Below are 49,104 nucleotides of genomic sequence, written 5' to 3'. Positions count from 1 at the left end.
GCCCATGATACAGACTTGAAGAGGATGGTGATGATCAGATCACCGAGCCCTCAGTTAGTTCCATTCAAGCTGCATCGATTTGGGAAACAACGCCGTCCAGACTATGAAAATTGGTTCCGTGTCATCTCCTGCCAATTGTAACAAGCTGTTGCCGTTGCCTATTTAATGGGAGCTGCGGGGTTGACCTCCCTGCGGGATTGGATAATCATGCCGCCCGCACAACAGAGGGTTGTGCGAATTATTTGCAGCATCTCGTTAGGCGAGGCTCCTGTATAAACACAGGCCACTGATCTCACGACGTCCAGAGACGCCCAAGATCAGGACAGTTTTCATCGGATTAAGGTGTAAACCCAAGTGGCTTCCGGCATGCCGGATACGTTATACAGTGCTAAAGCTGGTACGTGGGGATGATGGCACGCCGAACGGCGTCATTTCCTGCCTATTACTCGTCAATCAAATTGCTGTTTTCTTGTCGTTGCATCCGGCTATTTCCGGAGGCATTCAGGTTCGCCTGAAATCACATGAGGATATCTGTGATGAAGAAAACACATACCATTCTTAACCGTCACCAACTGCTCGATCTGGCCGCCCTGCAGGGTTGGCTGGAACATAATCTGGATCCGGTTCAGCGCGCCGATCAACTGTTGATCCTGCGTCCGGAAGAGCTCAACTGTATCTTTGATACCCTGCCAATTCCGCAAGGTGCCGAACTGCTTGGTTCACTCTCGGCCGAGAGTGCCGGGCGCCTGTTGCAGCGGCTCCATGGCAGCATCGTCAGCGTGTTGCAGGAGGCCATTCCCCGCCGTGATATGGTCGCCATCCTGCGCAAACTGAGCCGTCAGGATCGCACCATGTTGCTGGCTCGCTTCCCGACCCAGGCTCAGGCCATCTACTACTCCCTGCTGGATTGGCCCACCGAGTCGGTGGGGGCCAACATGCGCCACGAATATCTGGCGGTGCGGGAGGAAGACACGGTCGGCCACGCCAAACAGCTGATCCACGATGCCTGGGATAATGCCCAGCTGTTTCGCCATATCTATGTGGTCAACGGGGATGGTCGTCTGCAAGGAAGCCTCTCCCTCAAGACCTTGCTGATCGCCGACCCGCTGGCCAGTGTCGCGACCCTTATGGATCGGGAGACGGTGCGGATCAACGCCCGAGCCGATCAGGAGCTGGCAGCGCGCCTGCTCATCGACCGCGACCTGTCGGTATTGCCGGTCGAGGATCAGGGGCGACTGGTCGGTATTTTCCACGTCGATGATGCGGCGGATATTCTGGAGCTCGAATCCACCGAGGATGCCGAGATGCAGGGAGGGTCATCACCGCTCGATACCCCTTACTTGCAGGCGACCCCCTGGCAGCTGTGGCGCAAACGGGTGGGCTGGCTGCTTATCCTGTTCGTGGCGGAAGCCTACACCGGCACCGTGCTGCGGGCATTTGAGGAGCAGCTGGAAGCGGCCATCGCGCTGGCCTTCTTTATCCCCTTGCTGATCGGTACTGGTGGTAACAGCGGCACCCAGATCACCACCACCATAGTACGAGCCATGGCGGTCGGGGAGGTGAGTCTGCGCAATCTCGGCACAGTGCTGAAAAAGGAGCTCTCCACTGGTCTGCTCATCTCGGGTGCCATTGCCATGGCGGCCTGGGTACGGGCATGGAGTCTCGGCGTCGGTCCCCAGATTGGCATGGTGGTGACCTTTACCATCATCGCCATCGTGCTCTGGAGTGCTACGGTCGCGTCCATTATTCCCATGGTGCTGCGTCGTTTCCGCATCGATCCGGCGGTGGTCTCTGCGCCATTCATCGCGACGCTGGTGGATGGTACCGGCCTTATCATCTACTTCGAGATAGCCAAGTGGTTGTTGCCCGAGTTGCAGTAACCGGGAGATTGAGATGCAAAAGGCAGCCATTGGGCTGCCTTTTGTATTTATCTTTCCGGTTTAGCCGAGCTGGAACAACAGTGGCCAGCCCTGCTCCTGGCAATAACGATGCTCCTTCTCCAGATTCTGCATCAGGAGACGGTTCTCCTCGCACCAGTCGATCGGCAGGGTCACGACCAGCTGATCGCCTTGTACCGCGACTTTCCACTCGGGCAACAGGTTGTCCTGGCGTTTGTGGTGAGCGGCGACTGCGAGGCGCAGGATGCGGATGCAACGCAGCACCGTCTGCATGTCGTGGTTGGGCAGGGGAGGCAGCTCGGAGAGCTTGAGCCCCTTGCGCTGAAAGCGTACCAGCGCTGCCAGCAGGGCCTGATCGTCCTGGTTGAAGCCAGGCAGGTCGGTGTGTTGCAGGATATAGGCGGAGTGGCGATGAATGCCGCTGTAGTTGATGGCAAGGCCAATTTCGTGCAGCCGCGCCGCCCAGCCGAGGATGGCTCGATAGGGCTCTATCTCCATCTGCCAGGGCTCTTGCAAGGCATCAAACAGGGTCAGCACGCTCTGCTCCACCCGGGCTGCTTGTTTGCGGTCCATCCGGTAGTGGGTGCCTAGCGCCTGTGCGGTACGCTCGCGAATATCGTGGTGCTGCAAGCGCTCCTCGAACTCATACAGCAATCCTTCGCGCAGAGCACCATCGGAGTAGTCGAGCCGCTCGATGGGCAATGAGGTAAACAGCCCGAGCAGGATGGCGACCGCAGCGGCAAACACTTCCTGACGCTCCTCGGTAAGCCCTGTCAGCTTGAGGTTATCGACTCGCTTGCGCTCAATCATCAGCGCCTTGAGCCGCTCCAGCCCCTCCAGCGTAATGCTGCCGTCAGTCAGCCCTTCGCCTTGCAGCACGTCGCGCACGGTACGAATGGAGCCTGAGCTGCCAAGGCAGCTCTGCCAGCCCAGCTTGCGATACTGGTTGACGATGGGAGCGAGTTGGTGCTGCGCCTCCAGCACGGCATTGGTGAAGTGCTTGTCGCTCAGCTTGCCGCTGGCAAAGAAGCTCTGGGTAAAGCTGACGCAGCCCATCTTGCGGCTGGTGAGGGCCTTGTGTTCAAACCCTTCACCGATGATGAGCTCGGTGCTGCCGCCGCCGATATCGATGACCAGTACCTGGCCCTCGATATGCTGGGTATGGGCAACCCCCTGATAGATGAGCCGTGCTTCTTCCTGCCCGCTGATGATCTCGATGGGGTGGTTGAGCACCTTGGCTGCTTCACTCACAAATTCGCGCGCGTTGCTGGCACGGCGCAATGTGTAGGTACCGGCGATGCGGATCTGATCCGGTTTGATGTTGGTGAGCCGCTCGGCAAACAGTGACAGACAGGCGAGGCCGCGTTCCATCGCCTCCGGGCTCATTCGTTTCTGCTCATCCATCCCTTCCGCCAGCCGCACTCGCTCCTTGATGCGATCGACGATGCGAAAACGCCCTTCGCTCAGATGGGCGATCACCATGTGAAAACTGTTGGAGCCGAGATCCACGGCGGCATAGAGACTATTGTCCATTGTTTGACTCGATACGTTTGAGATAGTCGTAAATCGCCACCTGAGAGCGGATCTTGCGGCGGTTGCCCCGCTTCACATATTCGTTCTGCTGGTCGGCATCAATGACCCGCGCCTTGCAGGTATCACTCAGTTGTAGCTCGAGAATGTCCATGATGCGCTGCTTGAGGCGCTCATCATAAATGGGGGTGCCCACCTCAATACGGCCGTCGATATTGCGGCTCATCCAGTCTGCGCTGGAGATATAGAGCTGGGGGTTGCCCTTGTTGTGGAACACCATCACCCGCGGGTGCTCGAGGAAGCGGTCGATGATGCTGATCACCTTGATGTTGTCACTGAGGCCCGGCACGCCCGGACGCAGGGCACACATGCCCCGGATGATCATCTGGATCGGTACTCCCGCCTGCCCGGCGGCATAGAGGCGGTTGATGAGATCCTTGTCCACCAGATTGTTGATCTTGAGGATGATACCGCTCGGCTGACCCGCCTTGGCGTTGGAGAGCTCGTTGTCGATGAGGCGATAGAGCTGACGGCGGCTGTTGATGGGGGAGACCAGCAGGTGGTTGAATTTGTATCGCTTATAGGGGTACTCGATGTATTCAAACACCCCTTCCACTTCGGCGGTGATATCCGGATTGCGGGTCAGCAGCGAGAAGTCGGTGTAGATCTTGGCGGTCTTCTCGTTGAAGTTACCGGTGCCGATATGGGCATAGCGCACCGCCTCGCCATTTTCGTGGCGGGTGATGAGGCAGAGCTTGGAGTGGATCTTGAGGCTCGGCACCCCGAACACCACCTTGACCCCGGCATCGGTAAGGATGTTGGCCCAGTCGATGTTGGCCGCCTCGTCGAAACGGGCGCGCAGCTCGACCACCACGGTCACCTTCTTGCCGTTGTTGGCGGCATCGATGAGGGAGTGGATGATCCGCGACTTCTTGGCCACCCGATAAATGTTGATGCGAATGGCGCTCACCGCCGGATCGAACGCCGCCTGGCGCACCAGTTCGGTGAAGTGGTGGAACTTGTGGTACGGGTAGTAGAGCAGGATATCCTGCTTGGTAATTGCATCGAAGGCGTTGACGAAGCCGTCAAAATCGCGGCAATCCAGCGCCGGCAGCTTGGGGTTTTCCAGATAGTCACGGCCCACGTTGGGGAACCCGATGAAATCCTTGAAGTTGTGATAGCGTCCACCCGGCATGATGGCGTCGTAGGAGCTGATCTGCAGCTTGAGCTTGAGGAAGCTTATCATGGCAGCGGGCATCTCCCGCTCGTAGACGAAGCGCACCGGCATGGCGGTGAGGCGCTGCTTCAAGCCGTCACTCATCTTGTCCACCAGGCTCAAGTCCAGCTGGTCGGAGAGATCGTATTCTGCATCCCGGGTCAGCTTCACCGCATAGGCGGCAATCTCGTCGTAGTCGAAGAAGCCCTTGAAGATCTCGTCGAGGCAGAAGCGGATGACGTTATCCAGAATGATGATCTGCTTCTTGCGGCGGGTCCCTTCCGGCGGCAGCTGGAAGAAGCGGGGCAGGTCGTCGGTCGGCACTTCCACCAGGGCGTACTGGATCACCTGACCGTTCTTCTTCATTTCGATGGCCAGATAGGTGTACTCATCCTTGAGGAATTTGACCGGATTGACCTCTTTGTTGAGCAGGATTGGGATGATGTGACGCAGCACCTTCTCCTTGAAGAAGACCCGCAGCCACTTCTGAATGGCATCGGAGAGCTGGTTCTCGTTGACCAGAAAGATGTTGTGGCGGGCCAGCGCAATCAACAGCTCTTTATAGGTGTTGTCGAACGCTTCACCGAGCGCCATCACTTTTTGCTGGATGGCGCGCAGCAGCACTTTCGCTTCATCGTCGCCACCATGTACTTCATTGATGAGGATGCGACGCTTGACGTCCGATACCCGTACCTTGAAGAACTCATCCTGGTTGGAGGAGAAGATCCCCAGAAAACGAACCCGCTCGATGAGGGGCACCGTCTTGTCCATTGCCTCTTGCAACACCCGTTCATTGAATGAGAGCCAGCTCAGCTCTTTCTCTTCATACTGCTTGTCGGTGCTCATCTTGTGCCTCTGTTTCAGGTCGCGTCTGCGCGGCAGTTATGGCGTTAATATATGACAAATAAATGACAGTATTGTTACTGCTCGCTGAACGCTTCGTCGATGTCGACCACCAGATCGTCGGAGAGGGATTCCAGCGCGGTGATAAGCGTATCCATCGCGAGCCCGTCGGGCAGGGCAACCAGCGCATGGGCATAGAAGAGCGGGGCGCCGGAGTGGGGAGCCGGTTCACAGCCGGTGGTGAGATCGGCCACGTTGATCTCGAGCTGGCGCAGGATGCTGGCTACTTCATGGACGATACCGGGGCGGTCGTTGCCGGTCACTGTCATCATGACTTGATGGGCTGGCTCGGCGGTAGGTGTCCCTTCGGCAAAGCTGATGGTCAGACCCGGTAGCAGGGCCAGTGCTTCGCACAGGCTGCGATAGTGCTCATCGGGGACAGAGACATGGAGGATACCGGCAAACTGTCCCGCCAGTTCGCTCATGGCGCTGCCCAGCCAGTTGCCCTGCTCGCGGCTGATGACTGCAGCCAGACTCTCGACGATCCCGGGTTTGTCTGCACCGATCACGGTGACCACCAATTGCTTTTGCATCCTGCTCTCCTTGAAATGGGATTTCTTGCTCTATGCCTATTGTGCCTGCTGGGGCTGGTCATATGAACCCCCGCCTGCTGACAAATAGATAAAAAGACGGGACTTTTCACTTTCTATACACGGGTCTGCTGCCTTGCTCCGTGGCGACTGTGGTAAAGTAATTCCCCTTTCGTGTCGTGAACTGGATCGTGCTCTCATGAATACCCTTGTCCTATCGGGATTGTTGTTGCTGGCGCTGCTTGTGCTGGCGATCTTCTGGAGCAGAGGCAGACAGCAAAAGCGCCTGCCCTATGATATGCAGGAGACCCTGTTCAGTCCCGCCGAGCGATCCTTCCTCGGGGTGCTGGATCTGGCGGTGGGTGACAAGGCCCGGGTCTTTGCCAAGGTGCGGGTGGCCGATGTGCTGACGCCGCAGGCCGGGATCGGCAAAAGCAAATGGCAGCAGCACTTCAACAAGATCAGTGCCAAGCATTTCGACTATCTGCTTTGCCACCCCACGGATCTCTCCTTTATCTGCGCCATCGAACTCGATGACAGCTCTCACCGTCACCAGAAGCGCAAGGCGCGGGATCTCTTTCTGAAAACCGCCTGCGACAGCGCCGGTCTGCCGTTGCTGCAGATCCCGGCAAGTGCCAGCTATCTGGTGGAAGAGCTGCGCGAACAGATCCTGCCGCTGCTGGTCAAAACCAGCGAACCGTTGATCGACGATCTGCCGCACGGGGCGCGCCGCGAGCCGACGTTCAACCCTCTGTTGCTGGACGGCGTGGATGTCGGTGTCGGGATGCGTGGCCGAACTGCCCATGCCGAGGCCATCTCGCCTGCGTCGCTCCACGAGCCCGCCATCCAGGCCAAGGGGATGGTGGAGGCGCAACAGAGTGAGGGGGAGTTGGTCGATAGCCTGTTCGCCGATGTGGAAGATGATGAAGAGCACGAGGTACACCACTGCCCCCGTTGCGATGCGCCGCTGGTGGAGCGGGAGGCGAAAAAAGGCCCCCACGCCGGTCGACTCTTTCTGGCTTGCAGCCGTTTCCCCGAGTGTCGTTACGCGGCGCCGCACCACCATAATCGCCACTGAATGCGCTTCACTGTGTCCCATGCTGCCCTCTGACGAGGGCAGTTTTCTTTCCGCTATTGGCGGCGCTGCATGCAGAAAATTCCTTGGCAAAATTTATCTAATCTCTCGTTTCTGTCGATACACTTAGCCTGAATACGACAATTTTTGACAATGTGTCGGAATTTTGGCACTTTGTGTGCCAGCAAAAAGACAGTCGGTAGCTGTTTTATCATCAAATAAAACAATAAGTTAGTTCAGGACATCGCGAGGAATGGATATGATGGAGATGGGCGTGTTGATTGTTGATGCCGATGCGCAGCGGCGCCAACAGTTGGGAACCGTGCTCTCGTTTATGGGGATCCCGTGGCAGGAGGTGGCACAAAGCGATCTGGATGTGGCCATCGAATCCTCCGGCCCGCTGCAAGGGGTGCTGGTAGGTGAGCTGACCGACCGCCCCTTGTCAGAGCTGCTGGCAGCCTTCCCCCGTACCCCCTTCCTCTCGCTGGTTGAGGCCGATCTGCCCAACAGCAACTTTATCGGGGTCGCGCTCTCGCCCTTTACTTATGAATCCCTTACCCGTCATCTGCACTTCTGTCAGGCATTCGTCTCCTTGCATCCCCGTCAGCAGACCCATGACAAGGGGCAGGCCCTGCTGCGCTTGCTGGTGGGCAAAGGGAAGGGGATCCAGGAGGTACGCCGCCTCATCAGCCAGGTGGCCGAGACCGATGCCAACGTGCTGATCCTTGGGGAGTCTGGCACTGGTAAAGAGGTGGTGGCTCGCGCCATCCACGAACTCTCTTCCCGCAGCAGTGGCCCCTTCGTGCCCATCAACTGCGGCGCCATTCCGGCCGAATTGCTGGAGAGCGAACTGTTCGGTCACGAGAAGGGGGCGTTTACCGGCGCCATCGCGGCTCGTCGCGGTCGCTTCGAGCTGGCGCAGGGGGGCACCCTGTTCCTCGACGAGATCGGCGACATGCCGATGCCGATGCAGGTCAAACTGCTGCGGGTATTGCAGGAGCGGTTGTTCGACCGGGTCGGTGGCGGCAAGCCCATTCAGGCCGATGTGCGCATCATAGCGGCGACCCACCGGGATCTGGAGGCGATGATCCGCACTCAGGGTTTTCGTGAAGATCTCTACTACCGCCTCAACGTTTTCCCCATAGAGACGCCGCCGCTGCGGGATCGCATCGATGACATCCCGCTGCTGCTGCAGGAGCTGCTCAACCGCCATGCCGAGCAGCACCACGGTTTTATTCGGCTGACCCAGAGGGCGCTGGAGTCACTGATGCAGTACCCCTGGCCCGGCAACGTGCGCGAGCTCTCTAACCTGCTGGAGCGACTGCTGATCCTCTACCCGCACCAGATCGTCGATGTGGCCGATCTGCCGAGCCGTTATCGCCTGCTGCCGAGCGAGCCGCGGGATGAGCGGCTGACCGAGATGGATGAGCGGGATGCGCTGGCGGCGGTGTTTCAGGATCCGCCCGAGTTGGATCACGCCCTCGCTTCGGCCCGCACCATGCAGTTGCCGGAGGAGGGGGTCAACCTCAAAGAGATGCTGGCCGACCTCGAAGTGGAGCTGATCCGTCAGGCGCTGGAGTCTCAGGACGGGGTGGTGGCCCGCGCCGCCGATCTGCTCGGCATGCGCCGTACAACTTTGGTGGAGAAGATGAAAAAGTACGGGATGAGCAAGGACGTCTGAGGGTCAAAGCCTTGACGCAAATACACAATTCATTGTTTTATTTCATATAATTTAGTGGCATGGAAATTGAATGACCTGACCCAATAGCCAGTTTGAGGTCAGGTTTATGACAATCCAGCAGCAGGTCATGCCACTCCAGTCCCACGAAGTGAGCCAGCTCTATGCCATCTTCAAGGCGCTCCCCACCGGGGTGTTGCTGCTTGACGGGGCAGGGGTGGTCACCCGCGCGAACCCGGCGGCCATCTCCCTGCTGGGGGAGCCGCTGGAAGGGGAGCTCTGGCGTCACATCATTGCCCGCTGCTTCGAGCCGCGCGAGGATGATGGCCACGAGATCTCCCTGCGCGACGGGCGCCGGGTCCAGCTCTCGACCCAACCGCTGCCGGATCAGCCCGGCCAGCTGGTCTTTATCAACGACCTGACCGAAACCCGCAAACTGCAAGACCGCATCAACCACATGAAGCGGCTGTCGGCGCTGGGCAATATGGCGGCCTCGCTCGCCCACCAGATCCGCACGCCGCTCTCCGCGGCCATGCTTTATGCCGCCAATCTGGCCAACCGCACCCTCAAGCCGGAATCTCGCACTCAGTTTCAGCAAAAGCTGATGGCCCGTTTGCAGGATCTGGAGAAGCAGATCAACGACATCCTGCTGTTCGCCCGCAATGGCGACAATCAGGTGGTCACCCCCATCTCGGTACAAGGGCTGCTGGCCGAAGTGCAGGCCGGTGCCGAGGCCTTCTGTCAGCAGCAGGGCTGCGAGCTGCACATGGAGGCGCCAGAGCCCGATCTCTGTCTGCTGGCCAACAGCAGCGCGCTGGCGGGGGCCATCAACAATCTGATTGCCAATGCCCAGCAGGCGGGGGCCACCTCACTCTTGGTCAGCGCGGTGCGCAGCGGTGCCCGGGTGGAGATGCGGGTCATTGATAATGGCAAGGGGATCCCTTCCCATCAGCTCGGTCAGGTATTCGAACCCTTCTTTACCACTCGCTCCCAAGGCACTGGTCTCGGGCTGGCGGTGGTGCAATCTGTAGTGCGTGCCCATCAGGGGGAGGTCGGTGTGGCCTCGGTTCCCGGTGAAGGCACCTGCTTTACTCTGTCGTTCCCCCTGCATCAGCAACCGGTGCAGCTTGGAGGTGTAGCATGACACAGGCCAGGATCCTGGTAGTTGAAGATGACAATGGTCTGCGCGAAGCGCTGGTGGATACCCTTTTGCTCGGCGGTTATGAGTGCCGTGAAGCGGACAGCGGCGAGCGGGCTCTGCTGGCCCTCTCCCGTCAGCCATTTGACATGGTGATCTCCGATATCCAGATGGGGGGGATGGACGGTCTCACTCTGCTGGCTACTATCCGCCAGCAATATCCGCAGATACCTGTGCTGCTGATGACCGCCTACGCCAATATCGACGGCGCGGTGCGCGCCATGCGTGAAGGGGCCATCGACTATCTGGCCAAGCCGTTCTCGCCGGAGGTGCTGCTTAATCAGGTCAGCCGCTATGTGCCCGCCCAGAAGGTGGAGAAACGCGCTGTGGTCTACGGGGATCCCAAAACTGCCGAGCTGTTCCAGCTGGCGACCCGGGTGGCCAGAAGCGAAGCGACCGTGATGGTGACCGGCCCGAGCGGGACGGGGAAAGAGGTGCTGGCCCGTTACATTCACGATAACTCCAGCCGCGCCGAGCAGCCCTTCGTCGCCATCAACTGCGCCGCCATTCCGGAAAACATGCTGGAGGCGACCCTGTTTGGCTACGAGAAGGGCGCCTTCACCGGTGCGGTACAGGGGTGCCCGGGCAAGTTCGAACAGGCGCAGGGGGGCACCCTGCTGCTTGACGAGATCACCGAGATGGATCAGGGGCTGCAAGCCAAATTGCTGCGGGTGTTGCAGGAGAAAGAGGTGGAGCGGCTCGGCAGTCGCAAGATGATCCCGCTGGATGTGCGGGTCATCGCCACCAGCAACCGGGATTTGAAAAAAGCGGTGCAGGATGGCCTGTTCCGCGAAGATCTCTACTATCGCCTCAACGTCTTTCCGCTGCGCTGGTCTGCCCTGTGCGAGCGGCCCGGCGACATTCTGCCGCTGGCGGAACATCTGCTGGCGCTTCATGCCAGTCAGCAGGGGCTGCCGACACCACAGTTGACGGATGCCTCGAGGGTACGGCTGCTGGCTCACCCCTGGCCCGGCAACGTGCGGGAGTTGGACAACGTGGTACAGCGTGCCCTGATCCTCAGCCCCGACGGGGTCATTGATTGTGACCACCTCATTCTGGAGGAGCTGGATGAGCAGGAGATGGAGTTTGTCAGCGTGGAGCGCAGCTATGGTGGCGATCGCCTCGGCAGCGAGCTCAAGCAGCAGGAGCACCAGATCATCCTCGACACCCTGCAAGATTGTAACGGCAGCCGCAAGGCGGTGGCCGACCGACTCGGCATCAGCCCGCGCACCCTGCGCTACAAGCTGGCCCAGATGCGGGAGGCGGGGATCGACCTGCCAGCCTGAGGCCGAGAGGGAAACCGCACTGTGTGGGGGCTGTCATGGTCTTGACGGCCCGGCTCGATTATCATGGGGCCCTTGGCGTTTTGAGCCTGGGCCCTGTTTTTATTGGTAAAGCAGGGGACCGAGCCTTAATAAGGGACCCCTATGATCTCTCATCGAAAACTCGAAACCGTACTGAACCATCTGCTCGAACCGCATGCTATCAAGGATTACTGCCCCAACGGTTTGCAAGTGGAGGGGCGTGAGCGCATTCGCAAGGTAGTGACCGGTGTCACCGCCAGTCAGGCGCTTATCGACGCCGCCGTGGCTGCCGAGGCCGATGCCATTCTGGTCCATCACGGCTACTTCTGGAGCGGTGAACCGGCCCAGATCACCGGCATGAAGCAGCGTCGTCTCAAGACCCTGCTGACCCACGATATCAATCTGTTTGCCTACCATTTGCCGCTGGATGTCCATCCTGAGGTGGGTAACAACGCCCAGCTCGCCAAGCTGCTCGACATCAAGGTACGCCGCGGTCTGGAGCCGTGGAACAGCAAGAGCGTCGCCATGGTGGGCAAGCTGGAAGAGCCGATGAGTGGGCGCGATTTTGCCAAGCTGATTGCCGAACGACTTGGCCGCGAGCCACTCTATTGTGGCGACAGCGGCCCCGAGCTTATCCGTTCCGTGGCCTGGTGCACCGGCGGCGGCCAGAGCTACATCAATCTGGCGGCGGAGCAGGGCATTGATGCCTTTATCTCCGGTGAAGCCTCAGAGCAGACCATTCACACCGCTCGCGAGATGGGGATGCACTTCTACGCCGCGGGCCATCACGCCACCGAGCGTTACGGCGTCAAGGCGCTGGGGGAGTGGCTGGCGACCGCGCACGGGCTGGATGTTACCTTTATCGATATCGACAATCCGGTCTAAACCTGTCCACGATCTGGCTACGAAACCGTGCTCAAGGCTCATGTGCAGCTCTTCACCTTGTCGACGGTTTCTCGCAGCAGGTCGTGAACAGGTTTAAGCCTGTGCCTGTGGTGGGAAAATTCAGGAAATAAAAAGGAGGCCATCGGCCTCCTTTTTCACATTTCGACAAGACGTCTGCTTACTCGCAGGCATAACCAGCGGGGCCCAGCAGGGCGCCATCCAGTTGCACAGCGCCATCTACCATCTGCAGCCTGCCTTCGCAGAACCAGCGAACCACCAGCGGGTAGATGCTGTGCTCCTGCGCCTGCACCCGTGCTGCTACCTCGTCCGCAGTGTCTCCTTCAAAGATGGGTACGCGGGCCTGCAGGATCACCGGGCCCCCGTCCAGCTCTTCGGTCACGAAGTGGACGCTGGCGCCGTGTTCACTGTCACCGGCATCTATGGCGCGCTGGTGGGTATGCAGGCCCTGATACTTGGGCAGCAGGGAGGGGTGGATATTGATCATCCTGCCGGCGAAATGGCGCACCAGATCGCCGCTCAATATCCGCATAAACCCGGCCAGCACCACCAGATCCGGCTGATAGTCTGCCATCAGCGCCAGCAGGGCGGCGTCATACTCCTCCCGGCTGGTGAACTGCTGCTGGGCCAGAATAGAGGTCGCCACGCCTGCTTCTTTAGCGCGAACCAGACCATAGGCATCGGCCTTGTTGCTGATGACGCCGACCACCTCACCGGCAATCTTGCCGCTGGCGCAGTGGTCGAGGATCGCCTGCAGGTTGCTGCCGCTGCCGGAGATTAGGACGAGGATCCGCATCATTTGATGACGACCTGCTCCTCACCGTCTGCTGCCTTGGCGATATGACCGATGTGCCATGCGTTCTCGCCTTCTGCCTTGAGCAGGGTCAGCGCCTTCTCCAGCTGGTTGGCGGGCAGGGCGATGATCATGCCGACGCCGCAGTTGAAGGTGCGATACATCTCGTGACGGGTGACGTTGCCAGCCTGCTGCAGCCAGCTGAACACCGCCGGCCACTGCCAGCTCTGCTCGTCGATCACCGCTTTAGTATTGGCAGGCAATACGCGGGGGATATTCTCCCAGAAGCCACCGCCGGTGATGTGGGAGAGGGCGTGGATCTCGCACTCCTTGATCAGCTTGAGCATAGGTTTCACATAGATGCGGGTCGGCTCCAGCAGGGCGTTGGCCAGAGTGGTGTCACCCAGCGGCTGATGCACGTCGGCTTTGGAGACTTCCAGAATTTTACGGATCAGGGAGAAGCCGTTGGAGTGAGGGCCGCTGGCAGCCAGGGCGATCAGGGCATCCCCTTCACCGACCTTGCTGCCGTCGATGATTTCGCTCTTCTCCACCACACCGACGCAGAAACCGGCGATGTCGTAGTCTTCCCCTTCATACATACCCGGCATCTCGGCGGTCTCGCCGCCCACCAGGGCACAGCCTGACTGCTCGCAACCGGCACCGATCCCGGTGACCACCGCGGCAGCGGTGTCCACGTCCAGCTTGCCGGTCGCATAGTAGTCGAGGAAGAACAGCGGCTCGGCGCCCTGTACGATCAGGTCATTGACGCACATGGCCACCAGATCGATGCCCACGGTGTCGTGTTTCTTCAGGTCGATGGCCAGCCGCAGCTTGGTGCCCACACCATCGGTACCGGAGACCAGTACCGGCTCCTTGTAGCCCGCAGGGATTTGACACAAGGCCCCAAAGCCGCCAAGACCACCAAGGACTTCAGGACGACGAGTGCGCTTTGACACGCCCTTGATACGTTCAACCAGTGCATTGCCAGCATCGATATCTACGCCAGCATCCTTGTAGCTCAGTGAGGTTTTGTCAGTCACGAGTATTCCCCGTCATGTAAAGAAGTGGAGGGTAAAATTCGGGGCGTATTCTAACAGTGGCGGTGAAAAACCAGAAAGGAAATCGTTTGCGCGTTTTTGCGCGGAAATGCTCTACAAGCGGTGGCTTTTGTTGTATGATTCCGCGATTTTTTTGCGGCAGGTTAGAGGAGATAATAATGAAAGTCGTTGAAGTCAAACACCCCCTGGTCAAACACAAGATCGGTCTGATGCGTGAAGGCGATATCAGCACCAAGCGTTTCCGTGAACTGGCCAAAGAAGTGGGCAGTTTGTTGACCTATGAAGCGACCTCTGACTTCGAAACCGAGAAGGTTATCATCGATGGCTGGAATGGGCCAGTAGAAGTTGACCAGATCAAAGGCAAGAAGGTAACCGTCGTACCCATCCTGCGTGCCGGCCTTGGCATGATGGATGGCGTGCTGGAGCACATGCCGAGCGCCCGCGTCAGCGTGGTCGGTATCTACCGTGATGAAGAGACCCTGCAACCGGTTCCCTATTTCGAAAAGATCGTCAGCAACATCGAAGAGCGTCTGGCGCTGGTCATTGATCCGATGCTGGCCACCGGCGGCTCCATGATCGCCACCATCGATCTGCTGAAGAAGAAAGGCTGCCAATCCATCAAGGTGTTGGTACTGGTTGCCGCGCCGGAAGGGATCAAAGCGCTGGAAGCGGCTCACCCTGACGTAGAGCTCTACTGCGCTTCTGTCGACCAGGGGCTGAACGATAAAGGCTACATCGTGCCGGGTCTGGGCGATGCAGGCGACAAGATCTTCGGTACCAAGTAACTTAATGCTTTAACCTGCTTCCCATGTGGAAGGGGTGATCGGAGCCGGCGCATCGCCGGCTCTGCTGTTTGTGGCCGCTTGTGCCAGCCTTGCCGCAGGATGCGCCTTGCCGCTACCATAAGCACACTCTCCCATTTCGAGACTCTGTTCATGTTCAAACGTGTTGTGACCGCCCTCTGCTGCGGCTTGTCATTCATGGCCTCGGCCGCTCAGGTGACCGACCTCTATCAGGACAAGGCCCCGACCAGTGGCGACATGGTGGCCGCTCAAGGGCAGGCACTGGGTCAGGTGCTGATCAAGGTCACCGGCAAACGCGACATCCTCACCCAACCTGTGGTGGTCAAGGCGCTGGCGGCCCCGGGCGACTATGTCAAAAACTATGGCTATCAGGATCAGGACTCCGTCAAGTATCTGAAAGCCGAGTTCAAGAGTGACAAGGTCAACAGCCTGGTCTCCGAGAGCCAGTATGCCCTGCTTGGCCCGGCTCGTCCCCAGATGGCGATCTGGCTGGTGGTGGATCAGGGTGAGCGTCGCCTGCTGGCGGATCAATCCAGCGATGGTTGGGCGCAAGCCTTGCGCGAGCAGGCCCAGACGCTGGGGCTACCCATCAGCATTCCGCTGATGGATCTCGATGACAACATGGCGGTCAGTGCCACCGACGTCTGGGGCCGCTTTGCCGACCCGATTTTGCAGGCAAGCCAGCGCTATGGCGCCGAGATGGTGGTGCTGGGCAAGCTGACTCCTGAAGGTGACAAGTGGAGCATCGATTGGGGACTCTACGGCCCCAAAGCGGCTGGTGAAGTGACCGAGCTGACCCGTGGCAATAGCACCGGCACTCAGGCCGAAGTGGCGCAAGGGTTTGCCGATACCCTGGCGGCCTGGCTGGTGAAAAACTACGGTGCCCGCATTTCTGGTCCGGCAACCAGCCAGACCCTGGTGGTAGATGGCCTCTCCGAAGTGGACAGCATGATCGCCGTGCAGAAGATGCTGCAGGGGATGGCAAACGTCAGCAAGGTGGCGATCGGCAAGCTGGAGGGGGACCAGGTCACCTTCAACTTTACCCTGCAAGGGGATCAGGCCGAACTGGTGCGGGCACTGCAACTTGAGAGTCGTTTGCGCAAGGTTGACGATAATGGCAGCGGTTTGCGTTACCAATGGTCGCAGCCCTGATTTTATAAGGCTTTTGTAGACCGCCCGGCTTGTCCGGGCGGTTCTCTATCTGCCTTTGCGATGATACACTTAGCCGCAAATGTCACAGTCAAAGCCCAACGAGTGAAGCAACCGGCCCAACTGTCTTTAGCCGTACAACTACCGGATGATGAAACCTTCGTCAGTTTTTATCCCGGCAACAATGCTCATCTGATCACCGCCCTCAAAAACGCGGCCATCGGTCAGGGGTCGCCTTTCCTCTATTTCTGGGGAGCCAAGGGATCTGGACGCTCTCATCTGCTCCACGCCACCTGTGCCGAGGTCAACGCCCGCGATGCGGCGGCGGCCTATCTCTCCCTCGATCAATTTGAACAGCTCGATCCCAGCATGCTCGATGCCCTCGAAAGCCTGCCGCTGGTCTGTCTCGACAGCCTTGAGGCGATCGCCGGCAATGCCGTGTGGGAGCGGGCGCTGTTCGATTTCTACAACCGCTGGCAGGAGAAGGGGGAGGGGACGCTGGTGGTCACCGGCTGCAGCGCGCCGCGCAAACTGGGGCTGCAACTGCCGGATCTCGCTTCGCGCCTCGACTGGGGGGTGAGTTTCCATCTCGAAGAGCTGGATGATGAAGGCAAGCTCAGTGCCCTGCAGCTGCGTGCCGAGCTGCGGGGCTTCAAATTGCCCATCGATGTGGGCCGCTTCCTGCTCAACCGACTCTCCCGCGATATGCGAACCCTGCTCACCACTCTCAATCAGCTCGACAATGCCTCATTTCGCGCCAAGCGCAAGCTGACCATTCCCTTTGTCAAAGAGATCCTCGAGCTCTGAGCCTCTCGACTGTGTGCGGTTGTGGCCTGACTTTCGTTTGAATGGCAGATAAAAAGAAACCCCGGCATCAGGCCGGGGTTTTGCTATCTCAAGGGGGCTCTGTCTATCAGTGGAACTGATCTTCTTCGGTAGAGCCGGTCAGTGCGGTCACCGAGGATTGGCCACCCTGAATCACGGTGGTCACCTTGTCAAAGTAACCGGTACCGACCTCCTGCTGGTGGGCTACGAAGGTGTAGCCACGGCTGGCGGCTGCAAATTCCGGCTCCTGCACCATCTCGACGTAGTGCTTCATCCCTTCGCCACGGGCGTACTGGTAGGCCAGTTCGTACATGTGGAACCACATGTTGTGGATACCCGCGAGGGTGATGAACTGGTACTTGTAGCCCATGTCGGAGAGCGCCTGCTGGAAGCGGGCGATGGTGGCATCGTCCAGATTCTTCTTCCAGTTGAAGCTCGGGGAGCAGTTGTAGGCCAGGATGCGGTCCGGGAACTTGGCCTTGATTGCTTCGGCAAATTTACGCGCTTCGTCCAGATCCGGCTTGGCGGTTTCACACCACACCATGTCGGCGTAGGGGGCGTAAGCCAGACCGCGAGCGATGGCCTGATCGATACCGGCACGCACCTTGTAGAACCCTTCAGCTGTGCGCTCGCCAGTCAGGAAGTCTGCATCGTACGGGTCGGCATCGGTGGTCAACAGGTCCGCGGCGTTGGCGTCGGTACGGGCGATCACCAGGGTGGTGGTGCCGCATACATCGGCTGCCAGACGGGCGGCAACCAGCTTCTGCACCGCTTCCTGAGTCGGTACCAGCACCTTGCCACCCATATGGCCGCACTTCTTGACGGAAGCGAGCTGATCTTCGAAGTGCACGCCAGCGGCGCCCGCTTCAATCATCCCCTTCATCAGTTCGAAGGCGTTCAGCACGCCGCCGAAACCGGCTTCAGCATCGGCCACGATCGGCAGGAAGTAGTCGATAAAGCCCTCATCCTGCGGCCCGACCTTGTTGGCCCACTGGATCTGGTCGGCACGGGCGAAGGAGTTGTTGATGCGCTCCACCACGGACGGTACCGAGTTGGCCGGGTAGAGGGACTGATCCGGATACATGGTGGAGGACAAGTTGTTGTCCGCCGCCACCTGCCAGCCGGAGAGGTAGATCGCCTCGATCCCCGCCTTGGCCTGCTGCACCGCCTGACCACCGGTCAGGGCGCCGAGGCAGTTGACGTAGCCTTTCTTGGCGTCGCCGTGGATCAGACCCCACAGCTTGTCGGCTCCACGCTGGGCCAGGGTGTGCACCGGCTGCAAGCTGCCGCGCAGATTCACCACGTCTTCGGCGCTGTAGCCGCGCTTGATCCCTTTCCAGCGGGGGTTTTCCGCCCAGTCTTTCTCGATAGCCTGGATCTGTTGCTCACGGGTCAGTGCCATATCAGTTCCCTCTTTCATTGATTTCACGTTTCCATTGACTTGTTATTGGCGAGCCCCGCTGGGGGCCCGTGATTCAGAGCCGCTCGTAACCGGGCAGCGTCAGAAAATCGATCAGGGTATCGGCGCAGGTGATCTCTTCCATCAGTTCGCTTGCCTCGGCAAAGCGTCCTGCCTGCCAGCGTGCGGCGCCCACCTCGGCTTTGACCACCTCCAGCTCCTCGGCCAGCATCTGGCGGAACAGCTCTTTGGTCACCACCTTGCCATTCGACAGGCTCTTGCCGTGGCGGATCCACTGCCAGATGGAGGTACGGGAGATCTCGGCGGTGGCGGCATCTTCCATCAGACCGTAGATGGGCACGCAGCCGTTGCCGTTGATCCAGGCCTCCAGATATTGCAGGGCAACCCGGATATTGGTGCGCATCCCTGTCTCGGTGCGCTCGCCCTCACAGGGGGCCAGCAGGTCGGCGGCGGTGATGGGGGCATCCTGCTCGCGCAGCACGCCAATCTGGTTCTTGGCGCCAGCCGCAATGGTGGCGTTGAACACCGCCATGGCGGTATCAGCGAGGCCAGGGTGGGCGACCCAGGTACCGTCGTGGCCGTTGTTGGCTTCGCGCTCCTTGTCGGCCTTGACCTTGGCAAAGACCTGCTCGTTAACGGCCGCGTCCTTGGCCGGAATAAAGGCGGCCATACCACCCATCGCCAGCGCACCGCGCTTGTGGCAGGTCTTGATCAGCAGCCGCGAGTAGGCGGAGAGGAACGGCTTGTCCATGGTTACCACCTGGCGGTCGGGCAGGACGCGATCCGGATGGTTCTTCAAGGTCTTGATGTAGCTGAAGATGTAGTCCCAGCGGCCGCAGTTCAGCGCAACGATGTGATCTTTCATCTGATAGAGCAGCTCATCCATCTCGAACACGGCCGGCAGGGTTTCGATCAGCACGGTGGCCTTGATGGTGCCGCGGGGCAGACCGAACTTGTCCTCGGTCCAGGCGAACACTTCGCTCCACCAACGCCCTTCCAGATGGCTCTGCAACTTGGGCACGTAGAAGTAGGGGCCCGAGCCTTTGGCCAGCAGCGCCTGATAGTTGTGCAGGAAGTAGAGAACAAAATCGAACAGGCCGCCGGGGATGGGCTCGCCATCGAAGGTGACATGTTTTTCCGGCAGGTGCAGACCGCGCACCCGGCAGATGAGGACGGCCGGATCGGTGCTCAGGGTATAAGCCTTTCCTTCCGGACTGGTGTAAGAGATGGTGCCGTTGACCGCATCGCGCAGGTTTATTTGGCCCTCGATCACCTTATTCCAGGCGGGGGCCAGTGAATCCTCAAAATCCGCCATGAACACCTTGACGTTGGCGTTGAGGGCGTTGATCACCATCTTGCGCTCGACCGGGCCGGTGATCTCCACACGGCGGTCTTGCAGGTCGGCGGGAATGCCGCGAATGGTCCAGTCACCTTCACGGATGTGGGCGGTTTCCGGCAGGAAGTCCGGCAGCTCGCCGCCATCGATACGGGCCTGGCGTGCCACACGTTGTTTCAGCAATTCCCCTCTTTGGGGAGCAAAACGTTCCACCAGTTCGGAGACCAGAGCCACCGCGTCCGGCGTCAGAATTTGCGCGTATTCGGGCAGCATCTCGCCCTGGATGCGAAGGCGGGCGCTGCAGTGGGTCTGAGCCGGTGCCGACATAAGGTTCACTCCTTTGAGAATTACATTTTGAACTTACTAACTACGACTAAAGTCGAATCCCTGTTCCTGAAACGTTCCCGCAACAACGGGATAACACGATTGATAAGGTGCGAAATATTGTTGAGTACGTCAACAGTTTTTTTTAAACACTTGTTTTTTGGATATGGTTAAGTTGATGTTTTTTATTGCTTTATTGGGTTGGTATAAAAGCTCTACGCAGATGGTTATGCTCCTGCTTTTTCCCATCGGACAACGGCTAATTTGGGCCGTTACCCTGCCCCTTATTTTGTAACTTATTACGTAATAAAATTACAAATGCAAAAACAAATCCCGACCTAACTCCAGGCTTTGCCAAAACAGCCGTATAAAGCGCGTTTGAATGTGGCAATGAATGTTTTGCTAACGCTAGACCTGATTGGTGAACGTGCGTTTTAAACTTGGCGTGGTGATGCAGGCTCTGTTGGCACCAGCGGTTGCAGCGATGGAAAGTGAAGTGCAATAACGTAGGTTTGTATCAGTTGTCGGGGGGAATGCCGGGGAGGAAAGGGGGAGATACATCAGTCAATAATACTGCCATTCTTGATAGAATTAGCAGTTTGTCGTTTTTTGCAGATTTCTCGCCAAGGGCCTGAAACGGAGAGCGTTGAACAGGCGATGCCCCAGTGATTGAGCGGCCATCTGGCCGGGCTCAATAGTCATCATCCGGTTCGGCCAGATCGATCACATCCAGCTGGATGACCTGTTCATTTTCGCTTTCGGTGTGGCAAGGAGTGTCGTGAGGAACGGAATAAAGCGTAATGGCGGGTGCGAAATCGGTGTTCTGGTTCATGCCTGGTCCTGTGTTGCACGCAAGCCGGACAGTGATCCCTTCACTCGTGTTTCCACCTCCCTGTGTTGTCTACCGGCGGAAAGTTGCGCATCTTAATGAGTTCGGCAAAAAGATTCAAGTGGTTCTGAGTGTTTTTTGTTCTTGGTAGGCTGGCGTTGTCAGGAGGATAAATCGGAGGCAAAAAAATAGCCCAGTCGTTTGACTGGGCTATTCTCGGGGAAAATGGTCGGTGTGAGAGGATTCGAACCTCCGACCCTCTACACCCCATGCAGATGCGCTACCTGGCTGCGCTACACACCGACGGAGTCAGACTCGGCTGACGGGGAGGAAGTCTAATAGCATGGCCAAACGGGTGCAACTCCTTTTTTATCATAGAGATGCCGATTGCTTCTTTATTGCTCAGTCGGGATGCGGCTTGGGTCTGACGTGCAGATTTGGCATAATCGCCGCCCTGTCACCGCGAGCTATCATGCCTGCTATCTATGGAATTATCTGACAGATGTGGATAGCTGGAATGCAAACAGCACAATTGAACAATATAAAGAGGGGATGGGCGTGAAACCATCAGAGGTCCCAGAAATACCGAGTCAGGCACAGAGTCAGACCGAGCAGGACGAACAGTGGATGCGCCATGCCATGGCATTGGCCGCCCGAGCCGAAGGGATTGGCGAGATCCCGGTCGGTGCCTTACTGGTGCTGGATGGTCAGGTGGTGGGTGAGGGGTGGAACCGCTCCATCAGCGAACACGATGCCTGTGCCCATGCCGAGGTGATGGCGATCCGGGCGGCGGGCAAGCAGCTGGCGAACTACCGCCTGCTCGACACCACTCTTTATGTGACGCTGGAGCCCTGCTGTATGTGTGCCGGTGCGCTGATCCATAGCCGAGTCAAGCGGGTGGTTTACGGTGCCCGAGATCTCAAGACCGGCGCGGCGGGGTCGGTGTTCGAGATCTTGCAGGACCCGCGCCACAACCACAGTGTCGAGCTGACCGGCGGCGTGCTGGCCGATGCCTGCTCGGCCCAGTTGTCGGCCTTCTTCAAGCGCCGCCGCGCCGAGAAAAAGGCGGCCAAACTGGCGTTGCAACAATCAAACGATACCCTTTCCTGAATCATTCGGGGGCAGCGCAGGCTGCCCTTGCTGATCATCAGCATAAATATCCCTTTATAAACAATATATTACGCTCGCCCGCCTTCGAAGGGATCCCCGCCCATTTTTCCGCTAACAACCTCTGTTAAAGCGTTCTCGATGTAACAAAACTGTCATGCAACCGCCATATAATGCCGCGAAGCCTAGCTTACATTGAGGTCTTGCATGTCATCGGAATCGTTAAACCTGGTCATGGCGGGCAGTAGAAAACGCCGGATCAAGGATAAATTGGCCAAATATGGCGTCACCACAGGCGGAGCCCTGGTACTGGTGGCGCTGCTGCTTATCTTCTTTTATCTGCTCTATGTGGTGAAACCCATCTTCAATGGCGCCTCCATGGAGCCGACAGCCTCGTTTACCCTGCCTGCCGCAGGGAAGACCGCCTGGCTCGGCGTGGAAGAGCAGAACGAGATCGGCTATCGCTTCAGCGATAAAGGGCAGGTCAACTTCTTTGCGGTGCAGGGAGATGACAAGATCAAGGTCGGCCAGTCACTGGGTCAGGCCCAGGTTGCTGGTGACATCACCACGGTAGCGACCCCGGCACCGGGCCAGCGGCTGATCGCTTACGGCTTTGTCGATGGCAAGGCGCAGGTCGTCCAGCCAGCATTCAAGGTCTCCTATCCCAACGATGTTCGGGTGATTGAGCCCAGCCTGCAATATCCCTTCGGCGAAGAGCCTGTGGTGATCGACCCGCAAGGGAAGGCGCTGCAACTGATGGTGTTCGAAGCCACCAAGGACAAGATGGCGACCGCCGCCGTGACCGAAGATGGTCGTGGTGTGATGACGGTGATGAGCGGTGAGGAGAACTTCATCTCCGGGGAGATTGAGTGGAGCAGTGAAAACTACACGATTCCCTCCCTGCCGCGCCATGTGGATCAGATGTTGCTGACCCCCAATCTGCGGATCCTGTTCGTGCGCGAGGGCAATCGCCTCTCCGTCTATGACATTCATAACCTGAGCGAAATCTCCCTGCGCAACGTGTTGGAGATCAATGCCCCCAACGCCAATGTGACCCGGGTTCAGCTGCTCTCCGGCGCCTCTTCACTGCTGGTGGGTAATGACAACGGCGTGATTTCCCAGTGGTTCGAAGTGGCGAAGGATGGCAAACGCCAGTTCACCCAAATTCGTGACTTCAAGGGCGATGGCGCGGTAGATCTGCTGACTCCCGAGCACTTTCGCAAAGGCTTCATCAGTGCCGACAAGGATGGCATCATCAGCTTCTTCCACGCCACCGGCGAGACCAAGCTGCTGACCGAGACGGTGGAAGGGGGCGAACTCTCTGCCCTGGCCATCTCCCCCCGTCACAACCTGTTGCTGATGCAGCAAGGGAATACCTTCAAGCTCTTCTCGGTGGAGAACGAACACCCCGAAGTGACCTGGTCTGCCCTCTGGCAACAGGTGTGGTACGAAGGATATCCGGAGCCCCAGTATGTGTGGCAATCCACCTCCGCCAGCAACGATTTTGAAGCCAAGCTGAGTTTGGTGCCGCTGGTATTCGGTACTCTGAAAGCCTCTTTCTACGCCATGGTGTTTGCTGTGCCGCTCGGCGTGGCTGGTGCCATCTATACCGCCTACTTCATGTCGGCGGGGCTGCGCAAATACGTCAAGCCGACGGTCGAGATCATGGCGGCGCTGCCGACCGTTATCCTGGGCTTCCTGGCGGGTCTGTGGCTGGCGCCGATCATCGAGGGGGCGCTGCCCGGGGTGATCCTGCTGCTGGTATTGCTGCCGATGGGGATGCTGCTGACTGCACTGCTCTGGAACTATCTGCCGGAGCGCGGCAAGTCCTGGCTGCCTGAAGGGTGGCACGCCATCCTGCTGATCCCGGTGCTGCTGCTGATTGGCTGGGGTGCCTTCGCCCTGAGCCCGCTCATCGAGAATGCCTTTATGCACGGCGATTCGCGCATCTGGCTGACCCACGAAATGGGTATCAAGTTTGACCAGCGCAACTCGCTGGTGGTCGGTATCGCCATGGGCTTTGCGGTCATCCCCACCATCTTCTCCATTGCTGAAGATGCGGTTTTCTCGGTGCCCAAGCATCTGACCCAGGGCTCGCTGGCACTGGGGGCCACCCCGTGGCAGACCCTGAGCCGGGTGGTGATCCTCACTGCCAGCCCGGGCATCTTCTCTGCGGTGATGATGGGTCTTGGCCGCGCCGTGGGCGAGACCATGATCGTGCTGATGGCCACTGGCAACACCCCCATCATGGACTTCTCCATGTTCCAGGGGCTGCGCACCCTCGCCGCCAACATCGCGGTGGAGATGCCGGAATCGGAAGTGGGCAGCTCCCACTATCGGGTACTGTTCCTCGCGGCCTTCGTCCTGTTTGTGTTCACCTTTTTGTTCAACACCCTGGCCGAGTTTGTCCGTCAGCGGTTGCGTGAAAAATACAGCTCGATGTAAGGGGCGACTCTGTAATGGACAAGGAATCGACAATGGGTAAGTGGTTTAAATCAGGGGCCCCCTGGATCTGGATGACCGGCGGTGCCGTCAGCCTGAGTCTGGTGGCGGTACTGGGTCTGCTGCTGCTGATCGGCTGGCGTGGTCTGGTCTACTTCTGGCCGCACCCCATCTATGAGTGGCAGCTGGAAGACGCCAGCGGCAACAAGAGCGTACTGATCGGCGAGATCAACGATCGCGAGCAGGTACCGGTGGAGCGACTGCGCGCTGCAGGTCTGCCATTGGAAGGGGAAGAGCGCGAGCTGCTGACCCGCTATCTGGTCAAGACCGGCAACCGTGAGTTCGTTGACCTCGATTTTCGCTGGGTGCTGGAGACGGACATCAAGTCCCAGAGTCAGCCGGCTGAGCTGGCCATGGTTGAGCGTGCCACCAACGGCAACTTCTATGGCTATATCGTCGGGGTGAAAGAGGATGGCCGCGAGCTCACCTCTGATCTGCATCCTGCCCTGCAGCGGGTGCTGGCGCGAGCCAATGCCCTTTCAGAACAGGCCAACGATCTGCAAAAAGGGGACATCGGCAGCATCAACTATCAACTGGAGCGGCTGCGCCTGAAAGAGCGCAAGGCCGAGTTGGATGACAAGCTGACCGAGCAGCTCAAAGCCGAACTGGCCAGCGAGCGTCAGGCTCTCAACGATCGCTATCAGGTGCTGGAAAAAGAGCTCTTCTCCTTGCGTAGCCAAGCGGACCGCGACGCCATTACCGTCAAGGATATGCGTGGCGAGCTGGTGACCATGCCGATGTCCAAGGTACTGGACGTGGTATGGCCCAACGACATGAGCCTGCTGGCCAAGGTGGGTCACTGGTTCCACCAGATCGGCAAGTTCGTCTCTGACGATCCCCGTGAAGCCAACACCGAGGGCGGGGTGTTCCCGGCTATCTTCGGCACTGTGTTCATGGTCTTCCTGATGGCGATCATCGTGACCCCGCTGGGGGTGGTGGCGGCAGTCTACCTGCACGAATACGCGGGCAAGAACAGTCTGACCAAGATCATCCGCATTGCGGTGATCAACCTGGCGGGCGTGCCTTCCATCGTCTACGGCGTGTTTGGTCTGGGCTTCTTCGTTTACACCCTGGGGGGCAGCATCGACCGCCTCTTCTACCCGGAAGCGCTGCCGAGCCCCACCTTTGGCTCACCCGGCGTGATCTGGTCGGCGCTGACCCTGGCTATCCTGACCCTGCCGGTGGTGATTGTCTCCACCGAAGAGGGGCTGGCGCGGATCCCGAGCACCATCCGTCAGGGCTCGCTGGCACTGGGTGCCACCCAGGCCGAGACCCTGTGGCGCATCGTGCTGCCGATGGCGAGCCCGGCCATCATGACCGGCCTTATTCTGGCGATTGCCCGTGCAGCCGGTGAAGTGGCGCCGCTGATGCTGGTGGGGGTGGTGAAACTGGCGCCGACCCTGCCGATGGATGGCAACTTCCCGTATCTGCATGTGGAGCGCAAGTTCATGCACCTGGGCTTCCACATCTATGACGTCGGCTTCCAGAGCCCCAACGTCGAAGCGGCCCGCCCGCTGGTCTACGCCACCTCCTTCCTGCTGGTGACGGTGATCGTGGGTCTGAACCTGACCGCTATCGGTATTCGTAACCACTTGCGCGAGAAATTCCGGTCGCTGGAGCATTAATCCGGCGCCGCTTGAGTGATACAAGAGTGAGATAACAGAGGGGCGGCCGAGCGCGAGCCGCCATCTCTCTGCACCAATACGTGAGGGTCGCCGGCAGCAGTTCGGCCACTCCAGATAGATTTTGAGGTAACAGATGATCAACGTAACGACCACGTCTACCCAGCACACCGCGCTGGACCTGCTCAACCTGACCCCGGAGCAGACCGCACTGGAGGTGAAGGATCTCAACCTGTACTACGGCAGCAAGCAGGCGTTGTTCAACGTCAACATGAAGATCCCCAAAGGGCAGGTGACCGCCTTTATCGGCCCGTCAGGCTGTGGCAAATCGACCCTGCTGCGCTGCATCAACCGGATGAACGATCTGGTGGAGATCTGCCGCATCGAGGGGGAAATCCAGCTGCACGGCCATAACATCTATGACAAGAGCGTCGATGTTTCCGCCCTGCGCCGTCAGGTGGGCATGGTGTTCCAGCGCCCGAACCCGTTCCCCAAGTCCATCTACGAGAACGTGGTCTATGGTCTGCGCCTGCAGGGGATCAACGATCGTCGCACCCTGGATGAGGCCGCCGAGCGCTCCTTGCGTGGTGCGGCCCTGTGGGACGAGGTGAAGGATCGTCTGCATGACAATGCCTTCGGTCTCTCCGGTGGTCAGCAGCAGCGTCTGGTGATTGCCCGAGCCATCGCCATCGAGCCGGAAGTGTTGCTGCTCGATGAACCGACCTCGGCGCTCGACCCCATCTCCACCCTCACCATCGAGGAGCTGATCAACGAGCTCAAGAGCCAGTTCACCGTGGTGATCGTGACCCACAACATGCAACAGGCTGCGCGCGTGTCGGATCAGACCGCCTTCATGTATATGGGCGAGCTTATCGAGTACTCGGATACCAATACCATTTTCACCACTCCGGCCAAGAAAAAGACTGAAGATTACATTACCGGTCGTTACGGCTAAGGAGAGGAGAGGATGAATCTCAGCAAACAGATTGGCAGTCGGTTCAACGGCTAAGGCATAATCGGAGCAATCAAGGATTATTTGTATGGACAATATGAACCTCAATAAACACATCTCCGGTCAGTTCAATGCCGAGCTAGAGAGCGTACGCAACCAGGTGCTGGTGATGGGCGGTCTGGTGGAGCAGCAGCTCACCGACGCCATTGCGGCGATCCACGATCAGGATCTCGATGCGGCGCGCAAGATCGTGGCCAACGACCACAAGGTCAACGCGATGGAAGTGGCGATCGACGAGGAGTGCACCCGCATCATCGCCAAGCGTCAGCCGACAGCCTCCGACCTGCGACTGGTGATGGCCATTATCAAGACCATCACCGATCTGGAGCGCATTGGCGACGTGGCCGACAAGATCGCCCGCATGCTGACCGACAACGCCAACAAGCCGCAGCCGCCGCTGGTGTCGCTGGAGAACATGGGCCGTCGTACCATCAAGATGCTGCACGATGTGCTCGACGCCTTCGCCCGCATGGATCTGGATGCGGCACTGGCGGTCTACAAAGAAGATGACAAGGTAGACCGCGAGTATGAGTCCATCATCCGCGAGCTGATGACCTACATGATGGAAGATCCCCGCACCATCCCCCAGGTTCTCAATGTGCTGTGGGCGGCGCGGGCTATCGAGCGGGTCGGCGATCGTTGCCAGCACATCTGCGAGTACATCGTCTACTACGTGAAAGGCAAGGATGTGCGCCACACCAAGGCGGACGATCTGGGCACCCTGCTGGGCAAGGGCTAACCGGAAGTGAATAAAAAGGCGCGTGAAGCGCCTTTTTGTTGCATAACTGGTCGGAGTAAGATAAAGCCCCCAACAGGCTGTTTTCTGATAGAATACTCCCCCTGTGTGAGTCCCGGATGGGCTCACGGTCCGGTCTCCCGGGCCCAGTTTGCCGTCTTGTGCTAAGGCGGGTGTAGCAATAGGTTAATCATGAGTTTTGCCGATAGTTTGTTCTTTTTAATGCTGCTGGTTGGCGGCAGTGTGTTCTTCTCCCTCTCCGAGATCTCTCTCGCCGCGTCTCGCAAAATCAAATTGCAGGTGATGGCGGATGAAGGTAATCGCCAGGCCGAAAAGGTGCTGGCCCTGCAGGCCCAGCCGGGCAACTTTTTCACCGTGGTGCAGATTGGCCTCAATACCGTCGCCATTCTGGGCGGTATCCTGGGTGAGTCTGCCCTCAACCCCGCCATCAAGGGGATTGTCTCCCAGTTCTACCAGGGCCCCTGGCTTGGCGAGATCAGCTCCGGTGCCTCCTTCGTGTTCGTCACCGGCATGTTTATCCTGATCGCCGATCTGATGCCCAAGCGTCTGGCAATGACCATGCCCGAGCAGATTGCCGTGGTGGTGGTGCGCCCCATGCTCTTCTTCGTCACCGTGTTGATGCCGCTGGTGTGGGTCTTCAACGGATTGGCGAACTCCCTGTTCCGTCTGATGCGCGTCTCCACCGTGCGCAACGACGAGATCACCTCCGATGATATCTATGCGGTGATGGATGCCGGTGCCGAGGCGGGGGTTATCCAGCGTGAGGAGCATCAGCTCATCGAGAACGTGTTCGAGTTGCAGTCCCTTGGTGTCACCTCTGCCATGACGGCCCGCGAGAGCCTGATCTACTTCACCCTGCAAGAGAGTGAAGAGAGCATCAAGGCGAAGATCGCCGAACATCCCCACAACAAGTTTCTGGTCTGTGACCACAACCTCGACAGCATCAAGGGCTTTGTCGATGCCAAAGAGCTGCTGATCCGCGTTATCGGCGGCCAGAGCATCGACCTTATCGGTGGCAACCTGGTGCAGAACGTCATCATCATCCCCGATACCCTGAACCTCTATGAGGCGATGGAGTACTTCAAGAATCATCGTGGCGACTTTGCCGTGGTGATGAACGAGTACGCGCTGGTGGTGGGGATCGTCACAATGAACGACCTGATGAGCACCGTCATGGGCGAGTGGGCGACCCACGTGGTGGAAGAGCAGATCGTCCAGCGCGACGAGAACTCCTGGCTGGTGGACGGGGTCACCCCCATCTCCGACGTGATGCGCGCCTTCGATATCGAAGAGTTCCCCGAGAACCAGAACTACGAGACCATCGCCGGCTTTATCATGTATATGCTGCGCAAGATCCCCAAGCGCACTGACTCGGTCAAATACGCCGGTTACAAGTTCGAAGTGGTGGATATCGACAGTTACAAGATTGACCAGCTGCTGGTTACCCGGGTCGAACCGGCTGTGGCCGAGAAGCCAGCTCAGGAATCGTAAAAGGAGCGACATAAGAGTCATGAAGATGCAGTCTCATTCCCGTGCGCTGGCCTGTGTCGCGCTCGCCCTGGCACTGGGTGCCTGTAGTCAGAGTGCGCCGCGCAAAGCTACAGTAGCAGCCAAGCCGGTAGCCCCCAAGCCTGCCGTTGTGGTGCCGCAGCCGGATCCCGATGCGGTGGTGCAAAGCGGCATGGCCGAGCCGAGCCCGGTCTTTGACGAGCAGTATCACGGCCCGGATCAGGGGTCGCTGGAGTCGGTTACCGCCCTGTTTGCCCGTGGCTACATCGAGTCCGCCATGCGCGAGACCATGCTGGCGGCAGTGCACAATGACTATCCGCTGCTCGGCATGCGGGATGTGCGGTTGACCGATCCGGTCTCCAAATTCCTCACCTCCGAGCATGCGGCCACCACGGCCCATGACTACCTCTATGCGGGTGTACAGCGTCGCCTCGGTCGTCCGCTCAGCCCTGCCCAGTGGGAGCAGATCTGGCGCGGTCTGCCGCAGCAGGGTCGGGTCTCCGACTGGGTCAAACAGATTAAGCGAGTGCTGGCCGGGCGTTAAGTCGCCAGCGGATCAAGATTGTGATGAGGCCACCTTCGGGTGGCCTCTTGCATTTCTGCGTTTGCCTCGCCGTTTGCACACTGATTTCTGCTGATACTGATTGCCGCCCGTGGCACTTTGTTTTATCTTGTTTTGGCCATCTAAACATCTATATGTTTTTGTGGCTGCATAATAAAAGCGCTTCCCAAGATGAAGCTGGACGATCTGCAGCGATTCGATGCGAAACCGCAGATCAACAAAACAAACAGATAAATACGCAAATAAACAACGCATATAACAAAGAGACACGACAGATGAAAACCAGGGAATTGTGGGTGCTGGATGGGGGCATGGGGCGCGAGTTGGCACGGCGGGGGGCACCGTTTCGTCAACCCGAGTGGTCGGCGCTGGCCTTGATGGAGGCGCCAGAGACGGTGCGTGACGTGCATCAGGCCTATGTGGCTAGCGGTGCCCGGGTCATCACCACCAACAGCTATGCGCTGGTGCCGTTTCATGTCGGCGATGAGCGTTTCTTTGCCGACGGGGAGGGGTTGGCAGCGCTGGCTGGTCAACTGGCCCGCGAAGTGGCTGACGAGCAGAAGGGTGCCGTGCAGGTGGCGGGTTCTCTGCCACCGCTCTTTGGCTCCTACCGTGCCGACCTGTTCAAGGCGGACAGGGTGAACGAGCTGGCAACGCCGCTTATTCGGGCGCTATCCCCTTATGTGGATATCTGGCTGGCCGAGACCATGAGCTTGATTGCCGAGCCACTGGCCCTGAAAGCGCTGCTGCCTGATGACGGCAAGCCGTTCTGGGTTTCCTTCACGCTGGAAGATGAGGCGCCGGGCAACGAGCCGCGACTGCGTTCCGGCGAGCGGGTGGCTGATGCGGTGACCACGTTAGTGGCGGCCGGGGTCGATGCCATCCTGTTCAACTGCTGTCAGCCCGAGGTGATCGAGGGGGCCCTCGAGGTTGCCCGCACCCGATTGCAGGCGCTGGGCCGCGCAGACATTCGCCTCGGTGCTTACGCCAACGCCTTCCCGCCGCAACCCAAAGAGGCCATCGCCAACGATGGGCTGGACGAGATCCGCGCCGATCTGGGGCCGCTGGATTATCTCGGCTGGGCCGAGCGCTGGCGCGCAGCTGGGGCGAACCTCATCGGCGGTTGCTGCGGCATCGGCCCCGAGCATATTCAGGCGCTGAGCCGCCGGTTGCGCTAAGGAGCCCCCATGAAAGAGAACAAGATTGGGCTCTGGTCACTCACCGCGCTGGTGTTCAGCTCCATGGTGGGGGCGGGAATTTTTAGCCTGCCCCAGAACATGGCCGAGGTAGCGGGTGCGCGCGCCGTGCTGATCGGCTGGGGCGTGACGGGTGTGGGCATCCTGGCGCTCGCCATGAGTTTTCTCTATCTGTCGCGACTCAGACCGGATCTCGACGGCGGCATCTACAGCTACGCCCGCGCCGGTTTTGGCGATCTGGTGGGCTTCTTCTCCGCCTGGGGGTACTGGCTCTGCGCCACCATCGGCGTGGTGGGTTATCTGGTCATTGCCTTTGCGGCGCTGGGCAGCTTCGTCGATACGCCGGAGCAGGTCTGGTTTGGTGAGGGCAACACGCTGGCAGCGTTTGTCGGCGAGTCCTGCATCCTCTGGGCGGTGCACCTGCTGGTGGCCCGCGGCGTGCAGCAGGCGGCGCTGTTCAATCTGGTGGCGACCCTGGCCAAGAGCCTGCCGCTGCTGCTGTTTATCCTGTTCGCCTGCTACTGGTTCGATCCGGTCACTTTCGCGGCGGATCAGCAGGGCAGCACCCTGGCGGTACCGGTCTCCGAGCAGGTGCGCAATACCATGCTCATTACCCTCTGGGTCTTCACCGGTATCGAGGGTGCGGCAGTGCTGTCGGCACGCGCCAGAAACCGGCGGGATGTGGGCACGGCCACCGTGCTTGGGGTTGTGCTGGCACTGCTGCTCTATGTGCTTATCTCGGTGCTGGCGCTCGGAATATTGAGCCGACCCGAGCTGGCGGCGCTGCCCAACCCCTCCATGGCAGGGCTGATGGCCCAGATGACTGGCTCCTGGGGCAAGCTGCTCATCAGCGTCGGCCTGATCGTCTCGGTGCTTGCCTCCTACGTGAGCTGGACCCTTTTCTCGGCCGAGGTGCCCTTCAGCGCAGCCCGCCACGGCGCGTTTCCCGCCATCTTCCGGCGCCAGAACCGCAATGGGACGCCTATCGCATCGCTCTGGCTCACCAGCTTGACGGTGCAGACTTGCCTGCTGCTGGTTTGGCTGCTCGGCAAGGGCTACACCAGCCTGCTGCTTATCTCTACCTCGATGATCCTTGTGCCTTACCTGCTGATCGGGCTGTTTCTGCTCAGGCTTTCGTTCAGCAGGAAGGGGGAGAGCGGGCAGGGCCGAGGCCTAATGCGGGCGGTGGCACTGGTGTCGAGCGGTTACGGCTTCTGGCTGCTCTATGCCGCCGGGGTGGAGTATCTGCTGCTGTCGTTGTTGCTCTACGGGCCGGGCCTGCTGCTGTTTCTCTACAGCCGCCGTCAGCTGGGGGCGGATCTGCGCCTGAGCGGCCGCGAGCGGTTGTTGGCCGGAGTGACCTTGCTGAGCCTGATCCCTGCCGTCTGGTCGTTCGCCCACCTCTGATATCGAAGATGTGATTGACCATAAAAGAGAGCGCCACTGTGGCGCTCTCTTGTTATCAGGGATTGGTTATCAGAGGCTTGCTATCCGGAGCTTGTTATTCGATGCGAAGGCTCAACGGCTGGCAGGCCCGGCCGGTTTGCCAAACAGCACGGCGAGCTTTTGTCGCCAGGGCAGGCCACGAGCATCACGTAGCATGTCGCGCCACTCATGGAAGGTGAGAGTGAGGGGGTTGAAGCTGTGGATCGGCTTGGTGATGCCAAAGCGACACGGCTCGGCCGGATCTTCTTCGACAAAGGTACCAAACAGCCGATCCCAGATGATCAGCACCCCGGCGAAGTTGCGGTCTATGTACTTGGCATTGCTGGCGTGGTGCACCCTGTGGTGGGAGGGGGTGTTGAAGAACCACTCAAGCCAGCCGAGCTTGCCCACCACCTGGGTGTGGACGAAAAACTGGAAGCCCAGACTCAATAGCACGGTGGCGACCACTGCCTCGGGCGGGAAGCCGATGACAATCATCGGGATCCAGAACAGCCACATGCCGGAGATGGGATACATCAGGCTCTGGCGAAAAGCGGTGGAGAGGTTGAGCCGCTCCGAGCTGTGGTGCACCACATGGGAGGCCCACAGCCAGCGAACATGGTGACTGGTGAAGTGGAATAGCCAGTAACAGAGATCCTGCAACAGGAACAGCAGTAGCACACTCCAGAGATTCAGCTCGATATCGAACAGTCGCCAGCCCCAGAGGGTGTCATACAGATAAGCAATGGCGATGGCCGCCAGCGCATCGCCCCCTTGGTGCATCAGGGCCAGGGCGGCGTTGGCGAACAGATCCCGCCACTGGTAGGTGGCGGTGGGAAAGTCAGCGCCATGTTTGCGCAGGTAAAGCATCTCCCAGCCGATAAAGGCCAGAAAAATCGGGGAGAGGTAGAGCAAAAGCAGTTGCACATCCATATGCGGCCATCCATTCAGAGCAATTGCTCTCCAGCATAAAGGATGGCTTTAATATTTCATTAACATTTTTCTGCCAACGAAGAGATGGCATGAAATATGGCGCGGCAGCAGAGGAAGGCGCGGCGGATGGCTATGCTTGATGCAGGCTTTTTCAGGAGGTGCTGGCTTATGCGCGTCTGGTGTTGCTTGTTGCTGGGGTTGTGCATGATGGCGCACGCCAAGACCCGGGTCGAGATCCTGGCGGATGCCGCCTATCCCCCCTACTCCTGGCAGGAGGGGGAGGAGGTCAGGGGGATCTATGCCGATATTATCCGCAAGGTGACCTCTGCCATGCCTGACTATGAGGTGGTGCTCAAGCCCATGCCGTGGCGGCGCGGTCTGAGCATGGTGGAGCAGGGGGCTGCCTTCGCCATTTTTCCACCTTACTACATGCCCGATACCCGCCCTTACATGTGGCCCTACTCCCAGCCGATGCTGGATGAAGAGCTGGTGGTGATGTGCGGCGCCAGTGTGGCGGCCAATACCCCGCAGGCCAGGTTTCCGCTCGACTATCACGGTTTACGCTTTGGCATGAACGCCGGTTTTGCCGTCGGCGGCGATGCCTTTTGGCAGGCGGTAAAAGAGAAGCAGATCGACGTGGAGGAGGTGAAAAGCAATCGGGAGAACCTGCTCAAGATTGTCCGCGGCAGGGTCGATTGCACCATCAATGATCGCCTCTCCCTGCTCTATGAGTTGCTCAACATGATAAAGGCCGATCAGCTGGCGGTGGCCGATATGTCCCTGCTCAAACAGGGTCCGGTACTCAGCAAGGAGCAGGGGTTTCTCGGATACAGCCGCAAGGGGGAGTACCCCTACAAACAGGCCTTTATCGACCAGTTTGACAAGGAGCTCTATCAGCTCAAAAAACGTGACGGAGTGAAAGTGATCGTGGAGCGCTATCTGGGAAAGTCCCCGCGCTGAGCCGATGAGAGGGGCACTCGGGTTCAGCTGGGTTAAGCCTGCTCAGCGTGACGCACAAGAAGAGGGACCTTGCGGTCCCTCTTCGTTTATCCAGCAGAGCGTGTTGGCTACAGCACCTGACTCAAGAACTGGCGCAGACGCGGGGAGGGGGGATTGTCGAAGAAGTCGGCCGGTTTTTCATCTACCAGCAGTTCGCCACTCTCCATAAAGAGCACCCGATCCGCCACCTCGCGGGCAAAGCCCATCTCGTGGGTCACCACCACCATGGTCATTCCTTCGCGGGCCAGCCCCTTCATCACATCCAGCACTTCCCCCACCATTTCGGGGTCGAGCGCACTGGTGGGCTCGTCAAACAGCATGATGCGCGGCTGCATGGCGAGTGCGCGGGCGATGGCCACCCGCTGTTGCTGACCGCCGGAGAGCTGGGAGGGGTAGCTCTTGGCCTTGTTGGATAGCCCTACTTTCAATAGCAGGGCTTTGGCGCGATCTTCGGCCTCTTTGCGCGATAGCCCCCGCACCTTCTGAGGGGCGAGACAGATGTTGTCCAGCACCGTCAGGTGGGGAAAGAGGTTGAAGGACTGGAACACCATGCCCACCTCTTCCCGCAGCTTGTTGACATCGCCCGGCTCGGTCAGGCTGATGCCGTCGACCACGATATTGCCGTCGTTGATGGTCTCCAGCTGGTTGAGGGTGCGCAGGAAGGTGGATTTGCCGGAGCCGCTGGGGCCGACGATCACCACCACTTCCCCTTCGGCGACCTGGGTGCTGACATTTTTCAAGGCGTGCACTTCGCTGCCGTAGAACTTCTCAACGCCGGTCGCTTTGATGATGGGATCAGTTGCTGCGCGCATATTTTGCCTCCAGAAAACGAACCGGGAAGGCGAAGGGGGTGCCGGTGATGGCTGCACTTCTCGATGCCTGTTGCACCTTGATGATGGGATCAGTTACTGCGTGCATATTTCACCTCCAGAAAACGAACCGGGAAGGCGAAGAGGGTGTCGGTGATGGCTGCACTTCTCGACGCCTGTTGCACCTTGATGATGGGGTCAGTTGCTGCGTGCATATTTCACCTCGAGACGGCGTACCAGGAAAGAGAGGGTGCCGGTCAGCACCAGATAGAGCAGGGCGACGGTAAACCACACCTCGAACGGACTGAAGGTGGAGCTCACCACCTCGCGCCCCGCCTTGGTCAGATCGGTGATGGAGATGACCGAGACCAGCGAGGAGTCCTTGATGAGGTTGATGAACTGGCCTGCCAGCGGTGGCAGTACCCGCTTGAACGCCTGCGGCAGGATGACATAGCGCATGGTCTGGGCCGAGGTCATACCTAGGCTGCGACCCGCCTCCATCTGCCCCTTGTGGATGGAGCTGATACCGGCGCGGACGATCTCCGCCACATAGGCCCCGGTAAAGACGGCCAGCGCGGCGACCCCGGCGGTGAAGCGGTCGAGGTTCAGCACGGTGCCGATAAAGAAGTAGACGATGAAGATCTGCACCAGCAGCGGCGTGCCGCGGATGAGCTCAACGTAGGTGACCGCCAGATTGCGCAGGGCGGGATTGGGGGAGAGGCGCGCCAGCCCGGCCAGGGTGCCGAGCAGGATGGCGAAGATGCCTGCTACCAGCGAGAGCTTGACGGTGACCCAGACGCCCCAGGCGATGGGGCCTGCGGTCCAGCTCAGTTGGGTGTCGAGGGTATCGCCACGAAAAACGGTATCCCCTTCGGCAACTTGTATGCCAGTGCTGGCGATGGCTTGCCGCACATTGGGGTCGAGATCGTCTTGCAGGAACAGCTTGCCCTTCTCGGCCTCGCTGGTGCCCGCCATCACGGTGCCGTCAAATTCGGCCAGATTCTTCTGCTCCGCCTGATAGGCGATGTATTGGGGAATGCGTTCCCAGCGCCAGGTGTAATCCACTGACTGGACAGCCTTGTAGATGCCGAATACGGCAACCAGCAGCATCAGCAGGAAAACCCCATGCCAGAGTAGCTGATTGGGCTGTTTTTCCATCTGTCTTGTCGGTTTGGGTGTGTGCACAGTCACAACCTCTTCTCGTTATTGTGTGGGGAGCTGCGTGGTGCAGGGGCGGCATGTGCCGCCCCCCGGAGGTTATTTGAGCTGGTTCAGCCAGGCGTTGGATTCGAACCACTTCTTGTAGAGACGGTCGTAGCTGCCATCGCCCTTGATCTGGCGCAGGTAGTTGTTGAACCAGTTGAGGGTGTCCTGATCCCCTTTGCGGATGGCCCAGGCCAGCGGTTCGAAGGTGAACGGCTTGTCGAGGTGCACCACGGCGCCCTGATTCTGGGAGGCAAAAATAGCGTTGTAGGGCAGGTCATAGACGAACGCATCGACCTTGCCGTTGATCACTTCCAGCTTGGCGTCATCCTGTGTTTCAAACTGCAGCAGGGTGGCTTTGGGGATCAGGCGCTTGACTGCCTGCTCGCCGGTGGTGCCGAGCTTGACCGCGATCTTGTATTTCGGGTCGTTGAGGTCGGTGAAGGATTTGATTTCGCCCGCCTTCTCTTTGCGCAGGACTATGGTCTGGCCGACCACGATGTAAGGATCGGCAAAGTTGACCCGCAGGTTGCGCTGGGGAGTGACGGTCATGCCGCCCATGATGACGTCGAACTTGTTGGTCAGCAGCGCCGGAATGATGCCATCCCAGGCGGTGTTGACGAATTCGACCTTCACGCCCATCTCTTTGGCGACCATCTTGGCGAGATCCACGTCAAAGCCGATGTATTGGCCCTGCTTGTTGGTCATCTCGAAGGGTTGATAGCCGGCATCGAAGCCGACTCGCAGCACGCCGCGTTCGAGCACGGCATCCAGGGTGGAGGTGGGGGCAGGGGTCGGGGCCGCCGTGGCGATCCCGCAAAACAGCAGGGTAGAAAGAATCAGTTTTTTGATCATAAGTGACGTCTCTGTCGGTGGTGTGTTCGGCCTTGAACCTGATCCCGTGCGACTCCGTGGCACAAGAGACTGCTGCATCCGGCAACAGGCAAGACAGGATGAATGTCTTGAGCGGGACAAAAGCCCCATATGAGATGCTATGAATAGTGGTTGAGTGAAAAATGTACCAAAAACAGATTGTGTCAGAAGACTCAACAGGTTAGAGACATTTATTGCTCATGGCTTCATTCATAAAATCACACGAAAACAACATATCTATCTAATGGGGTGGGTTCAAGCCCAAATTATCCCCAAGACATTTTGTTACAAAGTCAGGGCGCCGCTTGCGACTCTCATTGAGTTGCTGGGCTCCGTAAGAGGCTTTTTATGGGGTTAATACGAATACGCATTGGCGGGATATCACACGCATTGCTCTGTTTGTCAGCAAACGAACGGGCTTTATTGTGAAAACCATCAAGTCGTACTGGGTCTTGGCAAACGCTTCTCATATACTCAGTTACCCTCTCTGCATGGCTTTGGTATGGACGCCTCACTACTGCTTAAGCTGGATATTTTTACCTTGATGATCATGGCCTTGTGTGGCTATTGTCTCGGTTTCCTCACTCTTACCATCATTCGCGTTACCCACAACGATATTCCCGGCGTCGGGGTTTGGTGGTGGTCCAGTCTGTTTGCCATGCTGGGTCAGGCGGGATTTGCCAGTCTGCTGTTGACACCCACCCCCTATGGCTCCTGGGTGGGCAATGTGTTCCTGATTTTTCATGTGTCGTTGCTGCTGGTCGCCCAACGCTGTTTCTTCCGTCAATCGCCGGGCTGGCCTGTCTGCTGGGGATTCATCCTGCTGTTTGCCGCCATCATGACCTGGTCGGTCGCCATCGATGGCCGGATTGCGGTACGGGTGATGATCAGCAGTGCCACCTTCCTCATGCTCAGTTCGCTCATCATCTGGCAGCTCTGGCGTCACGGCCGCCCTGATTATCAGGTGGCGGTATGGGTGCTGATTGGCCTCAATCTGGTGCTGATTGCCATGACCCTGATGCGGATATTTACCGTGTGGGGCGAGGTGATCGAAAGCCCGTTCCAGCGTCAGCTGTTCAACGTGTTGCCCTATGTCTCCATGCTGGTGGGTAGCTCCATGCTCACCTTCGGGGTGCTACTGCTCTGCAACCAGCACCGGGCGCTTGAGCTGCGCTATCAGGCCAGTCATGATCCGTTGACCGGCTTGTTCAATCGCCGTGGTTTTATGGAGCGTCTGGCCCGGGGACGCCCTGCACAGCAGGGGGCGCTGGCGGTGCTCGATCTGGATGACTTCAAGCAGATCAACGATCGGCATGGCCATGAGGTGGGGGATCGGGTGCTGGAGCGGGTCGGGTTGGCACTGCGCGAGCTGGAGGGAGTATTGGCCAGTCGCTTTGGGGGCGAGGAGTTTGTGCTGTTGTTTCGCCATGCCACCGCAGAGGAGGCGATTGCCCGTTGTCAGTCACTGCGGGTTCAGCTTGCGGCCTGCGAGGTAGAGGGGATCCATATCACCGTCAGCATGGGTATTGCTCACTGGCAGGGTGAGTGGCACTTTGACAGCCTGTTCAGCCGTGCGGATGACGCTCTCTATCGGGCCAAGCGGGAAGGAAAGAACCGGGTCTGTCAGGCTGCCTGATGCAGGAATAGGTTCAGGAATAAAATCAGGGCGCGGTGATCCGCGCCCTGATTGTTTCTGTTTGCCGGATATAGCTTGTCAGCTGCCACCCGCTACTCTGCATTCGTTTGAGGGGTTCTCGGTGCCTGCGCCTTGAGAAAGGGGAGCAGCAGCAGGGCCGAGATGCCCGCCGCCACCGAGATCACCACGAAAAAGCCGTTCCAGTGCCAGATCTCCATCACTTTGGCCAGCGGATAGCCCGACAGCGCCGCCCCCATGTAGGCAAAGAGGCCGACAAAGCCGGTGGCCGCCCCCGCCGAGTTTTTGTGGGAGCACTCCGCCGCCGCCATGCCGATCAGCATCTGCGGGCCAAATACGAAGAAGCCGATGGTAAAGAAGCAGGCCGCCTGCATCACATAGCTGAAGAAGGGCATCAGCCAGAGCGATCCCACCGCCAGCAGGATCCCCACCGCAAAGATGAGGTTCATCGGGCCACGGTTGCCGTTGAACAGCTTGTCCGATCCCCAGCCCGCCACCAGCGCACCGATAAAGCCCCCCACCTCGAACATGGAGATGGCCGAGTTGGCGCTCATCAGATTGAAGCCGCGCTGCTCGGTCATGTAGAGATTGCCCCAGTCATTGATGGCGGTGCGCACCACATAGACCAGCACGTAACAGCAGGCGAGCAGCCAGATATAGGGGTTGCCCAGCACATATTTGCGCAGGATCAGGCGATGGGAGAGCCCCGCATCCTGAGTCTGCTGGGCCAACTCCATGGCATCCTTGCGCCACTCGCCCACCGACGGCAACCCCATGGCGGCCGGGGTATCCCGCAGCCGCCAGCAGAGGAATAACCCCGCGATGATGGCGATAAGGCCGGGCACTATCATGCCGTAGCGCCAGCCATGTTGCAGGGCGATGGTGCTGACGATAAGGGGGATGAGCGCCCCGCCGACGTTGTGGGCAGTGTTCCAGGCCGACCACCAGACCCCGCGCTCGGTGCGCGAATACCAGCTGGTGAGCAGCTTGGAGCAGGGGGGCCAGCCCCAGCCCTGGAAGAAGGCGTTGGCGACCCAAAGGGCGGCAAACATCCAGAGTGCCGACGAGAGGCCGAACAGGATATTGATAACGCCGGTGGCCATCAGTCCGACACCCATAAAGTAGCGCGGGTTGGCGCGGTCACTGATGATGCCGGAGAAGAACTTGGAGCAGCCGTAGGTGATGTAGAACAGAGTCCAAAGCATGCCGATATCGGACTTGTCCAGCATGCCGCTTGCCAGCATGTCCGGCATGGCGAAGTTGAAGCTCTTGCGGGTGAAGTAGAAGACCGCGTAGCCCAGATACATGGTCAGCAGCAGGTGCAGCCGCCAGTGGCGATAGGTGGCATCGATCTCGGCCTGATCCCGGATAAGGGGCCGGGGCGGCGCGCTTCTCATAAAACTCAGCACAGGCAGGCCCTCTGGTGGTGATTAGCCATGACTCTCCTCCCGTCTGCGACTGGGCAGGTTGACCGTCAGTTGGGTGCCGTGGATGCAGGAGAGTTGCAGACTGCCCCCGAGCGCTTGTACCCGCTCGCGAATGCCGAGCAGGCCATAGCCCTGTTGCGGGCGGCTTTCCGGCAGACCGCGGCCATCATCTTCCAGCACCAGTTGCAACTGCTCGCCGCTGGTCCGGGCGCGAATGGTGACCGAGTGGGCGTTGGCATGTTTGACCACGTTGTTGAGCCCCTCCTGACAGACCCGAAACAGGGTGACCCGCTGGGCATCCGAGAGATCCCCATCCGCCAGCTGCCACTCCAGACGGGTGACGATTCCGTGACGTTCCAGCTCCAGCTCCCTCAGCAGTGCCCGTACCGCCTGTTCCAGAGTCATGTCGTCGAGCTGGCGCGGGCGCAGCCGCCCGAGCAGGCCGCGCACCGCGTCATAGATCCCGAGCGACAGTGTGTCGATCAGGGCGCTGCTCTGGCCCACCCCGGCATTATCGGGGGCGAGGCGGCGCACGATCCCTGCCTGGGTTCGAATGGCTGTGATGGTCTGGCCGATGTCGTCGTGCAGCTCGCGCGCCACCTCCTTGCGGATGCTCTCCTCGGTCTCCAGCAGCCGCTCGGTGAGTTGGCGATTATGGGCGAGCTGGCGGGTCAGCGCCTGATTGAGTTCGCGCTGGCGCTGGATCCCGGCGCCGAGCAGCAGGCCGGTGAGGCTCTGGGCCAGCAGGGATAGCAGCAGGTCGAGGGGGTGATCGTGCCAGGCCTGACTGGCCAGCAGGGCGATGGTGTTCATCAGGGTGGCGAGCAGCGCCCCCTGCCAGCCGTAGCGCCACGCCATGGCGATGATGGGGATGGCCAGACAAAACGGGGTGAAGCGTACCAGCGAGTTGGGCAATCCCAGTTGCAGCCAGAGGCTCAATACGAACAGCAGCAGATACCAGACCAGATGGCGAAAGCGCCACTCCACCGGCTGATCCACCAGCGCAGGCCCCAGCGGCACCCAGGTGGCGCGGGTGAGGTAGTGCCAGATCAGCATGCAGGTGGAGGTGAGGGTCAGACCGCCGGTCAGGCTGAGCAGCAGGGCCGAGAGGCCATCTTCCCCCGCCAGATGCCAGAGCAGGGCTTGCAGCAGCGCCGCCGCCGTGACGGTGGCGAGCAGCAGCAACAGTTGCTGCCAGTCGTTGCGCACCTGTTGGCGACGGGCAATCAGCAGCGGTAGCAGGGTCAGCAGACTGCCCGCGACCAGCCAAGGCCAGTGGGGCAGCCCCACCTCCAGATTGAGCCAGTAGAGCAGCAGTCCTTCGCACAGCAACAGCGGCGGCCAGTAGTGGCCGGGACTTTGCAGCAGCAACCCGAGGCGCAGGCCGAAGGGGAACAGCAGCACCGCCAGCGCCGGGCCACCCGCCAGATGCAGGCTGATGCTCCAGAGGCAAAACCAGCCAGCGGCAAAGATGAAGCAGGCCGCCAGCGCGATGGCGACATAGCTGGCAAAACGGGAGATCACCAGCTATCCAGCATGCGGTGGGCCAGCTCGACGTTGTTGCTGACCTTGAGCTTGTCCATCAGGTTGGCACGATGGACGTGAACCGTCTTGGGGGAGAGGCCGAGCTGCTCGGCGATGGCTTTCACCTCCAGCCCCTGGGCCAGCAACTGGGCAATCTCCCGCTCCCGATTGGTGAGGGGATCCCGGCTGCTGCTGGCCAGTTTCTGGGCGATGTCCGGCGTCAGATAACACCCCCCCTGGGCGGCGGTGCGCACGGCGGCGATCAGCTCGTCCGGGCTGCAGCGCTTGGAGAGAAATCCCTTGGCACCGGTTTGCAGCGCCTGCTCGATGAGGGCGGGGCTGTCGTGCACCGAGAGCATCACCACCGCAAGGCTGGAGGGGAGCTGCTTGAGCAGATCCAGTCCCGACTGGTCGGGCATCGAGATGTCGCAGACGCAGACTCGTGCCCCGCTGCCGGGCAGGCCGGCAAGGGCGTCGCTGGCGGAGCCGAATTCGGCGACCACCTGTAGGTCGGGCTCCAGATTGAGCAGTTGGGCAAAACCGGATCGGACGATCTGGTGATCGTCGATGAGGGCAATTTTTATCATGATGTCAGCCTGAAATTCGATGCGTCATGACCATGACGCGGCCAACAAGATACCTGCCCCCCGAGTCAGGCTCAAGCAGCAGCAGGAAAAGGGGCTAAAAACCGGGGGGCAAGGTGCGCAAAGCTTGATCGGGATCAGCTGGCAAGGGCGAGCAAGCGGGCTGATCAACAGGGGGATGACCAGCCCGGGGGACTCAGCGGTGCAGCTCGCCGGCGCGCTCTGGCTGATAGACCACTTCCAGAATTTCTACCTCGATGGTGCGACCGGCCGGGCCCGGCCAGGCGATGCTGTCGCCCACTTTCAGACCGAGCAGGGCGCTGCCCACCGGCGCCAGTACCGAGATGTTGCTCTCGTCGCCCTTGGCATCGCGCGGGTAGACCAGGGTCAGGCAGAACTCGTTGCCGCTGCTCTGCATCTTGAAGCGTACCTTGCTGTTCATGGTGACCACGTCCGGCGGCATGTCGGCCGGTTCGCGGATCTCGGCACGGTCCAGCTCCTCTTGCAGGGCCAGATGCTGCGGGTGGTTGCCAAGCAGTTGTTCGATACGATCCAGATCAAGGCTGGAGATAACCAGATGAGGTTGTTTCATAAGATATTCCTTATCAATAGCGGATAGGCCCATACCGGCGGGTGCAGGTTGGCCATCACGCAAAGTGTTACAAAAATGGATACAACAGGTTCAATCGATTGAAAATGCCATGCCCCCAAGCGGCTCGCGGCCGAAGGAGCGAGGCGGGGGCTCAGCAGGGTGTGAGCAAATGCGAGGAAATAGCGAGTATTTTCATGGGGCTACCATAACCATTCTGGCCAGCCTTGGCAACCGTGATTGAGTGACTACTCAGGAGCCTGATAGTTGTACTGACGGATGATCCGCGCCAATGTGCCATCATGGCGCATCTCGTCTATCACGGCTTGCCAGCGACGTCCCTCGGTGAAGGGGAACTCCTTGCTGGCGGCGACATAAAACTGGGTACGCATCAGAGTCTCCCCACGTACCAGCCGGTCGGTTGGCAAATCACCAAGGCGCTGGTTGTAGAGGATGGCGTTCCAGGCGGCCACCCAGGCATCAATACGGCCCCGATGCAATTTCTGGGCATTGAGCTTCTCGGTGGCCACGGTATCACTTTCAAGCTTAAGTCGTTGTCTGAGCAGATGCTGACCGAAGGAGTAGCGCAAGGTGCCGATCTGCAGCGGTGGGAGATCTGTCACTTTGAGGGGAGAAGGATGAAAGCGGCGATCGCTGACGATGACAAAATCGTCATCGAGTATCGGTGTTACCCAGTAGTAGAGGTGTTCCCGTTGAGTGCTGCGTACCGGCGGGATCAGCAGCACATCCTTGCGGTGGATAGCCTGAGTCAGGGCTCTGGCCAGTGGCATCAGCTCGATGGTGAGCGGTTCTTTAAGGCGTCGAGCAGCTTCTTCCATTATTTCGATACCCACCCCGCTGGGTTTACCATGGGAGGACTGAATGACGTAAGGGGGCAGCTCGGCCGCCACCAGCACAATAGCCTGTGCACCGGTGTTCACCAGCAATAACAGCAGGGTAAAAAAGGGCAGGCAGAGAGCGCGCATCAAGGTCGTGAGCCAGAGTCGAATATGCAGAGTGTAACATTCCTGCCTGCGTTGTCGTTGTGCCTGCTGAGGGGTTGGGATCTCAGTCGAAGAAATCCCGCAGATCGCGCACTTCGTAATCAGCGAGTTGCTGCCAGGGGAGCTGAGCAGGCAGCTTGCGCAGGGTCACCTCCATCCGGTAGCTGCGATAGCCGTCGAGACTGGCCGATTCGACTACCAGCGGGATCTGCCACTGACTCGACCAGAGAATGCGGGTTCGTTGCTGCCCTTCGCGCTTTTCATACCAGCGGGCCTGCTCGGGGGCGGCCTCATCCAGCGGGGTCATTCCCTCGATCAGCACCGGGTTGACAAGATGGCGGATCCGCGGCCAGTCGGGTTTGAAGGCCACCTGGCCATACTCTTCCACCGGCACTTCAACCAGCTGGTTGTGCCAGCTGTCGGCATAGCGCAGCTGAAGTTCACCCTCATCACTGCGGCTGACCCAGCGGGCCGCCATCTGGTGGGTAAAGTGCTTGTGGCCGGGGGTGGCGTCGTGAGTGGCGTGATAGGCACGGGCAAGGGGGAGGGGAATGAGCCGCTGGCTCCACACCTGATTGCCCACCCGCAGCCACTTCTCTTGCCAGATACTCTCTCTGGCGATGCCATCGCTGCCGGTGTTCCGGTCGTGATAGCTGATCCGGGCGGCGAGATCCGGGGGCGTGTCGTCAGCATGCAGGGGGAAGGCGAGGGTGCTGCCAAGCAGCCATAGCGAAAGCAAAAGTCGCATCATCATCTGTCGCTCGAAAGAGCCGGGGCCCGGGCTGCTGAGTCAATTGCTCAGATGCACCCGGGCCCCTGCTGCTTACAGGCCGAGCGCCTCCCGCAGTTTGCCAAACACCTTGGTGTTATCCAGTGTGCCTTTGAAGCGGTTGCTGCCAGCGCCATCGGCAAACAGCATCACATCGCCGCCGCCGTGGGTTTCCGATGTCAGCTTGACGCCGGTCTCCTGCAGGTAGTCATTGGCCATCACCTGATCGCTGGTGAGGACCGGGCGTACATCGGGGCGGTTGGGGCCGTTACCGAACACCAGGGTGGTGAAGGGCTTGCCATCCACGTCGTTCTGGGTCGAGCCGTCGCCATTTTTAACCAGATCCAGCACCGGATTGCCCTTGGCGGAGTAGCCGTTAATGGTCATGGTGTGGTCATGGTCGGCGGTGACCACGATCAGGGTATTGTTGAGGTCCACTTTACCCAGCGCCGTCTTGACCGCCTCATCCAGCGCTACCGCGTCGGTGAGCGAGCGCTTGGCATTGGTGCCGTGCAGGGCGTGATCGATACGGCCACCCTCTACCATCAGGAAATAACCCTGACTGTTCTGGCTCAGCAGGTCGATCGCCTTGGCGGTCATTTCGGAGAGGGACGGCTGGGTATTGGCAGCCCCTTTGGCGACCCGATCCAGCTCGTAGTCGAGGTGGGATTTGCTGCTGAACAGACCGAGCACCTTGCCACTGGTGACCTTGGCCAGTTCACTTTGGGTAGTGACATAGCTGTATCCCTGCGCCTTCATCTCGGCGGTCAGGTCGCGGTTGTCATTGCGACCGCCCTTGTTGCTGGCGCTGTAGGGGGTCCAGTGGTTGGCACCACCGCCCATCAGCACATCGACCCCATCCCCAAGCGCTTGGTTGAAACCAGTTCCTCCCGGAACAGCTTGTGCGGCGATGTCATAAGCGGCATCCCGATGGCAGATGTGGGCGTAGGTAGCCGCCGGGGTAGCGTGGGTCAGCTCGGTAGTGGTGACGGCCCCGACCGATTTGCCTGCCGCCTTGGCCAGCTCCAGGATGGTGGGCACCGGCTTGCCGTTATCGCTGCTGCAATTGTTGACGGTTTTGTTGCCATTGACGTCTTTGCCGGGGGCGACGGCTTTGGTGTCGCTGCTCATGGCGATCACCTCGTTGTTCATCTTGACCCCGGTGGTGTAGGCCGCCATGGAGGGGGCCGAGTCGGTGGTCTGGGCATCGTTGGAGAAGGTCTTGATGCGGGCACTGCGCGGCAGTTTCATCATCTCCAGATTGCCCTCTTCTCCCACCTTGAACAGGCGGGTGGCGGTGAGCACGGTGGGGCCCATGCCATCACCGATAAAGAGAATGACGTTTTTGGCATCACCGGCCTGTGCCTGGGAGGTTGCGCCCAGCGCACTGAACAGGGCGGCGCAGACCAGCGTGTGCTTGATGGATGTGTTCATCTGTTTGCTCATGAAAGTGCTCCTTACAGCTTGGCCGCAGCCTTGATCTTGCCGAACACGGCGGTGTTATCGAGTGAGCCATGGAAGCTGTCAGCCCCCTTGCCGATGGCGCCGAGGAAGACATCGGTGCCGCCGTGGGTCTCGTTGCCGATTTCGCCTACCTTGACCACCACTTCCTGGTGGTAGTCATTGGCGGAGACGGTGGCATCGTCGAGCGGGGCGACGCTGCTGCGCGGGCCATCCACCCGGTTGTAGCCGTTGCCAAAACCTATGATGGTGTAGGGCATGCCCTCGCTATCCTTGCTTGGCTCGCCAGTCTCGTAGTTCTTCACCAGCCCGAGTACGCCGGGGTTGTCGGCGGTGGTCTTGCCGGTGCGCTTGGCATAACCGTTGAGCACTAGCGTGTGGTCGTGATCGGCGGTAACCACGATCAGGGTGTTTTTCAGCTCGGGGTCGCTCTTTTTCACCTCGTCGATGGCAGCCTTGATGGCGTTGTCGAAGGCGATGGTGTCCTGCAGCGCCCGCTTGGCGTTGGTGTCGTGCAGGGCGTGGTCGATACGGCCCCCTTCCACCATCAGGAAGTAACCCTTCTCTTTGCCCTTGAGCTGCTTGATGGCGGCCAGGGTCATCTGGGCCAGTGACGGCTCGCTGGCAGGACGGTCCAGGTCATATTTCATGTGACTGGAGCCAAACAGTCCCAGCAGCGGCTTGCCCGCATCGGCCTTGTTCAGCTCATCCAGATTGCTGGCAAACTGGTAGCCCTTGGCCTGCATTTCGCTGATGAGGTTGCGGCCATCTTCCCGCTTGCCCTTGTCAGCTTTGGGCAGGAAGAAGCTGCTGCCGCCACCGAGCACCACATCCAGCCCCTCCTTGAGGGCGCTGTTGTAGCCTTTGCCGCCCGGTACCAGCTGGACGGCGATATCTGCCTCCAGATCCCGGTTGCAGATATGGGCATAGGTAGCCGCCGGGGTGGCGTGGGTCACCCGGGTGCTGGTTACCACGCCGGTACCGCGGCCATCGGCTTTGGCCAGCTCCAGCAGGGTGGTCACCGGCTTGCCGGCGCTCTTGCTGCAGTCGCTCTCATAGGTGGCGTCGCCGTCCATGCTGATGACGCCGTTGTTGCTCTTGACCCCGGTCATGTAGGCCGCCATGGAGGGGGCCGAGTCAGTGACCTGGGCATCGTGGGAGAAGGTCTTGATAAAGGCCGTCTCTGGCAGGGTATCGATGGTGAGATCACCCTCTTCGCCGACACCGTAGATGCGGGCTGCCGTCAGGGTGTTTAGGCCCATGCCGTCACCGAGGAAGAAGATGACGTTGGTGGGTTGGGCTGCGGGCTTGGTCGCCACCGTGTCATTGTCTGATTTGCAGCCGGCAGCCAGGGCGGCGCCGATCATCACTGCAAGTCCTGCCATTTTTCTCATTGGGGTTCGCTCCTTGTAAAACCTGAGCGCAGCCTAGAGGGGGCAGATGACACTTTTACTGACTATCGGTGACGGTTGTGTGAAAAAGTGATGAAAATGTTACACTATATCAATATGTTATCTATCAACTGAGCCAGTTGGTCCGGTCGCTTCCGGCAAGGTTACTCCGCCTCGGCGGTTTGCTGATTTGATGAGGTGATGGTTAGAATGACCTGTCAAAAGAGGCCCGCAGCAGGTAAAATGCGCCCCCTTCGTTCGATGCCCGCGGCAGAGCGCCTGTTGTTCCATGCGCGCGCCCGCAGCCCCCACAGAGAGTAACGGATATGTCCATCAACTGGTTCCCCGGTCACATGCACAAGGCCCGCAAAGAGATTGCCGAGGTCATGCCCCAGGTCGATGTGATCATCGAGATGCTCGATGCCCGCATCCCCTTCTCCAGCGAAAACCCGCTGGTGCCCGAGCTGCGTGGTGATACCCCGGTGATCAAGGTGCTGAACAAGGCGGACCTGGCCGATCCGGCGATCACCGATCTGTGGGTGGCGCACATGGAAAAAGAGAAGGGGATCAAGGCGCTGCCGCTGACGCAACAAGAGCCGGAGAAGATCAAGCAACTGCTGACCCTCTGCCACGAGATGCTGCCGGAGCGCAATTTTGAGCTGCGCGGCGTGCGGGCGATGATCATGGGGATCCCCAACGTGGGCAAGTCCACCCTGATCAATACCCTGGCGGGGCGCATCATCGCCCGTACCGGCAACGAGGCGGGGGTGACCAAGTCCCAGCAGCGGATCAAGCTGGATAACAACGTCATCCTGACCGATACCCCGGGTTTTCTCTGGCCCAAGCTCAACCCGCCCTCCTGTGGTTATCGTCTGGCCATCACAGCGGCGATTAAAGACACTGTGTTCGACTATGCCGATATCGCCATGTTTGCCGCCGATTACTTCATCAAGGCCTATCCGGAGCGGATCAAGGCGCGCTACCAGATTGACGAGTTGCCCGAGACCGAGATCGAGCTGCTGGAGATGATCGCCCGCCAGCGGGCGTTTATGCGCAAAGGGGGGCTGGCCGACCTGCACAAGGCGTCCGAGATCCTGATCAACGAGTTCCGCTCAGGTTTGCTTGGCCGCATCTCGCTGGAGACGCCGGAGATGGTGAGCGTCGAGATTGTCGAAGCCGCCGCAGAAGCCGAGCAAAAAGCCAAAGAGAAGGCCGAGCGGGAAGAGGAGCGTCAGGCCCGCGCCCGTCGCAAGTACGCCCGCAAGCGTCAGAAATAGTTATCCTCAGGCGTCCCGAGCTTGCCTGACAACGAGCGAGCTTGTGTGTAGACCGCAGCGATCGGCTGATCCGCCAACTGCTGACCCAGGCCCGTATCGACAACCAGCAGGGACTGGTACTGACCGAGCTGGAGATAGGCCAC

43 protein-coding genes, 1 tRNA gene and 1 riboswitch are annotated in these 49,104 nt (G+C 59.5%); of the genes, 21 read left to right on the top strand and 23 right to left on the bottom strand.

What is annotated here, in order from left to right:
• The first annotated feature begins 244 nt into the window (after positions 1 to 244).
• Positions 245 to 414, top strand: a riboswitch (M-box (ykoK) riboswitch).
• Between the two features lie 122 nt (positions 415 to 536).
• Positions 537 to 1,880 carry a magnesium transporter gene (gene mgtE / locus AB5Y71_RS00220; RefSeq protein WP_368170703.1) on the top strand — a complete coding sequence of 448 codons (1,344 nt, stop codon included), beginning with the start codon at positions 537 to 539 and terminating at the stop codon, positions 1,878 to 1,880.
• Between the two features lie 60 nt (positions 1,881 to 1,940).
• Here mgtE and ppx read toward each other — a convergent pair whose 3' ends face one another.
• The 3 genes from ppx to AB5Y71_RS00205 all read right to left on the bottom strand — a co-directional run bounded on the left by ppx (position 1,941) and on the right by AB5Y71_RS00205 (position 6,080).
• Positions 1,941 to 3,431: an exopolyphosphatase gene (gene ppx / locus AB5Y71_RS00215; RefSeq protein ID WP_042052939.1), complete on the bottom strand. Its 1,491-nt coding sequence runs from the start codon at positions 3,429 to 3,431 to the stop codon at positions 1,941 to 1,943.
• A complete protein-coding gene (gene ppk1, locus AB5Y71_RS00210) occupies positions 3,421 to 5,490 on the bottom strand; it encodes a polyphosphate kinase 1 (protein ID WP_005350671.1) in 2,070 nt (689 codons plus the stop codon). The genes ppx and ppk1 overlap by 11 nt, the downstream gene beginning before the upstream one ends.
• Before the next feature lie 74 nt (positions 5,491 to 5,564).
• Positions 5,565 to 6,080 (bottom strand): glycine cleavage system protein R, encoded by a 516-nt coding sequence (locus AB5Y71_RS00205; protein WP_047437655.1) that lies wholly within the window; start codon positions 6,078 to 6,080, stop codon positions 5,565 to 5,567.
• A gap of 196 nt (positions 6,081 to 6,276) precedes the next feature.
• Between AB5Y71_RS00205 and AB5Y71_RS00200 the strand changes: the two genes are divergently transcribed.
• The 5 genes from AB5Y71_RS00200 to AB5Y71_RS00180 all read left to right on the top strand — a co-directional run bounded on the left by AB5Y71_RS00200 (position 6,277) and on the right by AB5Y71_RS00180 (position 12,217).
• Entirely contained in the window at positions 6,277 to 7,155 is an 879-nt protein-coding gene (locus tag AB5Y71_RS00200) for a DUF2726 domain-containing protein (RefSeq protein ID WP_368170702.1), read from the top strand.
• A 256-nt stretch (positions 7,156 to 7,411) separates the two neighbouring features.
• Positions 7,412 to 8,833: a sigma-54 dependent transcriptional regulator gene (locus AB5Y71_RS00195; RefSeq protein WP_368170701.1), complete on the top strand. Its 1,422-nt coding sequence runs from the start codon at positions 7,412 to 7,414 to the stop codon at positions 8,831 to 8,833.
• A gap of 106 nt (positions 8,834 to 8,939) precedes the next feature.
• Positions 8,940 to 9,974, top strand: coding sequence for an ATP-binding protein (locus AB5Y71_RS00190; RefSeq protein WP_335819009.1), 1,035 nt, complete (start codon positions 8,940 to 8,942; stop codon positions 9,972 to 9,974).
• On the top strand, positions 9,971 to 11,314 hold the full coding sequence (locus AB5Y71_RS00185; RefSeq protein WP_111899698.1) for a sigma-54 dependent transcriptional regulator: 1,344 nt from the start codon (positions 9,971 to 9,973) through the stop codon (positions 11,312 to 11,314). The genes AB5Y71_RS00190 and AB5Y71_RS00185 overlap by 4 nt, the downstream gene beginning before the upstream one ends.
• Positions 11,315 to 11,455: 141 nt before the next feature.
• Entirely contained in the window at positions 11,456 to 12,217 is a 762-nt protein-coding gene (locus tag AB5Y71_RS00180) for a Nif3-like dinuclear metal center hexameric protein (protein ID WP_368170700.1), read from the top strand.
• A gap of 178 nt (positions 12,218 to 12,395) precedes the next feature.
• Here the strand turns inward: AB5Y71_RS00180 and purN are convergent, their stop codons facing one another.
• Both purN and purM read right to left on the bottom strand, forming a co-directional pair.
• A complete protein-coding gene (gene purN / locus AB5Y71_RS00175; protein WP_368170699.1) occupies positions 12,396 to 13,034 on the bottom strand; it encodes a phosphoribosylglycinamide formyltransferase in 639 nt (212 codons plus the stop codon).
• Positions 13,031 to 14,068 carry a phosphoribosylformylglycinamidine cyclo-ligase gene (purM, locus tag AB5Y71_RS00170; protein WP_368170698.1) on the bottom strand — a complete coding sequence of 346 codons (1,038 nt, stop codon included), beginning with the start codon at positions 14,066 to 14,068 and terminating at the stop codon, positions 13,031 to 13,033. The genes purN and purM overlap by 4 nt, the downstream gene beginning before the upstream one ends.
• Positions 14,069 to 14,244: 176 nt before the next feature.
• On the opposite strand from purM, the gene upp reads away from it, so the two are divergent.
• From upp to hda, 3 genes are all read left to right on the top strand, one after another.
• Entirely contained in the window at positions 14,245 to 14,871 is a 627-nt protein-coding gene (upp, locus tag AB5Y71_RS00165) for a uracil phosphoribosyltransferase (RefSeq protein ID WP_019446695.1), read from the top strand.
• A 150-nt stretch (positions 14,872 to 15,021) separates the two neighbouring features.
• Complete coding sequence (locus AB5Y71_RS00160; RefSeq protein WP_368170697.1) at positions 15,022 to 16,041, top strand: DUF2066 domain-containing protein; 1,020 nt, start codon at positions 15,022 to 15,024, stop codon at positions 16,039 to 16,041.
• 102 nt (positions 16,042 to 16,143) lie between these two features.
• A complete protein-coding gene (gene hda / locus AB5Y71_RS00155) occupies positions 16,144 to 16,845 on the top strand; it encodes a DnaA inactivator Hda (RefSeq protein ID WP_013723920.1) in 702 nt (233 codons plus the stop codon).
• Between the two features lie 106 nt (positions 16,846 to 16,951).
• On the opposite strand, the gene aceA is transcribed toward hda, so the two are convergent.
• From aceA to AB5Y71_RS00135, 4 genes are all read right to left on the bottom strand, one after another.
• Positions 16,952 to 18,265: an isocitrate lyase gene (gene aceA, locus AB5Y71_RS00150; RefSeq protein WP_088869417.1), complete on the bottom strand. Its 1,314-nt coding sequence runs from the start codon at positions 18,263 to 18,265 to the stop codon at positions 16,952 to 16,954.
• Positions 18,266 to 18,338: 73 nt separating this feature from the next.
• A complete protein-coding gene (gene aceB / locus AB5Y71_RS00145; RefSeq protein WP_368170696.1) occupies positions 18,339 to 19,946 on the bottom strand; it encodes a malate synthase A in 1,608 nt (535 codons plus the stop codon).
• A 688-nt stretch (positions 19,947 to 20,634) separates the two neighbouring features.
• Positions 20,635 to 20,775, bottom strand: a complete 141-nt coding sequence (locus AB5Y71_RS00140; protein WP_005334106.1) for a hypothetical protein — start codon at positions 20,773 to 20,775, stop codon at positions 20,635 to 20,637.
• Positions 20,776 to 20,998: 223 nt separating this feature from the next.
• Positions 20,999 to 21,075: transfer RNA gene (locus AB5Y71_RS00135), tRNA-Pro, on the bottom strand.
• A gap of 255 nt (positions 21,076 to 21,330) precedes the next feature.
• Between AB5Y71_RS00135 and tadA the strand changes: the two genes are divergently transcribed.
• From tadA to AB5Y71_RS00090, 9 genes are all read left to right on the top strand, one after another.
• Positions 21,331 to 21,882: a tRNA adenosine(34) deaminase TadA gene (gene tadA / locus AB5Y71_RS00130; protein WP_368170695.1), complete on the top strand. Its 552-nt coding sequence runs from the start codon at positions 21,331 to 21,333 to the stop codon at positions 21,880 to 21,882.
• Positions 21,883 to 22,086: 204 nt separating this feature from the next.
• The gene (locus AB5Y71_RS00125) at positions 22,087 to 24,324 is read left to right on the top strand and encodes an ABC transporter permease subunit (protein WP_368170694.1); all 2,238 of its coding nucleotides are present in this window, start codon (positions 22,087 to 22,089) and stop codon (positions 24,322 to 24,324) included.
• Between the two features lie 32 nt (positions 24,325 to 24,356).
• Entirely contained in the window at positions 24,357 to 26,006 is a 1,650-nt protein-coding gene (pstA, locus tag AB5Y71_RS00120) for a phosphate ABC transporter permease PstA (RefSeq protein ID WP_113738718.1), read from the top strand.
• Positions 26,007 to 26,139: 133 nt separating this feature from the next.
• A complete protein-coding gene (gene pstB / locus AB5Y71_RS00115; RefSeq protein ID WP_005334102.1) occupies positions 26,140 to 26,958 on the top strand; it encodes a phosphate ABC transporter ATP-binding protein PstB in 819 nt (272 codons plus the stop codon).
• Between the two features lie 85 nt (positions 26,959 to 27,043).
• The gene (phoU, locus tag AB5Y71_RS00110; protein ID WP_005334097.1) at positions 27,044 to 27,754 is read left to right on the top strand and encodes a phosphate signaling complex protein PhoU; all 711 of its coding nucleotides are present in this window, start codon (positions 27,044 to 27,046) and stop codon (positions 27,752 to 27,754) included.
• Positions 27,755 to 27,943: 189 nt separating this feature from the next.
• Positions 27,944 to 29,263, top strand: coding sequence for a hemolysin family protein (locus AB5Y71_RS00105; RefSeq protein WP_005334094.1), 1,320 nt, complete (start codon positions 27,944 to 27,946; stop codon positions 29,261 to 29,263).
• A gap of 19 nt (positions 29,264 to 29,282) precedes the next feature.
• Positions 29,283 to 29,825, top strand: coding sequence for a hypothetical protein (locus tag AB5Y71_RS00100; protein ID WP_069555291.1), 543 nt, complete (start codon positions 29,283 to 29,285; stop codon positions 29,823 to 29,825).
• A 293-nt stretch (positions 29,826 to 30,118) separates the two neighbouring features.
• The gene (locus AB5Y71_RS00095; RefSeq protein WP_368170693.1) at positions 30,119 to 31,021 is read left to right on the top strand and encodes a homocysteine S-methyltransferase family protein; all 903 of its coding nucleotides are present in this window, start codon (positions 30,119 to 30,121) and stop codon (positions 31,019 to 31,021) included.
• Positions 31,022 to 31,030: 9 nt separating this feature from the next.
• Complete coding sequence (locus AB5Y71_RS00090; RefSeq protein WP_159158643.1) at positions 31,031 to 32,446, top strand: basic amino acid/polyamine antiporter; 1,416 nt, start codon at positions 31,031 to 31,033, stop codon at positions 32,444 to 32,446.
• Positions 32,447 to 32,557: 111 nt separating this feature from the next.
• Here AB5Y71_RS00090 and AB5Y71_RS00085 read toward each other — a convergent pair whose 3' ends face one another.
• On the bottom strand, positions 32,558 to 33,397 hold the full coding sequence (locus tag AB5Y71_RS00085) for a sterol desaturase family protein (RefSeq protein WP_368170692.1): 840 nt from the start codon (positions 33,395 to 33,397) through the stop codon (positions 32,558 to 32,560).
• Positions 33,398 to 33,565: 168 nt separating this feature from the next.
• On the opposite strand from AB5Y71_RS00085, the gene AB5Y71_RS00080 reads away from it, so the two are divergent.
• Positions 33,566 to 34,357 carry a substrate-binding periplasmic protein gene (locus tag AB5Y71_RS00080; RefSeq protein WP_368170691.1) on the top strand — a complete coding sequence of 264 codons (792 nt, stop codon included), beginning with the start codon at positions 33,566 to 33,568 and terminating at the stop codon, positions 34,355 to 34,357.
• A gap of 107 nt (positions 34,358 to 34,464) precedes the next feature.
• On the opposite strand, the gene AB5Y71_RS00075 is transcribed toward AB5Y71_RS00080, so the two are convergent.
• The 5 genes from AB5Y71_RS00075 to AB5Y71_RS00055 all read right to left on the bottom strand — a co-directional run bounded on the left by AB5Y71_RS00075 (position 34,465) and on the right by AB5Y71_RS00055 (position 37,263).
• Positions 34,465 to 35,208 carry an amino acid ABC transporter ATP-binding protein gene (locus tag AB5Y71_RS00075; protein WP_368170690.1) on the bottom strand — a complete coding sequence of 248 codons (744 nt, stop codon included), beginning with the start codon at positions 35,206 to 35,208 and terminating at the stop codon, positions 34,465 to 34,467.
• Entirely contained in the window at positions 35,192 to 35,314 is a 123-nt protein-coding gene (locus tag AB5Y71_RS00070) for a hypothetical protein (RefSeq protein ID WP_019445266.1), read from the bottom strand. The genes AB5Y71_RS00075 and AB5Y71_RS00070 overlap by 17 nt, the downstream gene beginning before the upstream one ends.
• Complete coding sequence (locus AB5Y71_RS00065) at positions 35,298 to 35,420, bottom strand: hypothetical protein (RefSeq protein ID WP_005350727.1); 123 nt, start codon at positions 35,418 to 35,420, stop codon at positions 35,298 to 35,300. Before AB5Y71_RS00065 ends, AB5Y71_RS00070 begins: the two co-directional genes overlap by 17 nt.
• A complete protein-coding gene (locus tag AB5Y71_RS00060; protein WP_139734041.1) occupies positions 35,404 to 36,363 on the bottom strand; it encodes an amino acid ABC transporter permease in 960 nt (319 codons plus the stop codon). Before AB5Y71_RS00060 ends, AB5Y71_RS00065 begins: the two co-directional genes overlap by 17 nt.
• A 99-nt stretch (positions 36,364 to 36,462) precedes the next feature.
• On the bottom strand, positions 36,463 to 37,263 hold the full coding sequence (locus AB5Y71_RS00055; protein WP_005334079.1) for a transporter substrate-binding domain-containing protein: 801 nt from the start codon (positions 37,261 to 37,263) through the stop codon (positions 36,463 to 36,465).
• Between the two features lie 520 nt (positions 37,264 to 37,783).
• Here AB5Y71_RS00055 and AB5Y71_RS00050 point away from each other — a divergent pair.
• Positions 37,784 to 38,917, top strand: coding sequence for a GGDEF domain-containing protein (locus tag AB5Y71_RS00050; RefSeq protein ID WP_368170689.1), 1,134 nt, complete (start codon positions 37,784 to 37,786; stop codon positions 38,915 to 38,917).
• Between the two features lie 92 nt (positions 38,918 to 39,009).
• On the opposite strand, the gene AB5Y71_RS00045 is transcribed toward AB5Y71_RS00050, so the two are convergent.
• From AB5Y71_RS00045 to AB5Y71_RS00010, 8 genes are all read right to left on the bottom strand, one after another.
• Positions 39,010 to 40,344 carry an MFS transporter gene (locus tag AB5Y71_RS00045; protein ID WP_368170688.1) on the bottom strand — a complete coding sequence of 445 codons (1,335 nt, stop codon included), beginning with the start codon at positions 40,342 to 40,344 and terminating at the stop codon, positions 39,010 to 39,012.
• 21 nt (positions 40,345 to 40,365) lie between these two features.
• Positions 40,366 to 41,886 carry a signal transduction histidine-protein kinase/phosphatase UhpB gene (gene uhpB / locus AB5Y71_RS00040; RefSeq protein WP_005334072.1) on the bottom strand — a complete coding sequence of 507 codons (1,521 nt, stop codon included), beginning with the start codon at positions 41,884 to 41,886 and terminating at the stop codon, positions 40,366 to 40,368.
• Positions 41,883 to 42,473, bottom strand: coding sequence for a transcriptional regulator UhpA (gene uhpA, locus AB5Y71_RS00035; RefSeq protein ID WP_368170687.1), 591 nt, complete (start codon positions 42,471 to 42,473; stop codon positions 41,883 to 41,885). The genes uhpB and uhpA overlap by 4 nt, the downstream gene beginning before the upstream one ends.
• Positions 42,474 to 42,666: 193 nt before the next feature.
• On the bottom strand, positions 42,667 to 43,062 hold the full coding sequence (gene rnk / locus AB5Y71_RS00030) for a nucleoside diphosphate kinase regulator (protein ID WP_005334070.1): 396 nt from the start codon (positions 43,060 to 43,062) through the stop codon (positions 42,667 to 42,669).
• Between the two features lie 245 nt (positions 43,063 to 43,307).
• Positions 43,308 to 44,045 carry an ABC transporter substrate-binding protein gene (locus tag AB5Y71_RS00025; RefSeq protein WP_159158649.1) on the bottom strand — a complete coding sequence of 246 codons (738 nt, stop codon included), beginning with the start codon at positions 44,043 to 44,045 and terminating at the stop codon, positions 43,308 to 43,310.
• Positions 44,046 to 44,127: 82 nt separating this feature from the next.
• The gene (locus AB5Y71_RS00020; protein ID WP_368170704.1) at positions 44,128 to 44,814 is read right to left on the bottom strand and encodes a hypothetical protein; all 687 of its coding nucleotides are present in this window, start codon (positions 44,812 to 44,814) and stop codon (positions 44,128 to 44,130) included.
• Between the two features lie 72 nt (positions 44,815 to 44,886).
• Entirely contained in the window at positions 44,887 to 46,278 is a 1,392-nt protein-coding gene (locus tag AB5Y71_RS00015; RefSeq protein WP_128836037.1) for an alkaline phosphatase, read from the bottom strand.
• Positions 46,279 to 46,289: 11 nt separating this feature from the next.
• Positions 46,290 to 47,687: an alkaline phosphatase gene (locus tag AB5Y71_RS00010; RefSeq protein ID WP_005334065.1), complete on the bottom strand. Its 1,398-nt coding sequence runs from the start codon at positions 47,685 to 47,687 to the stop codon at positions 46,290 to 46,292.
• A 323-nt stretch (positions 47,688 to 48,010) separates the two neighbouring features.
• Here AB5Y71_RS00010 and ylqF point away from each other — a divergent pair, with 323 nt between their 5' ends.
• Entirely contained in the window at positions 48,011 to 48,961 is a 951-nt protein-coding gene (gene ylqF / locus AB5Y71_RS00005) for a ribosome biogenesis GTPase YlqF (RefSeq protein ID WP_005334061.1), read from the top strand.
• Positions 48,962 to 49,104: the final 143 nt, after the last annotated feature.

The sequence above is a fragment of the Aeromonas sp. R9-2 genome, assembly GCF_040908025.1.
Lineage (GTDB): Bacteria > Pseudomonadota > Gammaproteobacteria > Enterobacterales > Aeromonadaceae > Aeromonas > Aeromonas veronii.
The sequence above is the reverse complement of the archived record's forward strand: the minus strand, read 5'-3'. Positions and strand labels throughout refer to the sequence as shown.

Excerpts from the sequence above, each read along its gene's own strand:
- mgtE (WP_368170703.1), top strand. The coding sequence starts at position 537 with ATGAAGAAAACACATACCATTCTTAACCGTCACCAACTGCTCGATCTG.
- ppx (WP_042052939.1), bottom strand. The coding sequence starts at position 3,431 with ATGGACAATAGTCTCTATGCCGCCGTGGATCTCGGCTCCAACAGTTTT.
- ppk1 (WP_005350671.1), bottom strand. The coding sequence starts at position 5,490 with ATGAGCACCGACAAGCAGTATGAAGAGAAAGAGCTGAGCTGGCTCTCA.
- AB5Y71_RS00205 (WP_047437655.1), bottom strand. The coding sequence starts at position 6,080 with ATGCAAAAGCAATTGGTGGTCACCGTGATCGGTGCAGACAAACCCGGG.
- AB5Y71_RS00200 (WP_368170702.1), top strand. The coding sequence starts at position 6,277 with ATGAATACCCTTGTCCTATCGGGATTGTTGTTGCTGGCGCTGCTTGTG.
- AB5Y71_RS00195 (WP_368170701.1), top strand. The coding sequence starts at position 7,412 with ATGATGGAGATGGGCGTGTTGATTGTTGATGCCGATGCGCAGCGGCGC.
- AB5Y71_RS00190 (WP_335819009.1), top strand. The coding sequence starts at position 8,940 with ATGACAATCCAGCAGCAGGTCATGCCACTCCAGTCCCACGAAGTGAGC.
- AB5Y71_RS00185 (WP_111899698.1), top strand. The coding sequence starts at position 9,971 with ATGACACAGGCCAGGATCCTGGTAGTTGAAGATGACAATGGTCTGCGC.
- AB5Y71_RS00180 (WP_368170700.1), top strand. The coding sequence starts at position 11,456 with ATGATCTCTCATCGAAAACTCGAAACCGTACTGAACCATCTGCTCGAA.
- purN (WP_368170699.1), bottom strand. The coding sequence starts at position 13,034 with ATGATGCGGATCCTCGTCCTAATCTCCGGCAGCGGCAGCAACCTGCAG.
- upp (WP_019446695.1), top strand. The coding sequence starts at position 14,245 with ATGAAAGTCGTTGAAGTCAAACACCCCCTGGTCAAACACAAGATCGGT.
- AB5Y71_RS00160 (WP_368170697.1), top strand. The coding sequence starts at position 15,022 with ATGTTCAAACGTGTTGTGACCGCCCTCTGCTGCGGCTTGTCATTCATG.
- aceA (WP_088869417.1), bottom strand. The coding sequence starts at position 18,265 with ATGGCACTGACCCGTGAGCAACAGATCCAGGCTATCGAGAAAGACTGG.
- aceB (WP_368170696.1), bottom strand. The coding sequence starts at position 19,946 with ATGTCGGCACCGGCTCAGACCCACTGCAGCGCCCGCCTTCGCATCCAG.
- AB5Y71_RS00140 (WP_005334106.1), bottom strand. The coding sequence starts at position 20,775 with ATGAACCAGAACACCGATTTCGCACCCGCCATTACGCTTTATTCCGTT.
- AB5Y71_RS00125 (WP_368170694.1), top strand. The coding sequence starts at position 22,087 with ATGTCATCGGAATCGTTAAACCTGGTCATGGCGGGCAGTAGAAAACGC.
- pstA (WP_113738718.1), top strand. The coding sequence starts at position 24,357 with ATGGGTAAGTGGTTTAAATCAGGGGCCCCCTGGATCTGGATGACCGGC.
- pstB (WP_005334102.1), top strand. The coding sequence starts at position 26,140 with ATGATCAACGTAACGACCACGTCTACCCAGCACACCGCGCTGGACCTG.
- phoU (WP_005334097.1), top strand. The coding sequence starts at position 27,044 with ATGGACAATATGAACCTCAATAAACACATCTCCGGTCAGTTCAATGCC.
- AB5Y71_RS00105 (WP_005334094.1), top strand. The coding sequence starts at position 27,944 with ATGAGTTTTGCCGATAGTTTGTTCTTTTTAATGCTGCTGGTTGGCGGC.
- AB5Y71_RS00100 (WP_069555291.1), top strand. The coding sequence starts at position 29,283 with ATGAAGATGCAGTCTCATTCCCGTGCGCTGGCCTGTGTCGCGCTCGCC.
- AB5Y71_RS00095 (WP_368170693.1), top strand. The coding sequence starts at position 30,119 with ATGAAAACCAGGGAATTGTGGGTGCTGGATGGGGGCATGGGGCGCGAG.
- AB5Y71_RS00090 (WP_159158643.1), top strand. The coding sequence starts at position 31,031 with ATGAAAGAGAACAAGATTGGGCTCTGGTCACTCACCGCGCTGGTGTTC.
- AB5Y71_RS00085 (WP_368170692.1), bottom strand. The coding sequence starts at position 33,397 with ATGGATGTGCAACTGCTTTTGCTCTACCTCTCCCCGATTTTTCTGGCC.
- AB5Y71_RS00080 (WP_368170691.1), top strand. The coding sequence starts at position 33,566 with ATGCGCGTCTGGTGTTGCTTGTTGCTGGGGTTGTGCATGATGGCGCAC.
- AB5Y71_RS00075 (WP_368170690.1), bottom strand. The coding sequence starts at position 35,208 with ATGCGCGCAGCAACTGATCCCATCATCAAAGCGACCGGCGTTGAGAAG.
- AB5Y71_RS00070 (WP_019445266.1), bottom strand. The coding sequence starts at position 35,314 with ATGCACGCAGTAACTGATCCCATCATCAAGGTGCAACAGGCATCGAGA.
- AB5Y71_RS00065 (WP_005350727.1), bottom strand. The coding sequence starts at position 35,420 with ATGCACGCAGCAACTGACCCCATCATCAAGGTGCAACAGGCGTCGAGA.
- AB5Y71_RS00060 (WP_139734041.1), bottom strand. The coding sequence starts at position 36,363 with ATGGAAAAACAGCCCAATCAGCTACTCTGGCATGGGGTTTTCCTGCTG.
- AB5Y71_RS00055 (WP_005334079.1), bottom strand. The coding sequence starts at position 37,263 with ATGATCAAAAAACTGATTCTTTCTACCCTGCTGTTTTGCGGGATCGCC.
- AB5Y71_RS00050 (WP_368170689.1), top strand. The coding sequence starts at position 37,784 with ATGGACGCCTCACTACTGCTTAAGCTGGATATTTTTACCTTGATGATC.
- uhpA (WP_368170687.1), bottom strand. The coding sequence starts at position 42,473 with ATGATAAAAATTGCCCTCATCGACGATCACCAGATCGTCCGATCCGGT.
- rnk (WP_005334070.1), bottom strand. The coding sequence starts at position 43,062 with ATGAAACAACCTCATCTGGTTATCTCCAGCCTTGATCTGGATCGTATC.
- AB5Y71_RS00025 (WP_159158649.1), bottom strand. The coding sequence starts at position 44,045 with ATGCGCGCTCTCTGCCTGCCCTTTTTTACCCTGCTGTTATTGCTGGTG.
- AB5Y71_RS00020 (WP_368170704.1), bottom strand. The coding sequence starts at position 44,814 with ATGATGCGACTTTTGCTTTCGCTATGGCTGCTTGGCAGCACCCTCGCC.
- AB5Y71_RS00015 (WP_128836037.1), bottom strand. The coding sequence starts at position 46,278 with ATGAGCAAACAGATGAACACATCCATCAAGCACACGCTGGTCTGCGCC.
- AB5Y71_RS00010 (WP_005334065.1), bottom strand. The coding sequence starts at position 47,687 with ATGAGAAAAATGGCAGGACTTGCAGTGATGATCGGCGCCGCCCTGGCT.
- ylqF (WP_005334061.1), top strand. The coding sequence starts at position 48,011 with ATGTCCATCAACTGGTTCCCCGGTCACATGCACAAGGCCCGCAAAGAG.